Origin of the sequence: Marisediminitalea lipolytica (assembly GCF_001758465.1) — a bacterium.
GTDB classification, from domain to species: Bacteria; Pseudomonadota; Gammaproteobacteria; order Enterobacterales; family Alteromonadaceae; genus Alteromonas; species Alteromonas lipolytica.
On the sequence record NZ_MJIC01000010.1, the window covers coordinates 634,387 to 692,057 of the forward strand.

Here is a 57,671-nt window from a genome sequence, read left to right on the forward strand (position 1 = left end):
AGGCCGCCGCCGAACAAGACTTCTTTATTGCCCAAACCGCACTGGCCGACTGGTATCTGTTACATCAGAAATCCTCACTGGCAGAACCCTGGCTGGAAAAAACGGCGGCAACGGATCCTCAGAGTGCTTTCCAGCTGGCGTCTATTCGCTGGCAGCAGGGGCTCGAAGACGAAGGTTTTGGCTTATTTGAATTTGCCGCCGAACAAGGGCACGAACAGGCCCGTAACGTGATGGCGGTGTTAAAGACCTATAAACCCCAGTCAATAGCGGCGTTAGCCGCAGTCAAACAGGTCACGGTAGCAGATAGTCAGTGCCGTCAGCAGATCCAGCCTTTTGCCACCGGGCTGGCAGAAATGGTACAGGCAAACCGGATTTATCAGCAGTATCTGGGTGACAAACGGCTTAAACAGCTGCCATTGTGTGTAAATAAACCGGTCTGGTTGCAGCGTAATGCCATTCGATGTGATGCCAACTGGCAAGGACAGGGACGCTTAGGTTGTAATATCGAAGTACTGGAACCGGTGGTACGTCAGCGTCAGTTTACTCATGCCGTCATCCTGGCGAAATCAGGTAAGGCTAATGTCAATAACGGCGTAATGTATCTGGATGTGGGAGATACTTACAGTGTCTTCGTACACGAACTGGCGCATTTTGTCGGCTTTGTTGACGAATATCCATTAACCCGGAGTTTCGCAAAAGAATATTGTGCACGAAAGAGTGCGCCTAATCTGGTGTTTCTGGGGGCGATTACCTACGCACCGCTGGCCAATATAGAGTACTGGCAATCCATCGAATTTCCCGTCACGCTGTATCCGGCCAGAACCTGCAACAACATTGGGGTGGAGAGCTATAAACCCAGCGACCGCATTACCTTTATGGAAAATCACGATGCCAGATATATTCCGCCCATTTACCTGAATATCTGGCGCTCGCTGTTAAATGATCCAAAAGCTCAGCGACCCATTGCGATGAATTTATTTCAGCATTATGAAAAAGCGGGTAATACGGAAAAAGCCGCGTACTGGCTGAATATTTTCCGCCAGCAACGGGCTATTACCGCTACAGAGGACTCTGACGATACCGTTGACGCTAATATCAGCGCTGACTGAGTACCTCGTCACGGTATTCGTTTACCCACATTGCTGTGGCACCACAAATGGCAACGGGCATTACCAAAAAGTTGACGATGGGGATCATGGCCATTACGTTAACCGCAATACCAAAGGAATAGCTCAGGCCTTTGCGCTCGCCAAGTTTGTGGCGCATCACTGAAAAAGGGACCTTGTGATTATCAAATGGATAGTCACAGTACTGGATAGCCATCATCCAGGCGCCAAACAAAAACCACAGCACCTGACCAATTACCGGTAAAAAGAAAAACAGCAGTAAAAAGCCGATGGCCCGTGGCAGATAATAAACCAGCTTGGTCACCTCGCGGCCAATAGTGCGCGGGATGTCTTTAATAATGGCCATCAGGCCGTCGTCGCCAAGTGATTTACCGGTTAAGTGACGTTCTACTTTTTCGGCCAGTAAGCCATTAAATGGCGCCGCAATCCAGTTGGCCAGGGTACCAAACATCAGCGCAAAGCTAAGCAGGATGCTGATCACAGCCAGCGGCCAGATAAGAAAAGTGATTGAGGTCTTGAGCCATCCCAGCCAGTCGGGAATGAAACCGATTAAATAGTCTACGCCAGCCTGAATTTCACCCAGCAAAAAATAAAACGCGGCAGAAAACAACACCAGGTTAATCATTAACGGAATGAAGACAAAACGCTTCAATCCCTTAGTGGTGATCAAATCAAACCCTTGCCCAAAATAACCAATGCCGCTGCGTTGTGTCATTACTACTCCTGCTGATTGCTCGCTGTGGGTATGCCATAAATGAAATGAGAAAAAACAATGGCATGCTGAAACACGGTGACAGTATAAAACTCACAAAACCCGGTGTGAAATCATAATTGTTACAGTTCATGAACTTTGTTACATTCACAGTATAAGAATAACGATACAGTGCGCATATTGAGAGCTTCAGGTTCGGTTTTAACGACAGGCGCAGCGGCCGCCGCTTCAGGTAACGCCCTTTTTACGAGGGTGGTATAACTGTGCGTCTGAAAAAAATTCGTCTTGCCGGATTTAAATCCTTTGTTGATCCCACAACTATCCCGTTTCCTGGCGATATGACGGCGATTGTCGGTCCTAACGGCTGTGGAAAATCCAATGTGATTGACGCAGTGCGTTGGGTGCTGGGTGAAAGTTCCGCGAAAAACCTGCGTGGCGACGCCATGACTGATGTTATTTTTAATGGCTCTTCGGCACGTAAACCGGTGGGGCAGTGTAGCGTGGAGCTGGTTTTTGACAACTCAAGCGGCCGCATTGCCGGTGAATATGCCAAATACAATGAGTTGTCCATTAAACGCCTGGTTACGCGGGATGCCGTTTCAACGTACTTTTTAAATGGCAGTAAATGTCGGCGCCGTGATGTCACTGATCTGTTTTTAGGGACCGGATTAGGCCCTCGAAGTTATGCCATTATCGAACAGGGCATGATTTCCCGCCTGATCGAGTCGAAGCCTCAGGAGCTGCGGGTCTTTATCGAAGAAGCGGCTGGTATTTCCAAATACAAAGAGCGTCGCCGCGAAACAGAAAACCGTATTCGCCATACCCAGGATAATCTTGAACGTCTTGAGGATGTGCGCACCGAGTTAGCCCGTCAGCTCGACAAATTACAGCGTCAGGCAGCTGCCGCCAGACGCTATACCACGCTCAAAGCACAGGAGCGTAAGCTTAAGAGTGAACTGGCGGCCATTCGCTGGTTAAAACATGACGACCACCTGCAAAAGCTGCAACAAACCCAGCAGCAACATGAAACCGACATTGAAGCGCTGCGCGCCCGGCAACGGGGGGATGAAGCTGGTATCGAGAAATACCGCGATGTGCAACAAAGCTGTAAGCAAAAGCTCGACCACCTGCAGCAAACGTTATTTACCGTCAGTTCGACCATTTCCCGGTTGGAACAATCCGCGTTGCATAATCAGCAGCGACTTAAACAGATTGATGCTGAGTTAGGGGATATTGATTCACAACAACAACAGCTTGAAGAAGAGTCGCAGCTTTTTACCTTACAAACGGAAGAGCAGTCAGCCACAATGCTGTTGCTGGAGCCCGAATATGAAATAAAACAAGCTGCCAGCGAGCAGCTTGAGGTTACGCGTGACCAGGCGGAGGCCGCATTACACCAGCATCAGCGAGAATTTCAACAAACCGACCAGCGTTATCATCAGGTAAAGCAGCAAGTCCATTCCCAGCACAGCAAAGTGCAGTCTTTACTGCAAATGCAAATGCGTACGCAGCAGCGTATAGGTGAAATAGAGCAAGAGATTCGCGAGTTTTCCCAGGCCGATCATCAGCAAGCCATCGAAACTATAGAACTGGAACTCGAGATGCTAGCCGAGCAGATAGTGGTTCAGGAAGACCAGGTATTCACCGCCAGGCAAACCCTGGAACAGGCGCAAAGAGACCAGGCTGACCAGCAACAACAGGTGCATGAGCAGCGCAGGGAATTACAGCAAAATCAATCAAAACGTACCGCTCTGGAAACGCTCCAGCAAGCGGCGGGTTCAGCTAAAACCCAGCCCAAGGGGGTGCAGCCGTTATGGCAACAGCTTACCCCAAAACCCGGGGCAGCAGCATTACTGGAATACGTGCTCAACGAATTAGGCGATGCTCAGCTGGCCGGGCAACGCTCGCTGGCCTCACTGGCTACCGAACAGTCGGCTCTCACGCCTGGTTTACAGTATTTTTCGCAAGCGGCGTTCACCAGCCAAAAACGTCCCGGCAGTGTGGCCGAACTGTTAGAGAATGCCACCGTGCCTCGCTGGTTTAATGACATACTGGTAGCGCAGGATGCCGAATCGGCTCTGGCACTTCGCGCTCAGTGCGAGGACAATCAGATCGTCGTGACTACTGACGGTCAGTGGTTCGGACCAGACTGGTATCGGTTTGGTCAGTTCGATGCAGAGCAGGGGGTATTGCAACGAGCTCAACTTATTGAGCAACTGGACAGCGATATCCTCAGGCAGGAAGCGCAGTTAGAACAAAGTGAGTCCAGCCTTAGCGAAGCAACGGCCAGAATAGAACAGTGCCGTGAACAGCTTACCGCCAGTCAGGCTGCTGTTAGCGAGCGCACCAACCAACGCCAGCAACTGACTAATCGTCTGAGCTGGCTTACTGAACAGCAGCGTCAGGAAGGGCAAAAACGCCAGCGGCTTGATGATGAGCTAGCGCGGCAGCAACAGCAACTGGAAGATGAGGCGACAGAACTGGCCATGCTCACAGAAAGTCTCGAAGGGCTCGAAGTGGAACTGGCCGAGCAGGCCGAAGATCAGGCCCGCTTGCAGGATAAGCAGCAGGCTTTACAGCAGCAATTGAGTGCTCAGCGCAGCCAGTATGAACAAAATACCCGGGAATTGCATCAGCTAGCCTTAAAACTGCAGGAATGCCGCAATCAGCAGCAGTCTTTGTCGTCACAGCAACAACGGGTAGCGCAGCAAATTACCAGTCTGAAACAGCGGGCTGAGCAACTGTACAAAGAAAAACAGACACTAAATCAGCCACAAACAGAACAGCAAGACCAGCTGCAGGTATTACTGGCAGAAAAAGCCGAACTTGAGGAGCAGCGTTATGCATTACAGCAGGAGCTGGAACATGCCGATGAGCTGCTTACTCAGGCAATGCAGGGACAGCAAGCGATAATCGGAGACATTGCTAAACGTCAGGAGCAACTCGATAGCCTTAAAATCGAGGCCGAGGGCTACCGGGTCAGGGGGACAGCAATTCTTGAACAACTTAACGAAGTTGGTGTCACATTAAAATCGGTATTGGAAACATTGCCCGCTGAGACCAGTGAGTCCGGCTGGCAACAGGAACTGGAGAAAACGTCGTCGGCAATCGCGCGGTTAGGGGCAGTTAACCTCGCCGCTGTAGAAGAGTACGATGTGCAGGCTGAACGCAAAGCACATCTGGATACGCAGTTTGATGATTTGAATGAGGCGCTGGAAACACTGCAAAATGCGATTCGCAAAATCGATCGCGAAACCCGCGCGCGCTTTAGTCAGACCTTTGAGCAGGTGAATGAAGATCTTAAACAACTCTTTCCCAAAGTATTTGGCGGTGGCTCCGCTTATTTAGCCTTAACCGATGATGATTTGCTGGAAACCGGTGTAACGATTATGGCGCGACCACCGGGCAAGAAAAATAGTACAATTCATTTGCTTAGCGGTGGAGAAAAAGCATTAACCGCATTATCATTGGTGTTTGCAATTTTCAGGCTTAACCCAGCACCATTTTGTTTGCTGGACGAAGTAGATGCGCCGCTGGATGACGCTAACGTCGGGCGCTTCTGTAACCTGGTTTCGGAAATGTCCAAATCAGTGCAGTTTATCTACATTTCTCATAATAAAATTGCGATGGAGATGGCGAGTCATCTGACAGGGGTAACCATGGCCGAACCTGGTGTGTCACGGATGGTTGCAGTAGACGTTGACGAAGCGGTCTCGTTAGTAGACGCATAATTAAAAAAAGGCGAAAGAAGTCGATGCAAGAAGAATTACGTTTATCATTGTTGCTGTTAGGTGGATTCTTTATCTTTGGCGTCCTGGCACATGGCATCTGGAACATCCGTAAAAATAGTCAGGCGAAAAAGCCCCAACGCCGCATTGAGCCTGAACAGTGGCAGGAAGACTCTTCTGCGGAGCCGGCGAACACTAATCGCCGGGATGATTTTGATGAAGACGGCATTGGCGAAGTTCGGGTGATTCATGAGTCTGCAAGCGACGACGATGAATTTGACACTATCAATGCCGATGAGATGGCTGAACCTGCGGACAACGAAGAAGATGCTACTTCCTCGGCAGCGGCTAACGCCCCTCAGGCCGACAGCCTGACAGACGATGTGCAACCGCCGGCTGAGAAATTATATGCGTCGGTTGTTTCTAATCCTAAGCCTCACTATCAGCATGATAACGTAGTGGAGCTACCAGAATCCGTCCCTGCGCCACCGGCTTTTTTACTTAAGGATGAAGCTAAAACCGAAAATAAAGTGGCAGCGAAAGCCGCTACACCAGCCGAAGATGACTTTTCCCTTGATGCGCAACCAGCCCCGGCAGCAGAACCAGTTGTCGTGCCTGACAAAAGCGCTGAAGAGCCCGTGGCGGCGAAAAAACGCTCTCGCAGCAGTGCCCGCCGGCGTCAGGAACCGCGTTTTGGTGATGATCAGATGCAAATTGATTTTGATGATTCGGTGAGCGCAGAACCGGCTTCTGCTGCAGGGGCAAAAGTTCAGGTGGAACCAGAAGTACTGATCCTCAACGTGCGGGCTCCGGAAGATGCGCCAATTAGTGGGGCCGCTTTGCTACCAATGCTACTAACGCTGGGTTTTAAGTTTGGCGATCAGGATATTTTTCATCGTCATGTGAACTCAAACGGTAAAGGACCGGTATTATTTAGTCTGGCTAATATGTTTAAACCGGGCAATTTTGATATCGATAACCTGGAAACCTTCACCACTCGCGGCGTTTCCTTGTTTATGTTGCTGCCAATCGAAGGTGATCCGCATCAGGTCTTCAACATGATGCACAATGCGGCGCGAAAAATCGCCGATGAGTTTAACGCACAGGTACTTGATGGCCGCCGCAGTGTATTATCCAAGCAAGGCCTGCAGCAGTATGTCGAGAAAATTCGCGATTTTGAACGCAAACGCATGATTGCCAGAAACTAAGTTATCTACACTATTTTTGCACAACGGCCAATCGTTGTGCAATACCAAAAGAGCTATTCCCATGAGTAACCAAACTGTCATTGCGCAGCTAGATGCTTTGCGCGAGAAAATCAACGACTACAACTATCAGTATTACGTGCTGGATGATCCCAGTGTGCCTGACAGCGAATATGACCGCCAGATGAAAGCGCTGCAGGCGCTCGAAGCTGAGCACCCTGAGCTTGTCACGCCGGACTCGCCCAGTCAGAAAGTGGGCGGGCAGCCACTGGGCGCCTTCGAGCAGGTTACCCATGAAGTCCCAATGCTGTCGCTGGACAATGGCTTTGATGAAGCCGATCTGACCGCCTTTGAGAAACGAGTACAGGACCGGCTTAAATCCACCGCAAGCATTGCCTATAGCTGTGAGCCCAAACTGGATGGACTGGCAGTGTCGATCCTTTATGAAAACGGGGTGCTGGTCAGGGCTGCAACCCGGGGGGATGGTCAGGTGGGGGAAAATATTACCGCTAACGTGCGTACCATCGGTAATGTACCACTTAAATTACGTGGCGATAATTTGCCTGAGCGAATTGAGGTACGCGGCGAAGTGTTTATGCCGCGGGAAGGTTTTGAAAAACTGAATAACCAGCAGCGGGAAGCCGGATTGAAAGTGTTTGCCAATCCCCGCAATGCTGCCGCCGGTAGTCTGCGTCAGTTGGACTCGCGCATAACGGCCAAACGTCCGCTTATGTTTTACGCCTATTCTTTGGGTGTGGTGGCACCGGATTCCTTTATATTACCTGATAGCCATCATGAACGTTTGCAGCAACTCGCCAACTGGGGCGTGCCTTTGTGTCCTGACATCGGCATAACCGAAGGGGCGGCTGGCTGTCTGGCTTATTATCAACAGATACTGACTCGTCGTGACGGGCTGGCCTATGACATCGATGGAGTGGTGTTTAAAGTCGATGACATTGCCTTACAACATACCCTGGGTTTTGTTGCCAGAGCACCGCGCTGGGCGATTGCGCAAAAGTTTCCGGCCCAGGAAGAAATGACCCGTTTACTGGATGTTGAGTTTCAGGTTGGCCGCACCGGCGCAATTACCCCGGTAGCCCGACTGGAGCCGGTATTTGTGGGTGGCGTAACCGTGTCAAATGCCACCCTGCACAATCAGGACGAAGTCGAACGGCTGGGGGCCTGTATCGGCGATACGGTTATTATTCGCCGCGCTGGCGATGTAATCCCTCAGGTGGTTTCGGTGGTGCTGGATAAGCGCCCTGAAGACGCCCGGCAAATCGTGTTTCCGGATCATTGTCCGGTATGCGACTCTCAGGTTGAAAAACTGGCTGACGAGGCGGTCGCCCGCTGTACCGGCGGTTTAATTTGTGCCGCTCAGCGTAAGCAGGCATTAAAACATTTTGCTTCGCGTAAAGCGTTGGACATTGATGGCCTGGGTGACAAACTCATAGAACAACTGGTTGACGCCGGGCTGTTAAAAACCCCGGTTGATATCTTTAATTTAACCTTTCCGGCCCTTATCCAACTGGAAAGAATGGGCGATAAATCGGCGGCAAATCTGCTTCAGGCCATACACAGTGCTAAACAAACTACCTTACCTAAGTTTTTGTATGCACTGGGTATCCGGGAAGTAGGGGAAACCACGGCAGTTAACCTCGCCATGCATTTTAAAACACTTGATGCGATTGCCCGGGCCGATCTGGAAGCGTTACAGGCGGTGCAGGATGTTGGCATTGTGGTGGCTGAGCATGTATTTAACTTTTTTAACGAAGCGCATAATACTGAGGTCCTCAATGGTTTGCTGGACGCAGGATTACAATGGCCTGCCATTGAAACCCCTGATGAGGCGGATTTGGTGCTGGATGGCAAAACCTGTGTAGTGACCGGAACGCTAAGCGAAATGTCCCGTAATGATGTTAAGGCACTGTTGCAGCAGGCCGGCGCCAAGGTTGCTGGCAGCGTGTCGGCAAAAACGGATTTTCTGGTCGCCGGTGAAAAGGCGGGTTCAAAACTCACGAAAGCTCAGGAGTTGGGCGTGGACGTGTGGGATGAAGCGCGCCTGCTGGCGTTTTTGCGAGAACACGGGCTGGTATAAATAACCTGTAAACAAAAATGCCGGGATTGTCCCGGCATTTTTATATACATCTGTGTTTAAGATTTGAGCGCCTGCCGGCGCTTTTCTTTTCTTAGCTGCCAGGCTTTTTTTACCGAGAATCGCCACAGCCAGTTTAAGGTGTAATAGCCACCCAGCCCAAATACTACCGAACAGATCCCGCAACCCAGCAGGAATGCCGGACCAATGGTAGACACTGAGTTGACGACCCATTCCCAGGTTGGTTCAAAGTGAAAAGGTTCAGACTTGGTCCCAAGGACAGTAGAGCCAATCAGATAGGCACCATAGAATATAGGCGGCATGGTAAACGGGTTGGTTATCCAGACGGTAGCAATGGACAATGGCAGATTGACCCGACACGGGATAGCCGTTGCTGCAGACAGCCACATTTGAAAAGGAACGGGCCAGAAAGCAAAAAACAGCCCGATGCCAAATGCTCCTGAGGCCGATTTCCGGTTTAAATGCCACAGGTTAGGTTCGTGCAAAATAGTGCCAAAGATCTTGAGCGCCCGATTTTGTTTGATGGAATTCGGATCGGGCAAATAGCGTTTAATAAACTTCTTAGGCATAAAAAAATCAATCTTATCTGACATCAGAGTCAAAGGTGAACGGACACATTACTGATATCGCCGCAACAGGATTTTGTTGCGCAGTTATTTCGGCCCGATGGTGGCCAATACTACCACAATTCTCTGTGCAGTGGGTGTTGGCCATTGCCGTAACCGGATTTATCGTCACGATAATCACTGCCTATTTTATCGCAAAACCCTTACAAAAAATGATCTGTAATGCGGGTCTTGTCTCGCTGAGTACAATAGCTGGCGTACTTATGGCAGCGAGTGTAGGGCAATCATACCAGACCTTGCAACAGCAAGGTGGTGAAATTCAACAAGATGTAACAATTCAGGGACGAATTGTCGGTTTTCAGCATTACCCGGACTACGACCGGATTATCCTTAACCAAGTGCTGATTAATCATCAGTCGCTGGGGCGTAACTGGTCGGTATTATTAAACTATTATCGCCCGGAGAAATCCTTTGCCGTTGGCCAGCAAATTAACGCCCGCGCCAGAATAAAACCGGCCCGTGCAGTGGCAAACCCCTATGGCTTTGATAAACAGCAATGGTACCTGAGTCGCGCGATAGTTAAGACCGGTTACATTCGAGGTCAGGCGATATGGCTGACCACGCCGGATGTTTCTCTCAGAGGCAAGCTGCAAGCACGGCTCGACGAGCTTAACACCAGCGGTGATCAGTGGTTACGTGCCTTATTATTTGGTGACAGACAGGGCTTTTCCCAGCACGACTGGGCGGTTTTACAGCGTACGGGTACAGCGCATCTGTTTGCGATTTCAGGTTTGCATCTGATGATTGTAGCCGCAGCTTCTTTTTGGTTGATCAAACTACTCACCAGTATTGCCATTGCTGTTGGGGTGCCATTACCCAAAAGTGTACTGGTATTTTCGATACTGGCTGGCTTAGCCTGCTGTACGTTCTATGCGTATCTGGCGGGTTGGCAAATCGCGGTGGTGCGTGCATTAGCGGTGGTTTGTCTGGTTGCTGTCGCTTATATTTTTAGCCATCGTAGTAGCAGACTATCACTGCTTATCTTCTCTTTACTGCTGAGTATCCTGCTGAATCCACTGGCCGTCTATGGCATCGCTCTCTATCTCAGTGTGGGGGCAGTAGCCATTATTGCGATTATTCACTGGCGGTTTGCCGGGCAATATCACCTCTCTGGGTGGCAGACGTTTATCTTTATGCAACTGGCTTTGTGTGTGCTGATGTTACCTTTGGTGGCGGGTTTGATGGGACAGGTGAGTATTATTGCGCCGGTGGTTAATCTGGTTGTTGTGCCGGTGATGACCATGCTGGTTATTCCGCTGTCTCTGGCAGGTCTGCTTTTATTGATGCTGGAGCCTTATGCCAGCTGGTCTGCGGCGCTGGTATTGTCCCTGAGTGGGACACTGCTCGAGTGGCTCATGGGGCAAGTGGTGAATATTGATCACTGGTTTGGTGAACTTTCTTCCCGCACTGTTTCGCTACAGGGACTAGCGGTATTAACGGCGGGGTTAGCTATTTTGTTGCTATTTCCTGCCTTTAAAGGCCGTTTTTATCTTTTGCTTGTCAGCGTGTTGGCCTGGGGCAGTGCAACGATAAAAGACAATACTTATAACGACAGCTGGCAAATTCATTTTCTGGATGTAGGGCAAGGTAGCGCTGCCCTGGTGACTCAGCGGGGTCAGGCTATCTTAATTGATACCGGCGCGGCCTTTGCCTCAGGGTTTAACTTTCTGTCAGCAGTCATCCGGCCTTTTATTGAGGCCCGGGGTCTGATCCTGGATAAGGTCATTGTCAGCCATGAAGATAACGATCACGCTGGCGGCCTGATGGCATTGGCAGCGGATTTTCCCGCTACTGAATTGCTAACTACCAGTGACGAGTGTGTCATGGGCACGGTGCAAAAATGGCAAAGCCTAACAATAACGGTGTTGTGGCCACCACCTGCCATGGCAGAGCAGTACTCTGATAATAATTATTCCTGCGTGATTGCTTTGTCTGATGATCATCACCGGGTACTGCTGCCGGGCGACATTGAAGCTAAGGTAGAACAGCAGTTAATCGCCCGCTATCCTGCTTCACAACTGGCGGCTACTGTTTTACTGGCGCCTCATCATGGCAGCAAGACTTCGTCGTCGCCTGAATTTGTCAGTCGTGTTGCGCCTGACTATGTTGTGTATTCTCAAGGTTGGCTTAATCGCTGGGGCTTTCCTCATCAGGCGGTAGTCGGGCGTTATCAGGCGCTTGGCAGTCATGCCATTCAGTTAAGCAAAACGGGTTATCTGTGGTTTGAATTTAACCAACAGACAGTGGATATTGGCGAGTATCGGCGCAGTCTGAGTAGCAAATGGTTTCATAAAACCTTTTCAAACTAGGGAATTGCCCATATAGAGGGTACAATGACGCCGATTTTTGAAAATAACAGTGAACTATGCAAGACAACGAAGCTCAATCATTGCCGGTAAAACGGTTTTTTAGTTACCTGAAAGCCTACAAACTGGCATTTTTTGTAGCATTTGTGGGAATGGTGGGATATTCCGCGTTAGATACCTTTGTCATTTCTCAGGTACAGCCGGTCATCGATCGATCGCTGAATAACCAGGATTTTGATTACCTTCGTATGGCGGCGTATCTGGTGGTGCCGGTATTCATTCTGCGTGGCATTTTTAATTTTATGGGCAGTTACGCCCTGAGCTGGATTGGTGCCCAGGTGGTGATGACAATGCGCCAGCAGTTGTTCAGTAAGTATATTCATCTGCCGGTCAGCTTTCACGATCAGCAGGCTAAGGGCAACCTGATTTCCAAAGTTATCTATGATACCGATCAGGTCGCCAGAGCGGCCGGTAAGTCGTTAGCTATTCTGGTCAGGGAAGGGGCGTTAGTTATCGGTATCCTTGCCTGGATGCTGTATCTGTCGTGGCAATTATCCCTGGTGTTCCTGTTTGTCGGGCCCATTGTGGCAGTCATTGTTTCTTTTGTTACCAAGCGCTTTCGCAAAGTAAGCCGGAATATTCAGCAGTCTATGGGGACTCTGACCAGTGCAGTGGAGCAGGTGGTAAAAGGGCATAAAGTGGTACTGATGTTTGGCGGTCAGGAAAAAGAACAGGCACGTTTCGCGAAAAAGAACAATGACAATCGTCAGCAAAACATGAAGCTGGCGGTTACCCAAACCCTGAGTGTGTCGAGTATTCAGGTTATTGCTTCTGTTGCCCTGGCGGTGGTGTTATACATTGCCAGTACACCGAATATGCTGGCAGAGCTTACCGCCGGTACGTTTGTGACCATTGTATTTTACATGGTGATGCTGCTTAAACCGCTAAAACAGCTGACCACGGTGAACAGTGAATTTCAAAAAGGGATGGCGGCCTGCCAGAGCATATTTGCCGTACTGGATGAGGAAATCGAAAAAGACACCGGCAGCCTTAACGCTGATGCGATAAAAGGGCACATTTGTTTTAATGACGTGACCTTTACCTATCCGGGTAAGCACAACCCGGCGCTCAATCAGATAAAACTGGATGTACCGGCTGGCAGCAGTATCGCGTTAGTGGGACGTTCCGGCAGTGGCAAATCCACGATGTCGAGTCTGCTTACCCGGTTTTACCTTCCTGAGCAGGGCAACATTACGCTGGATGACACCGACATTAACGACTTTAAACTTACAGAATTACGCCGCAACATTGCGCTGGTGTCACAGCAGGTAACGTTATTCAACGATTCCATTGCCAATAATATTGCTTATGGCGTAGCGGATAATGTGTCGCGGGAAGAAATCGTTAAAGCCGCCAAACTAGCTCACGTTATGGAGTTTGCCGAACTGCTGGATGATGGGTTGGACACCCTTATTGGCGAGGACGGCTCGGCACTTTCCGGTGGCCAGCGTCAGCGGGTCGCTATAGCCCGGGCGCTCTTACTTAATGCACCTGTGCTCATTCTTGATGAGGCAACTTCTGCTCTCGATACAGAATCAGAGCGCATGATTCAGGATGCCCTGACCACCCTGCAACAGAACAGAACCAGTATTATTATTGCGCACCGCTTATCCACCATCGAAAATGCCGATCAGATCATCGTGGTCGATCAAGGGCATATTATTGAACAGGGCAAACACCAGGAACTGCTGGCAAAAGGCGGCGCTTACGCGCAGTTGCATGCCCTGCAATTTGGAGAATAAAGGTGTCAGCGATTAACCGGATGTGGTATGAGGGACGCTGGTATCAGTGGTTATTCTGGCCATTGTCTTTGCTGTTTTACCTTATTTCGGCAATCCGCCGACGTTTGTTTGTAATGGGGCTCAAAACAAGCCACAAATTGCCGGTGCCAATTATTATCGTGGGCAACCTGTCGGTTGGCGGCAATGGTAAGACACCGCTGGTGGTCGCTCTTTGTGAATTCCTGACTGAGAAAGGATTTAAGGTTGGCGTAGTGAGCCGTGGTTATGGCGCACAAACCCGCGACTTTCCGCATCAGGTAAGTCTTACCGATAAGGCCGCAACGGTCGGTGATGAGCCATTATTGATTGCTCGGCGCACGGGCGTTCCGGTGGTGATTGATCCCATTCGTCCAAGGGGCGCTGAACGACTGGTGCAACTGCACTGTGATGTCATTATTAGTGATGATGGTTTGCAGCATTATGCCTTACAGCGCGACATTGAATGTGTGGTTGCCGATCGCCGGTTATTCGGTAATGGTCACCTGTTACCTATGGGGCCCCTGCGGGAAGGCTTGTGGCGCTTAAACACGATTGATTTTCTGGTGCTCAATCAGTCCGAGCAAAGTGCCAGTATTGCTTTGCCAGCAGATGCGCCTGCGCCAGTGACCATGCGCTTAAAACCGGGCAAATTAGTAAATGTATTAAACCCGGAGGTGACTCGCGAGCTGTGTGATGCCAATAGCGAGCCTGCCATAACTGCCATGGCTGGCATTGGCGACCCATCGCGTTTTTTTAGTCAGTTAAAAGCGCTTGGCGTGCGTCTGGATCACACTATTGCGCTGGCCGATCACCAGGCCATTGAGTCGGGTGATATACCGCAGGGTTGTGTGATAATGACCGAAAAAGACGCGGTTAAAGCGGCAGAATACGCACACAATAACTGTTGGTATCAACCGGTGGATGCGGAGTTGACCGACGAATTTTATACTCAGTTAACCGAGCGTTTATCCCGCGTTATTAAAAATAAATAAAGGAAACTTCATGGCCTTCGATAAAAAATTACTGGAAATTGTTGCTTGTCCGGTGTGTAAGGGAAAACTCATTTACACCGAACAGGAAGAGCCGGGGTTGGTTTGCCGGTTCGACCGTTTAGTTTATCCCATCAATGATGGTATTCCGGTATTGTTAGAAGAACGGGCAACTTCCATCAGCCTGGAACAACTTGAAGCAATTAAAAAAGGGTAATCCAATGGATTTCACGGTTATTATTCCTGCCCGTTACCAGTCGAGCCGTTTCCCGGGCAAACCGCTTGCTGATATTCAGGGGAAGCCGATGATCCAGCATGTGGTTGAGCGTGCCACAGAAGCGGGGGCAAATAAAATCATTGTGGCTACCGATGATGAGCGGATTGCCACCGTGGCTGAGGCGTTTGCACAGGTGGTAATGACGTCAACCGAGCATACCTCAGGTACTGAAAGGTTAGCTGAGGTGATTGCCCGTGAACAAATTGCCGATGACACTGTTATTGTGAATGTGCAGGGGGATGAACCCTTTGTACCAGCCGACAACATCAGACAGGTGGCTTTAAACCTCAGAGCCAATCCTTCAATGCAAATGGCCACATTGTGCACTGCGATTAGCGACGAAGAGGAAGTGTTTAACCCGAATATTGTAAAAGTGGTTTTTTCGACAACCGGCAAGGCGCTGTATTTTTCCCGATCAGTGCTGCCTTTTGCCCGGGATACCATGATGTCGACACCGGTGAGTGCTGATCCTTCTTTGTATTTCCGGCATATAGGTTTGTATGCCTATACCGCTAAATACATTAATCAGTACGTCAGTTACGCGCCGTCTGCACTGGAGCAGATTGAGTCGCTGGAGCAACTCAGAGCACTGTGGTATGACGACGCCATCCATATCGAAGAAGCGATAGCACCGCCTCCGGTTGGCATAGATACACCTGAAGATTTGGCTCATCTGCTGAATGTTCTGGCGGCGCGGGCCTGAACCATACCAAGGAGTTTTTATGAACGTAGTGATTACCGGTGCAAATCGTGGCATCGGACTGGCGCTTACCAGGCATTATCTGGCTGCGGGCCACACCGTTTATGGCGTGTGCCGTAATAGTTCTGATCAACTCAATGCCAGTGATGCTGTGGTTATCGATGGCGTGGATGTCAGCGATCCAGAAACTTTGCCAGCTCATCTGTCGGCTTTGAAAGACGTTAGCATTGATATCCTTATCAATAACGCCGGTGTACTGGCGAATGAATCATTAAACGAATGGCAGCCCAACACGGTGGATTATCAGTTCAGGGTAAATGCGATGGGCCCATTGCTGGTTACGCAATGTTTGTTAACGCAACTCAGCGAGGGCAGTAAAATTGCGCTGATCACCAGTCGAATGGGGTCGATGGCGGATAACGGCTCTGGTGGTTACTATGGCTACCGTATGAGTAAAGCCGCCCTGAATGCGGCAGGTGTATCCATGGCAAAAGATTTGCAAAGTGAGGGAATTGCGGTGGGATTGTTTCACCCCGGATTCGTGCAAACTGACATGGTTGGCGGTAACGGCGATGTCGATGCCGATACTGCCGCAGCCAATCTGATAGCCCGCATAAACGAGCTTAACCTGGATAACGCCGGACGGTTTATTCATGCAAACGGTGAAGCGTTACCCTGGTAACACTTCACTCTAAACGCGCAAGAGGCGGCGGGTTACGCCTCTTCGCTATCCTCTTCATCCTGGTCGTCAGATAATACTGCCCACATATCATGCTCATTGGTGTGGATCACTTCGGCCCAGACATGTTGCCCTGGTGTAACGTCATAAACACCGTTGAGATGAACCACGCCGTCAACCTCAGGAGCATCTGCGTAACAACGTCCCACAGCGCCTTCGGCATCAACGCTGTCGATGACAACCTGATATTCCTGACCAATACGCAGTTTCAGGCGCTCAGCACTGATCTCACTTTGCACCGCCATAAAACGTTCCAATCGCTGTTGTTTAATTTCTTCATCAACAGGGTCGGGTAAATCGTTAGCGGTAGCACCTTCCACCGGCGAATAGGCAAAGCAGCCAACGCGGTCCAGCTGCGCTTCACGCAGGAAGTCCAGCAGTTCGCAAAATTCTTCTTCGGTTTCACCCGGGAAACCAACAATGAAGGTAGAACGAATAATTAACTGCGGACACGCCTCACGCCATTGTTTAATGCGCTCCAGCGTGCGCTCGGCACTGCCCGGACGTTTCATCAGTTTAAGAATACGTTTGTTGGCGTGTTGAAACGGGATATCCAGATAAGGCAGGATTTTACCTTCGTTCATCAGCGGGATTAAGTTGTCTACATGAGGGTAGGGATACACATAATGCAGTCGTACCCACATGCCCATTTCACCCAGTTTTTCGCACAGTTGTTGCAGGTGCGTTTTTACCGGCATGCCGTTCCAAAACCCGGTGCGGTGTTTAACATCGACGCCGTATGCACTGGTGTCCTGTGAAATTACCAGTAATTCCGTTACGCCGGCGTTTTTCAGGCGCTGGGCTTCATCGAGGATTTCGCCAATCGGGCGACTGACCAGATCGCCGCGCATCGATGGAATTATGCAAAAGGTACAACGGTGGTTACAGCCTTCGGAAATCTTAAGATAAGCAAAGTGACGCGGTGTCAGCTTGATACCATGATCCGGGATCAGATGTTCGAAGGGATTATGCTGTGGTTTGGGCAAATGATCATGCACCTGATTGACCACTTCCTCATAGGCGTGGGGCCCGGTTATGGCCAGCACATTGGGGTGCACTTCGCGGATCTCGTTTTCTTTTATGCCCAGGCAGCCGGTTACGATTACCTTACCGTTCTCGGCCAGTGCTTCGCCAATGGTATCCAGTGATTCCTGTACCGCTGCATCAATAAAACCGCAGGTATTCACAATTACCAGCGCTGCGTCGTTATAGGTAGGTACAACCTCGTAGCCTTCGGTGCGCAGTTGAGTCAGGATCCGCTCAGAATCGACCAGGTTTTTCGGGCAGCCCAGGCTTACAAAGCCAATGCGCGCTCCACCATTTGTGGTGCTGACACTTTCCTGTGCTTGCTGCTCAAGTACCGCCTTAGGTCCTTCCATTGTGGTGGTTTGTTTCGGGTCAAATTTTTCAACGGTCATAGTGAACTCTGGTGTTTAGCAACAGCGGTTTTAAAGGGCGCAGAGTATACCCAAAAAATTCGCTGACTTCATCTTTGGCGTAGGAACTTTATGTGGGCAAAAGTCCAACCAGCAGGGCAGAGAGAGCCAGATGGTATTTGTGCTCAGTTCTTTTTTGTGAATTTATGTAACAGTCAGATTGCTGAGGTCCGACACGGCTTCCGTTTCAGGCTCTTCGCAGCCTGGGAGGTAACTTAAAACCTTGCGCAGTTAGTTGATTAAGCACACTTTTCGGACTTTGTCATAAATCGTTGCAATTCGGCTCTTAGGAATAATGCCCACGAATGATACAACCTGTCTTACTGACATATGGATAATCTTGGAGTAAATCAAATGAAGCAAGCAGGATTGTGGCTAACCGCAACGGTGCTGGCTATTGCGGCCTGGACAACATTGAATTTTCTGGCCACAACAGAAGGCTGGTTGCTTAAACCAATTGCACCTGAAGGCGATGTACCGGCTTTTTCGCAAGCATTGACAGAGTATGCGCAATCACAAAACACAGGCAATCTGGTTTTTGCCATTCTTGATGAAAAAGGCTTGCCCGTTAGCCAGCAGTTTTTTTCTGAAGGCCGGGCAGTAAATAGTGACAGTTTGTTTGGCGTTGCATCGCTGAGTAAATGGGTTACAGCGGTGGGTGTTATGACGCTGGTTGAAGACGGGATCCTGGCGCTGGATGAACCGGTGGAGACTTACCTTAAACGGTGGCATTTGCCGCCAAGCGAATTTGATAACAATGCGGTGACGTTGCGTCGCTTACTGAGTCATACCGCAGGAATTACCGACGGTCTGGGACATGATGGGTTTAAGCCCGGAGAACCGGTTCAGGCGCTGACGGAACACCTGACCAAAGCGGCTGATGCCGATCCGGCAGTGGATGGCAGAGTGAGGGTAGGCATGGCGCCCGGTAGTCGCTGGATGTATTCAGGAGGCAGTTATAATCTTGTTCAGCTTATCATTGAAGATGCGACTGGTGCTGATTTCACAGAGGTAATGCAAGCCAGGGTATTTACTCCACTGGGGATGAAAGATACCGGATTTACTGTCCCACGGGACAATCCCCGTTTAGCTGAATATTTTGGTGAAAATGGTGAGCGCCGGGAGTATCCAAACTATACCTCACTGGCGGCAACGGGGTTATATACGAGCTTGCATGATCTGATTATATTTGCCCAGGCTCAGCTACCCTCATCAGCAGTGGGTAGCGATCAGCCTCGCTTATTGAGTGATGCATCATTGGCGCAAATGCGGGCACCTTTGGCTAATGTCGATGGCCTTGATATCTGGGGTGCAGGGGTGATTATTTACGCGCCGCTGGCAAATGGTGATAACGTTATCGGACATGGCGGCCAGTCGCCGTTTCTGAATGCGTCTGTCAGGGTCAATCCTGCCACTGGCGCAGCCTTTATTGCTATTCAAACAGGCAATGCTAATGCGCTGGCTTCCGATTTAGGGACGTTGTGGACAACCTGGCAAACCGGCAAACCTGATCTCTACATTCTGCGTAATACCTTGGGCGATATGGTTTTGCGCATTTTAATTGGCACGGCACTGATTATTTTACTGGTGACTATTCTGGCTGTGATAAAGTGGCGACGTAGCCGGTCTACTCATAAGCTCAGCCAACAATTAATGTCCGGAAAGTGAAAAACATGACAACAATAACCCATTACACAAGCTCTGAAGGCATAGACTGGTCTGGCGTTATTGCCGTAATGCAACAGCTTCGCCCCCAGCTTGCGGCAGCAGACATAGAGCAACAAATTAAGACTCAGTTTTCTCTGGGGTATCAGTTGCTGGTGGCCACCAATGACGAAAAAGTCATTGGACTTGCCGGTTTTATCGTCGGCTGCAAGCTGGCCTGGGGCAAGCATTTGTATATCGATGACCTGGTTGTTGCTGAACAATTCCGTGGTCAGCATACCGGACAGGCGTTACTGAATCATTGTCGCGAGATAGCGCAAGCTGCCGGTTGTCAGAGCCTGCACCTGGACTCAGGTACCCAACGTCATGGCGCCCACGCTTTTTATTTGCATGAAAAGATGCATATCAGCAGCTTTCATTTTGCCACATCACTTTAGTTTTTTATTATGATCCCGTTACCCCTTAAACATTATGATGAAGCTGGTACCGTGCTGGCGCCCCGGTGGTTTTACTGGATGCTGGCCATAGCGTGTCGGGATCTGTTGTTAGTCGTGGCGTTTACCGCTATACCGGCAGAGTCTGCACGTTTGTACAGGCTGTTTTTTCCTCATAGTGACACGCTGTGGCTGCAGGTTGTTGCTACGTTGCCTTTTTTGCTGGTGGTTTTACTGGTAAGTTTCAGAGAGCAACTATGGCAGCACGGCTACACAGGCTGGCGCTTGCTTATTAAACCACTGTGTAGTCTCGGGGCGTTATTTCAGCTTGGCGTGGTTGTCAGCTTTTTACAACGGGCAGGCTGGCAATTTGATGGCTATCTAGGGAGTGTGGTGATGGTGTTGGTGACGTTTATTTATATGGTTAATCGCAGTCATCATATCGATGTTATGCTTAAAGACTGGCGACAGCCACCAGTCAGGGTTAAGCAAAATTAACATTAAGCCGGGGTTAAACACTATGCCCGGGTTAATTACTGGGTATTGTTGGCCAGAGCCTGATCAAAATAGGCTTTAACGCTTACCTGACTATCATTAACCAGGCGTTCGTAACATATCCCGGCAAAAGCATAGGAATAAAGGCCAACATCCAGTACTACAAACGGGGCTGCTTTATCAGAATCATCATAGCGCCACTGACCACCAATAATGCTTTTCATCACTTCGCCAATGTAGGCGCCATAAATGTTACACAGGGTAAATACGGCATTGTCTTCCAGGGCCTGATCTTTAAAGCGATCAACAAAAGCCAGTAGCAGATTGTCGACCATCTCGATGCTATCAGGACTGAAATCCAGTGTAACATCAAACATGTCCTTGCTGGTTTCTACCGCATCTTTTGCGCTGTCTGCCATCAGTTGTTCTAATTCGTGTTGTTGCATTATGGCTCTCCTTTTATCGTATTGTGCGCGACGCAGCTTAAAATGTCGAGTCAGGACAACGTTCACGCACCGCAGAGTTTGTTGACAATACGGGCCGCCGCAAACATGCCAAATGATGCCGTGACCATCACCGATGCGCCAAATCCGGAGGTGCAGTCGAGTCGGGTACTGCCATCATTCAGCGATTTATTATGGCACACCGAGCCATCGGGCTGCGGATAACGGAGCTGTTCGGTTGAAAAAATACACTCTATACCAAACCGACGTTTAGGGTTTTTAGAAAAACCATAGTTACGGCGCAGTTCGTTTCGCAGCTTTGCTGCCAGCGGATCCTGAATGGTGCGGGCTAAATCGGCACAGGTGATCTGAGTCGGGTCGATTTGTCCGCCTGCACCACCCACGGTGACTACCGGGATTTTATTGCGTTTGCAGTAATACAAAATACTGGCTTTGGCTTTGATAGAGTCAGTGGCTTCAATAACACCGTCATACTGGCCGTCCATGTATTCCATCACTGTTTCAGGGGTAACGAAATCTTCGATAGCATGGACCACGCAGTCAGGGTTTATCTGTCTGATACGATCCGCCATCACCGCCACTTTTGACTGTCCGATGGTGTCAGCCATTGCGTGGATCTGGCGGTTAGTATTGGTGATACAAATATCGTCCAAATCAATTAGAGTTATTTGCCCTATGCCGGTCCGGGCTAGAGCTTCTGCACTCCAGGAACCCACACCGCCAATGCCTATAACAGCGATGTGCAAACCCGCAATGGTGGTTGTGGGGGATTCACCATACAATCTGGCGACACCGCCAAAGCGTTGTTTATCAAACATTTCAAAGCCTTTTTGGGTTGATGTTAGCAATGGGTCGAGTACTATCGGGGTGAGTTTAGCATTTTTCAATAGATTACCCATGTCAGAATGTGATTTTGCCATTATTGGTGCCGGTATTATTGGTGCAGCTGTAGCTTTTAAGCTCAGCCAGCGTCAACCCCAGGCCAGAATACGCGTCTTCGATAAAGAACCGTTTTGTGCGGCTCATCAAACGGGGCGTAATTCGGGGGTAATTCATGCTGGTGTGTATTATGAGCCAGGCAGCTTTAAAGCCCGTTTTTGTCGTGCTGGCCTGGAGCATACCTATGAATTTTGCCAGCGTTTCGATTTACCCTACGAGCAATGCGGGAAGCTGATTGTGGCTACCAGGGATAGCGAGTTACCGGCTATGGAGCGCTTATTTAAACGCTGTCAGGAAAACGACTTAGCGCCCCGGTTACTCAGTGCCGCAGAAATCAAACGTCGTGAGCCAAACATTCACGCCGTTGGCGGTTTTTATGTCGGGCAAACGGGCATAACGGATTACCGCGCGATTACGGATTGTTTGTTACAACAGGCAAAGCTACAGGGTGCTTGTGATGTAAATTATCATCATCAGTTGGTCGACATAAATGCTAATGACAGCGGGGTTAGCCTCACTTTTAAACAGCCTCAGGGGGAGAGCAGGGTAAAGGCGGCTCAGCTCATTAATTGTGCGGGTATTTACAGTGATGAGTTGATTCGATTACAGGGACTTAGCTGCGATTTCAGAATGCTGCCATTTAAAGGCGAGTATTTTAAGCTCGGTGAAAAATACAACAATATCACCCAACACCTGATCTATCCCGTTCCTGATCCTGCTATGCCGTTTCTTGGCGTGCATTTAACCCGTATGATTGGTGGTTACACAACTGTTGGCCCTAATGCCGTGCTGACAACCGGTCGCGAGGCTTATGATCATCTGTTGAGTAAGGATGCCGAGTGGCGAACAGTGTTCGGGCATAGCGATGTCTGGATGCTTTTATGGCGGTATAAAAAAGCAGCGGTTAAGGAGTTATACTCATCGCTATCTAAGGCGCATTATGCGCGATTGGTGAGTCGGTATTGTCCGGGCATTACGGCCGCTGACTTCCAACCTTATCGAGCCGGAATACGCGCTCAGGCCGTTGATAGTAACGGCAACCTGATCCACGACTTTAAGTTCATTGAGTCTGCGAATGCCTTGCATGTGGGTAATGCACCATCACCCGCGGCTACCAGTGCGTTACCCATTGCCGATGAGATAATTCAACGACTGTTCTAAAACATAGAATAATCAGTCCAAATGTTCCGTTAACCCGTTTGTGTTGTTTTGTGGTCAACTTGTTAACACATTAAACAGTACAACGGGAGACAGGCATGGGCTTGCTGATTAACGGTAAATGGCATGATAAGTGGTACGACACAGCTAAAAGCGGCGGTCGGTTTGAACGTCAGGATTCGTTGTTCAGAAATACCATTGAAAAGGGCGGGGAATTTGAGGCTGAAAGCGGCCGCTATCATCTGTATGTATCCCTGGCCTGTCCTTGGGCTCACCGGACGCTTATCATGCGTCAGCTTAAATCGTTAACATCTCATATCAGCGTTTCGATTGTAAGTCCTGACATGCTCGATAATGGCTGGACATTTTTACCTTACAAGGGCAGCACAGGAGACACCCTGTATGGCCATCGTTATATGTACGAAATCTATCTTCGCCAGCAGGCTGACGTGACGACCCGGGTTACCGTACCGGTGTTGTGGGATAAAAAGACCGAGCGTATCGTTAACAACGAGTCAGCGGAAATTATCCGTATTTTAAATAACAGTTTTAACGATATTACCGGTAATTACAGTGATTTTTATCCCGAGCAGTTGCGCCCGGAAATTGATGAAGTTAACCAGTGGGTTTACAACGACATTAACAATGGGGTTTACAAAGCGGGGTTCGCCACCGACCAGGCGGTATACGAAGCGGCGGTGGACAAGCTGTTTAGTGCTCTTGACAAGGTAGAAGCACGGCTGCAGCGCCAGGCATTTTTAGTGGGCAATCACCTTACCGAAGCTGATATCCGGTTGTTTACCACGCTGGTTCGGTTTGATGCGGTGTATCACGGCCACTTTAAGTGTAATCGTAAACAAATTCAGGATTATCCGGCGATGTTTGATTATATGAAGCGTATTTACCGGTTGGATGGTGTGGCGGACACCACTAATATGGATCATATTAAACGGCACTATTATTACAGCCACACGATGATTAATCCTACTCAGGTGGTACCCGTCGGGCCTGACGTCTCTTTATGGAAATAGGATAAAAATGACCAATAGAACAATAAAGCAACTTGTTAGCGGTATGCCCACCCAGGACGGTGCCGGTGTGAGTTTAACCCGCATCATCGGTCAGCGCGCGTTACCCAATTTAGATCCTTTTTTGATGCTCGACTACTTTGGTTCTGATAAGCCCGATGACTACATTGCGGGTTTTCCACCCCATCCACACCGCGGTTTTCAGACGGTTACTTACATGCTCAAAGGAAAAATGGGGCATCGTGACTCAGTAGGAAACGAGGGAATAATCGAGGACGGCGGTATACAGTGGATGAATGCAGGAAAAGGTATCATTCATGAGGAAATGCCAAAACAAACCGATGGCGAGCTGAAAGGGTTTCAGTTGTGGGTGAATCTGCCTGCCAGGGATAAACTTTCAGCACCAGGCTATCAGGATATTAAACCGGAACGTGTGCCTGTAGTGGAAGTCGGAGATAACATCTCTGCCAAAGTATTAGCGGGCAGTCTTTGTGGTGTTAACGGGCCCGTTGAGACAACTAATGTTAAACCCTTGTTTATCGACCTGCACTGGCAGTCGCAAGCTGCGGCGACGTTAGCTGTAACGGCGGGGCACAATGCCTTTATTTATTGCTACGATGGTGGGCTGCAAGTAAGTGGTGAAACGGTTGAAAGCGGCAAGCTGGCTGTATTAACCGATGGCGATGAGGTTTTACTTCACAGTGGAAGAGCAGGTAAAGCTATCCTGGTGGCGGCAGCACCCATTGGTGAACCTGTGGTTCAGTATGGTCCATTCGTCATGAATACCGAAGCTGAAATTCATCAGGCCATTCAGGATTATCAACAAGGTAAACTGACCGTCTGAACAATCCAGTAAAATTCCCTACCGTTGACGGATAATTAATCAATCATCCGTCAATCTGTATACTCATCGCATTTATTTCAGATAAAACGTGCCGCAATGTTGATTGCCCTGCATTCCTTGATTAACATGGTTTAAGGAATAAATAAGTATCGCTTTTCTTGTTTAGCATTCAAATAAAGCAAAGAAAGTGAAACCAATCAACAGGAATTTCAATGAAACCAGTCGTATTAGCCGGAGGCTCTGGCAGTCGTTTATGGCCTAAATCCCGCGCAGCTTTACCTAAACAGTTTCTGGCATTAACTTCAGAACAAACCATGCTGCAGGAAACGTTACAACGTTTGGAAGGCAGTAGTGCCGCTAACCCCATTGTTATCTGTAACGATGCTCACCGGTTTTTAGTGGCGGAACAGCTTCGTCAGATGGGCGGAGAGCATGGTGGAATCATTCTTGAGCCGGTTGGCCGTAACACTGCACCCGCTATCGCACTGGCTGCCTTACATGCCATGCAAACCGATGATGATCCGGTTCTGCTGGTACTGGCAGCGGATCACCTGATTAAAGACTCTGCCAGTTTCAAAGCGGCTGTAGCCAAAGCCAATGAACTGGCATTAGCCGGTAAACTGGTGACCTTTGGCATAGTACCTGATCAGGCTCACACCGGTTATGGTTACATAAAAGGTGGTGAAGCGCTGGGCGTTGGCATGCAGGTAGACGAGTTTGTTGAAAAACCAGACCTGGCCACCGCGCAGCAATATGTGGATTCCGGCAATTATTTCTGGAACAGCGGCATGTTTATGTTTAAGGCCAGTGTCTATCTGGATGAACTGAAAAAATATGCGCCCGAAATGTACAGCATTTGTGAGCAGGCGATTGCTTCAGAAAGCAAAGATTTAGATTTTATCCGTATTGACCCGGAGATCTTCGCAACCTGCCCGGACGATTCTATTGACTATGCGGTAATGGAAAAAACCGAATTAGCTGCGATGGTGCCGCTGGATGCCGGTTGGTCAGATGTAGGCAGTTGGTCTTCGCTGTGGGAAACCGCAGATGTTAAAGATGACAACGGTAATGTTATCGTCGGTGATGCCATCCTGGAAGGGGTTAACAACAGCTACATCAACGCTGAAGAGCGTTTAATCGCAGTCGTAGGCCTGGATGACGTAGTGGTTGTTGAAACCAAAGACGCGGTGATGGTAGCAAATAAAAACAAAGTGCAGGACATTAAGAACGTAGTTAACCAGCTTAAGGCCGAACGTCGTCCTGAATTTGAATTCCATCGTGAGGTGTTCCGTCCGTGGGGAAGTTATGACTCCATTGATAACGGTAAGCGTTTTCAGGTTAAGCGTATTTCTGTTAAACCGGGCGAAAAATTATCGGTGCAGATGCATCATCACCGGGCAGAGCACTGGATTGTCGTATCGGGTACCGCTAACGTAACCATTGGTGAAAAAACGCAACTGGTTACCGAAAACGAGTCTGTGTACATTCCAATCGGCGATGTTCACGCACTGGAAAACCCGGGCAAGATCCCACTTGAACTGATCGAAGTGCAGTCAGGTGCTTATCTGGGTGAAGATGATATTGTCCGTTTTTCTGACCGTTACGGCAGAACAGAATCTAAATAAGCTGAGTAATACTATTTATGACAACACCTATTACCTGTTTTAAAGCGTATGACATTCGTGGTGAGTTAAATACTCAGCTTAACGAAGACGTGGCATACCGTATTGGTTTTGCCTTTGCAGAAGAGCTTTCAGCGAAAACTGTAGTGGTTGGCGGTGATGTTCGGTTAACGTCATTGCCTTTAAAACTGGCGTTAAGCGCCGGTTTGATTGACGGTGGCGCATCGGTGACCGATATTGGTGTTGCTGGTACCGAAGAAATCTATTTTGCGACTAAACACCTCGGTGTAGATGGCGGTATAGAAGTCACAGCCAGTCATAACCCAATCAACTATAACGGTATGAAACTGGTAAAAGCCGGTTCGGTACCGATTAGCGGTGATACGGGACTGAATGCGATTAAAGAGCGGGCTGAAGCCCTGGATGATGCTTATGTAGCAGAGCGCCTGGATTTTTATGCCAAAGGCGCAAAGTTCGACGCGGACGCTTTCTTTAACGGTAAAGCCTTTATTGCTACTGACATTCTGGCCGAAACCGGTCAGTATCAGCGTCATCTGAATATGGATGCTTACGTATCTCATATTCTGTCTTATGTTGATATTAACAACTTTACGCCGCTTAAAATTGTGACTAATGCGGGTAACGGTGCTGCCGGTTTGGCTCTTGATGCCATTGAGCAAAGATTGCTGGCCAAGGACGTTCCTGTTGAGTTTGTCAAAGTGCATCACAATGCCGATGGCACCTTCCCCAATGGTATTCCTAATCCGCTGTTACCAGAGAATCGTGCGGATACCGCAAACGCGGTAATTGAACATGGCGCTGATTTTGGTATTGCCTGGGACGGAGATTTTGACCGCTGTTTCCTGTTTGACGCCGACGGTAACTTTATTGAGGGTTACTATATCGTTGGTTTACTTGCCAAGGCGTTCCTGGATAAAGGGCCGTCTAAAATCATTTATGATCCGCGTGTTTACTGGAATACCGAAGACATTATTACGTCTTCCGGTGGTACGCCAATAAAATGCAAGACAGGCCACGCGTTTATCAAAGAGCGTATGCGTAAAGAAGATGCGGTGTATGGTGGCGAAATGAGTGCCCATCATTACTTCCGCGATTTTGCCTACTGTGATTCAGGTATGATCCCGTGGTTGTTGGTAGCGGAGCTTATCTGTACGAGTCAGAAATCGCTGGCTGATATGGTTAAGGAACGCATTGAAGCATTCCCGTCTTCAGGTGAAATTAACAGTACATTGAAAGATGCCGATGCCGCGCTTGCCCGCGTACTGGCCAAATACCAACCATTAGCCGAAGTGATTGACGAAACAGATGGTATTGGTCTGGAGTTTGGTAACTGGCGCTTTAATTTACGTAAATCAAACACGGAACCGGTTATTCGACTTAACGTGGAGTCAAAGGGCGATATTGCGTTAGTTGAAGAAAAAACCCAAGAGTTATTGGATCTCATCAGAGCGGAATAAGCACGCTGATTGGCTAAACATAAAAAACCAGCGTTAAGCTGGTTTTTTTATGCGAGCTTTACGGTGTCAGCGGCTGAATATCATTACTGCATGTGACAGCACTACGATGGTAGTGAGCTGCATTCTGAGTTTGGTATAGGACACCACCATATCTTTTGGCAGGGTTAATACCTGTTTGTCGTAGAACATCATTAATAAGTAACTAATGCTTAAGATACCGAGAACCCAGGGAGCTCCAGATTGAGTAAGACAGAGCCAGCCAACAATAGTGGGCAACATGGCAACATACATCTGATGCCCTTGCTTGTGACTGCTGATTGCATCGTACCAATGTACACCACCGAAGAAGGACAACAGCACCGCTGAATACTGGGTAAAATAGAGATAAACCAGAGACTGAGGCATGACATCGGTAAACGTTAGTATGTTTAAACCAATAAATGGCAGTAAACCAGCAAAACCAAGTTGTTTTATTAACGGTTGCATCGCGCTTTTATTACCTTGCTTAGATTAAATATTTAAAATTTATTACGAAAATTTCTATTAACAGGATTATCAAGAAATTAATCAAATGCGTTATGTGGCAAAAACTATTTATCTGATTAATTCGCTATTTGTTAAATAATGGTTAATTTTAATGGTTAATAAAAAGTTAAGTGGCTAATTATTAAAAATAAAAAAGGCCCGCACTGCGAGCCTTTAAATTTAACAATTAAATTTGCTTATTTAATTGGCGTATATTTACGCTCAGTGTGACCGGTGTACAACTGGCGAGGACGACCGATTTTCTGACCCGGGTCAGACATCATTTCGTGCCAGTGAGAGATCCAGCCAACGGTACGTGACAGAGCAAAGATACAGGTGAACATATTGGTTGGAATACCAATCGCTTTCAGCACGATACCAGAGTAGAAGTCCACGTTAGGGAACAGTTTCTTCTCTGCAAAGTACGGGTCTTCCAGCGCGATACGTTCCAGTTCCATTGCTACATCAAGTAATGGATCTTTAACGTCAAGCTCTGCGAATACTTCGCGGCAGCTTTCCTGCATAACCGTAGCACGTGGGTCGTAGTTTTTGTAAACACGGTGACCAAAGCCCATAAGACGGAACGGATCGTTCTTATCCTTGGCACGAGCGATAAATTCAGGAATACGGTCAACCGTACCAATTTCTTCCAGCATCTGCAGACAAGCTTCGTTAGCACCACCGTGGGCAGGGCCCCACAGAGACGCAACACCAGCTGCGATACATGCGTAAGGGTTGGCACCAGACGAGCCAGCCAGACGTACAGTCGAGGTTGACGCGTTTTGTTCGTGGTCCGCGTGCAGCGTAAAGATACGGTCCATAGCGCGTTCTACCGCCGGGCTGATTTTATATTCTTCAGCAGGCACAGAGAACATCATGTTCAGGAAGTTAGCCGCGTAGCTTAAATCGTTACGTGGATAAACAAACGGCTGACCGATGTTATACTTGTAACACATTGCAACCAGGGTAGGCATCTTCGCGATTAAGCGGTGCGCACAGCGTACACGCATGTCGAAATTATGCACGTCAAGATCACTGTGGTAGAACGATGACATGGCGCCAACGGTACCATTCAGCATGGCCATTGGGTGAGCATCGTTACGGAAACCATGGAAGAACATGTGAATTTGCTCATGTACCATGGTGTGGCGTTTGATGGTGTTTTCGAATTCTTCGTATTCTTCTTTGTTTGGCGCGTCACCGTGCAGCAGCATGTGACAAACTTCCAGATAGCTCGCATCGCGTGCCAGTTCTTCGATAGGGAAGCCACGGTGTAACAGTACACCTTTCTCACCATCAATGAACGTGATAGAAGACTCGCAAGATCCGGTCGCCATAAAACCAGGGTCATAGGTGAAATAACCATGTTTACCAAGGGCACGAATGTCAATTACGTCTTGTCCTGCTGTACCAGACAAGATAGGAAGTTCTATTTCCTTGTCGCCCGCTTTCAGAATGGCTTTTTGATCTGCCATATGTTGCTCTCCTCAGAATTTTCTTTATCAGGATGTTACTCAATTTTGAGCAATCCGGTGGGAAAAGTGGCGTAGTTTTACTTTATTATGCAGTAACAAGTCAATTTTATTACTTATATTACATACAAATATTCTAGATTATTTTTCATTATACTGGTACTGCCCGGCGCGGGATCAAGGGATTTTATCCTTTCTACGACCTAAGACTAATGTCCTAATACCACACAAAAAATTGTAATTATAATAGGTCGTGGATATACTCTGGCCTACTTAAATTAGCTGAATAATTATTCTGTTAATTAAGTAAAAAAATATTCACAAAATGTTAACATCTCAATGGATGAGAGAATTAACTTAGTAACAATCATAATCACTCTGTCAGGACTCAACACGAGAGTGATTTGTCCCTACGGATAAAACAGGCAAAAATTGTGAAAAAGCAAAGACCAGTAAATTTAGACCTAAACACCATTAAATTTCCTCCTTCTGCTATTTCGTCAATTCTCCATCGTGTAACAGGTGTCGCAATGTTCTTTGCGCTGCTGTTTGTGATCTGGGCATGGGCCGTTTCGGTATCATCTCCAGAAGGCTTTGCCAATGTGCAGGCTTTAATGGATGGATTGATTGGAAAGTTCATTGCAATCGGTACAGCTTCTGCGCTGACCTACCACATCCTTGGCGGTATCCGTCACGGTATTATGGATATGGGTCACTGGGAAGAGCTTGAGTCTGGTAACTTAAGCGCGCAGGTTGTTCTTGGTTTGTGGGTGGTACTGACAGTAGTTATAGGGGTTGCGTTATGGTAACAAATCAAGCAAGCATTAAGCGCAATGGTGTACAGGATTTTGTTTCCTTACGAGCGACTGCTTTTATAATCGCGCTTTACACTTTCTTCATTGCAGGATTTTTTATCACCACTGAAGAAGTGACTTTTGACGTATGGCAGGGACTGTTCTCTGGTATTGCGATGAAAGTGTTCACTCTCGCTGCATTGGTTTCCATCATGATCCATGTTCGCATTGGTCTGTGGCAGGTGTTAACCGATTATGTTAAGCCAACCGGTCTGCGCGCAATCATTCAGTATGTACTGAATATTATTGCGTTTGTCTATGTAGCAGTTGGTTTGTTTGTTTTGTGGGGAGTGTAAGATGAGTTTACCCGTTCATGAATTTGACGCCGTCGTAATTGGCGCCGGCGGTGCAGGAATGCGTGCAGCGCTGCAGATTTCGCAGTCTGGCAAATCCTGTGCATTATTATCGAAAGTTTTTCCTACCCGTTCACATACTGTGTCTGCCCAGGGCGGTATCACAGTAGCACTGGGTAATTCCCACGAAGATAACTGGGAATGGCACATGTACGATACCGTTAAAGGTTCCGACTATATCGGTGACCAGGACGCTATCGAGTACATGTGTAAAACCGGACCAGAAGCCATTATCGAAATGGAAAACATGGGTCTGCCATTTTCTCGTTTTGAGAACGGTAAGATCTACCAGCGTCCATTTGGTGGTCAGTCCAAGAATTTTGGTGGCGAGCAGGGCGCTCGTACTGCTGCCGCAGCTGACCGTACTGGTCACGCGTTACTGCATTTGCTGTATCAGCAAAACGTAAAAAACAAAACCAAAGTATTCAGCGAATGGTATGCACTGGATCTGGTAAAAAACCAGGACGGTGATGTTGTTGGTTGTACCGCAATCGATATTGAAACCGGTGAAGTGGTTTACTTCAAGTCTAAAGCCGTAGTGCTGGCAACCGGTGGTGCGGGTCGTATCTACGCATCAACCACCAATGCGCACATTAACACTGGTGACGGTGTTGGTATGGCGCTGCGCGCCGGTGTGTGCGTGCAGGACATGGAAATGTGGCAGTTCCACCCAACGGGTATTGCTGGCGCAGGTACGCTGGTAACAGAAGGTTGTCGTGGTGAAGGTGGTTACCTTCTGAACAAAGATGGCGAACGCTTTATGGAGCGTTATGCACCTAATGCTAAAGACTTAGCCGGCCGCGACGTTGTTGCCCGTTCAATGATTACTGAAATCCGTGAAGGCCGCGGTTGCGATGGCCCATGGGGACCGCATATCAAGCTTAAGCTTGATCACTTAGGTAAAGACGTACTTGAATCTCGTCTGCCGGGTATCCTTGAGTTGTCCCGTACCTTTGCCCACGTTGATCCGGTTAAAGAGCCGATTCCGGTAATTCCAACCTGTCACTACATGATGGGCGGTATTCCGACTAATGTTGACGGTCAGTGTCTGACCCTTGATGAAAACGGCAAAGAGAAACTGGTTAACGGTTTATTTGCCTGTGGTGAGATTGCCTGTGTATCTGTGCATGGTGCAAACCGCTTAGGTGGTAATTCATTGCTTGACCTTGTGGTATTTGGTCGTGCGACTGGTCTGCATCTGGGTGAAAAACTCGATGATATGACACCAACCCGCGAAGCGTCTGAATCTGATCTGGAAACGGCCATGGCGCGTTTCAATCGTTGGGAAAGCTCAGAGAAAGGCAAGGGCGAAGATCCAATTCAAATCAAGAAAGATTTACAGCAGTGCATGCAGCTTAACTTCTCGGTATTCCGTGAAGGCGATGCCATGGCTGAAGGTCTTAGCCAGCTTAAAGAAATCCGTGAACGTCTTAAGTCTGCACGTCTTGACGATAAGAGTTCTGACTTCAATACCCAGCGTATTGAGTGTTTAGAGCTGGATAACCTGATGGAAACGGCATTCAGTACTGCAGTTGCGGCTAACTTCCGTACAGAGAGTCGTGGCGCTCACAGCCGTATCGACTATCCGGATCGTGATGACGAGAACTGGTTATGTCATAGCGTATACAACCCGGCCACTGAAGCCATGGTTAAACGTGATGTCAACATGGCGCCTAAGCTTCGCGAAGCCTTCCCGCCGAAAGTACGTTCATACTAAGAGGGGTTAGACCATGCAATTATCTTTTTCGGTATACCGCTATAATCCTGAGGTGGACAATGCACCTCGCATGCAGGATTACACCCTGGAAGTGGAAGAAGGCCAGGATATGATGGTGCTGGATGCACTGTTACTATTAAAAGAGCAGGATCCAACGTTATCATTTCGTCGTTCTTGCCGCGAAGGGGTTTGTGGCTCTGACGGCATGAACATGAATGGTAAAAACGGTCTGGCATGTATTACACCACTGTCTGCGCTGGGCAAAGGTAAACTGGTTATTCGTCCGTTACCTGGTCTGCCGGTTGTGCGTGACCTGGTGGTTGATATGACCCAGTTCTACACCCAGTACGAGAAAATCAAGCCGTTCTTAATTAACGACAGCAAACAGCCACCTGCGCGTGAGCATCTGCAGTCTCCTGAAGAGCGTGCTAAACTTGACGGACTGTACGAGTGTATTCTTTGTGCATGTTGTTCAACATCTTGTCCATCATTCTGGTGGAACCCGGATAAGTTCATCGGACCAGCCGGCCTGTTGCACGCCTATCGTTTCCTTATCGATAGTCGCGATACTGCAACAGACGAGCGATTGAACGATCTGGATGATGCATTCAGCGTGTTCAGATGTCATGGCATAATGAACTGTGTAAGTGTATGTCCGAAAGGACTAAACCCGACTAAGGCAATCGGACAAATCAAGTCCATGCTGTTACAACGGGCTGTTTAGCAATTATCTTGATTACTGTTTCAGTAACAAGTGAGTAATGCATGAATGGCCATCCTTTCGGGGTGGCTATTTTTTTGTAAATGTGGCCGGTAGAAACTAACCGACCTAATAGTTTTATTGACAACCTAGCAAGGCACAATAATGCAAGAAAGCGTGATGAAAGCGTGGTGGGACTCATCGCACATGGCTGGAGCCAATGCTGCCTATGTGGAAGCATTGTACGAAGCCTACCTTGACGACCCGCAAAGTGTCTCTGATTCCTGGCGCGATACATTTGACGCCTTACCCAAAGTCGATGGCGTGGAATTAGAAAGTAACCATAGTCTGATTAAGGACCAGTTCCGACAATTAGCATCTCTGGGTCCGTTGGCCCGTTGTAGCAGTGGGTCTGCCACAACAACCAGCAGTAACCAGTCAGATGAAAAGCAGGTTAAGGTTTTACAACTTATCAATGCCTATCGTTTCCGTGGTCACCAGCATGCCAACCTTGACCCATTAGGGTTATGGCAGCAGGAACGCGTCAGAGACCTTGAACTGTCGCATCACAATCTTTCCGAAACGGATTTTGATACAGTGTTTAACGTTGGTTCTTATGCCATCGGTAAAGAAACCATGCCTTTAGGCGAACTGTTTAAATCGTTAAACAGAACCTACTGTAGCTCAATCGGTGCAGAATACATGCACATTACCGATACCGAGCAAAAACGCTGGTTACAACAACGTATTGAATCAGTCGAAGCGCGTCCTGAATTAGACCGCGATTCGAAAATCGATATTCTCAAAGGCCTGGTTGCAGCCGATGGTATGGAAAAATACCTGGGCTCTAAATTCCCGGGCGCCAAGCGTTTCTCACTGGAAGGTGGCGATGCGCTGATCCCAATGCTCAAAGGGCTTATCAAAGAAGCTGGTTCGCAAGGCACCAAAGAAGTGGTTGTGGGCATGGCTCACCGTGGTCGACTTAACGTGCTGGTAAACGTACTGGGTAAAAACCCGTCGGTACTGTTTGATGAATTTGGTGGCAAGCACGACGAGTCGTTGGGGGCCGGTGACGTAAAATATCACGCTGGTTATTCGTCTGACTTTGCTACACCAGGCGGTAACGTTCACCTGGCTTTGGCATTTAACCCGTCGCACCTTGAAATTGTAAACCCGGTGGTTATGGGCTCAGTTCGTGCCCGTCTTGACCGTCGCGAAAACAGTGCATTAAAGGTATTACCTGTGACCATCCACGGTGACTCGGCTATTGCCGGTCAGGGTGTGGTTCAGGAAACCTTTAACATGTCACAAACCCGTGGCTTTGCTGTGGGTGGTACCGTGCGTATCGTTATCAACAACCAGGTTGGTTTTACCACCTCGCGTACCGATGACACCCGATCAACGCAATACTGTACTGACATCGCGAAAATGGTGCAGGCGCCTATTTTGCACGTTAATTCAGACGATCCTGAAGCGGTGCTGTTTGTTACCAAGCTGGCACTTGATTTCCGTAATAAATTTAAGCGCGACGTAGTGATTGATCTGGTTTGTTATCGCCGCCACGGTCACAACGAGTCGGATGAGCCGAATGCTACACAGCCGGTGATGTACCAGAAAATTAAGAAGCATCCGGTACCGCGTGAAATTTACGCAGATCAGCTGATTGCCGAAGGTGTACTGGGTAAACAGGACGCCGACAAGCTGATTGAAGATTACCGGGCTGCTATGGACCACGGCGCCTGCGTGGTTGAAGAATGGCGACCAATGACCGAGCACTCGGTGGATTGGCATCCATACCTTGGCCACGACTGGGATACACCGTATGACGGTAGTATCAGTCTTGAAGAGCTGAAATCATTGGGTGAGCGCCTGGTGACTTATCCCGACAGTGTTAAATTACAGTCGCGGGTTAACAAAGTTTACACCGACCGTAAGTCAATGGTAGCCGGTGAGCGCGCGCTGGACTGGGGTATGGCAGAACTGCTTGCCTACGCGTCTATCGTAAAAGGCGGCACCAGCATTCGGATGACCGGTCAGGACTCTGGTCGTGGTACGTTCTTCCACCGCCACGCGGTGCTGCATAACCAGACCGACGCGTCGACCTATATGCCACTGCAACACATCAGTGAAGATCAGGAAGCCATCGAAATCTACGATTCAGTGCTGTCTGAAGAAGCGGTTATGGCTTTTGAATACGGTTACGCTACTGCAGAGCCGACCTGCCTGACTATCTGGGAAGCCCAGTTTGGTGACTTTGCTAACGGTGCTCAGGTGGTATTCGACCAGTTCTTAAGTTCTGGTGAAGCCAAGTGGGGTCGTCTGTGCGGTCTTACCGTATTGTTACCACATGGTTACGAAGGGCAGGGGCCGGAGCACAGCTCAGCGCGTCTTGAACGCTTCCTGCAGCTTTGTGCTGACCATAACTGGCAGGTTTGTGTGCCGTCTACGCCAGCACAGGTGTTCAACATGATCCGTCGTCAGGTAGTGCGCCCAATGCGTAAACCGCTGATTGTCATGTCACCAAAATCATTACTGCGTCACCCAATGGCGGTATCAACGCTTGAAGAACTGTCGGAAGGTGTATTCCATAATGTCATCGGCGAAGTAGATGAACTGCCAGCCAAAGACGTTAAACGCGTGGTGATGTGTTCTGGTAAGGTGTATTACGATCTGTTGGATCAACGCCGTAAGAACGAACAAACCGATGTAGCCATTATCCGTCTGGAACAACTCTATCCGTTCCCGCAGGAAGAATGCGCTAAAATTGTGGCAGAATACAGCCACGTTAAAGATTGGGTTTGGTGTCAGGAAGAGCCGCAAAACCAGGGTGCCTGGTATTGTAGTCAACATCACTTCTGGCAAGTGATTCCAGATGGTGCCAAATTAACTTATGCCGGCCGTGCCGCTTCTGCGTCACCAGCTGTAGGCTATCTATCCGTACACAACCAGCAACAGAAAGCCCTGGTTGAAGACGCTCTCACGATAAAATAAGGAACAGAGATGACTATTGAGATAAAAGTTCCGGTTCTACCCGAGTCAGTTGCCGACGCCACGATTGCAACCTGGCACGTAAAGGCCGGGGATAGTGTAAAACGCGACCAGAACCTGGTAGACATTGAAACTGATAAGGTAGTGCTTGAAGTAGTAGCGCCTGCAGATGGTGTTATCGGTGAGATTATCGATGAAGAGGGTGCAACTGTACTTGGTGAACAAGTGATTGCTAAACTTGAAGAAGGTGGTGCAGCTGCGTCTGCTCCAGCTGCTGAAAGAGCACCAGCACCTGCCAAAGAAGAAGCGCCAGCGGCACAAGCCAGTGGCGAAACTGTTGACATTAAAGTACCGGTTCTGCCTGAATCGGTAGCTGACGCTACCATTGCAACCTGGCATGTGGCGCCAGGCGAAAAAGTTAGCCGTGACCAGAACCTGGTTGATATCGAAACCGATAAAGTGGTGCTGGAAGTTGTTGCGCCTGCTGATGGTTCACTGGCCGAGATTCTGGCTGACGAAGGCACCACCGTAACTGCGGAAGAAGTAATTGCTAAATTTGTCGAAGGTGCCGGTGCTGCCGCTGCACCAGCAGCTGCTGCCGAAGCGGACAGCAGCGAAGACAGTGATGCGTTAAGCCCGTCAGTGCGTCGTTTACTGGCAGAAAAAGGCGTTGATCCGGCAAAAGTAAAAGGTTCTGGTAAAAACGGTCGAATCACCAAAGAAGATGTTGAGCAATATCTGAAAGGTGGCAGTGCACCAGCAGCAGCGAGTGCGCCAGCGGCAGAAGCACCAGCAGTACCTGCGGGTGAGCGTAGCGAAAAACGTGTTCCTATGACACGCCTGCGCAAAACCATCGCTAACCGCCTGCTGGAAGCTAAAAACTCTACTGCAATGCTAACGACCTTCAACGAAGTTAACATGAAGCCAATTATGGATCTGCGTAAGCAGTACCAGGATAGCTTTGAGAAGCGTCACGGCATTCGCCTTGGTTTCATGTCTTTCTACGTGAAAGCGGTAACTGAAGCACTGAAGCGTTTCCCTGAAGTGAATGCGTCTCTGGACGGTGATGACATCGTTTATCACAACTACTTTGATATCTCTATTGCGGTGTCAACTCCGCGTGGTCTGGTTACCCCGGTACTTAAAGATTCAGATACCCTGGGTATGGCCGGTATCGAAAAGGGTATCAAGGAACTGGCTATCAAGGGCCGTGACGGCAAACTGTCTATGGCAGAGCTGCAAGGTGGTAACTTCACCATCACCAACGGTGGTGTGTTTGGTTCACTGATGTCAACGCCAATTATTAACCCACCACAAAGCGCAATTCTGGGTATGCATAAAATCCAGGATCGCCCAATGGCGGTTAACGGCAAAGTTGAAATTTTACCAATGATGTATCTGGCACTGTCTTATGACCACCGGATCATTGATGGCAAAGAATCGGTTGGCTTCCTGGTCACCGTTAAAGAAATGCTGGAAGATCCAACACGTCTGCTACTGGATGTGTAAGACTTTCGTAGCATAACTATGAGTATGGATGATACTCATGTATCATCCATATTTGCTGGTATTTGGGGACGGATACCAGTTGGGAATTAGTCGAGCCAAATAATGGCTTTCGTTTAAATAAAAATCGGATAGAAACACCATGAATTTGCATGAATACCAAGGTAAGCAGCTATTCAAAGAATATGGCTTACCTGTTTCTGAAGGATACGCATCAGATACTCCTCAAGGTGCAGTTGAAGCTGCTGACCGTATTGGCGGGAGTGAATGGGTTGTTAAGTGTCAGGTCCACGCGGGTGGCCGTGGTAAAGCTGGCGGTGTTAAGCTGGTAAAAACAAAAGACGAGATTCGTGCTTTTGCTGAAAATTGGTTAGGCAAAAACCTGGTGACCTTCCAGACTGACGAAAACGGTCAGCCTGTAAGCAAGATCTTAGTTGAATCTTGTACAGATATCGCAAACGAGTTGTATTTAGGTGCAGTAGTTGACCGTGGCACTCGCCGCGTTGTTTTCATGGCATCTACTGAAGGCGGTGTTGAAATTGAAACCGTTGCCGAAGAAACTCCAGAAAAAATTCTGAAAGCTGAAATCGACCCAATCGTTGGTCCTCAGCCTTATCAAGCGCGTGAAATGGCGTTTGCTCTGGGTCTGCAAGGCGTTCAAATCAAACAGTTCGTACAGATCTTCATGGGTCTGGCGAAAATGTTCGAAGACCTTGACCTGGCGTTAATCGAAATTAACCCTCTGGTTATTAAAGCAGATGGTAACCTGCACTGTCTGGACGCTAAATTAGGCGTAGACAGTAACGCCATGTATCGTCAGCCTAAACTGAAGGACATGAAAGATCCTTCACAGGAAGACGCCCGTGAAGCACACGCTGCACAGTTTGAACTGAACTATGTTGCGCTGGACGGAAACGTTGGTTGTATGGTTAACGGTGCGGGTCTGGCCATGGGTACCATGGATATCGTAAACCTGCACGGCGGTAAGCCTGCAAACTTCCTGGATGTTGGTGGCGGCGCGACGAAAGAGCGTGTTGCAGAAGCATTCAAAATCATTCTGTCTGACGACAACGTTAAAGCCGTACTGGTTAACATCTTCGGTGGTATCGTACGTTGTGACATGATTGCTGAAGGTATTATCGGCGCGGTTAAAGAAGTTGGCGTTGAAGTACCAGTAGTTGTACGTCTTGAAGGTACTAATGCAGAACTGGGCCGTGAAGTACTGGCTAGCTCTGAATTGGATATCATCGCTGCAGAGTCATTAACTGATGCAGCAGAAAAAGTTGTTGCAGCTGCGGAGGGCAAATAATGTCAGTTTTGATCGGTAAAGATACTAAAGTTATCTGTCAGGGTTTCACTGGCGGTCAGGGTACTTTCCACTCTGAACAAGCCATTGCCTACGGTACGCAAATGGTTGGTGGTGTTACGCCTGGTAAAGGTGGTACTGAGCACTTAGGTCTGCCAGTATTCAACACCGTTCGTGAAGCGGTTGAAGCAACTGGTGCAACAGCATCAGTAATCTATGTTCCAGCACCTTTCTGTAAAGACTCTATCGTTGAAGCAGTTGATGCGGGTATCGAATTAGTGGTTTGTATCACTGAAGGTATTCCTACGCTGGATATGCTTTACGTTAAAGAATATGTAAACGCTAAAGGCGCGCGCATGATTGGTCCAAACTGTCCGGGTGTCATCACTCCGGGTGAGTGTAAGATTGGTATCATGCCTGGCCACATCCACAAGCCTGGTAAAGTAGGTATCGTTTCTCGCTCTGGTACACTGACGTACGAAGCGGTTAAACAAACTACTGACGAAGGTTTTGGTCAGTCTACCTGTGTTGGTATTGGTGGTGACCCAATCCCAGGTTCTAACTTCATCGATATCCTGAAGTTGTTCCAGGACGACCCACAAACCGAAGCGATCGTAATGATCGGTGAAATCGGTGGTACTGCAGAAGAAGAAGCGGCTGCGTTTATCAAAGAAAACGTAACTAAGCCAGTTGTTTCTTACATCGCGGGTGTTACTGCGCCTCCGGGTAAACGTATGGGTCACGCTGGTGCGATTATCGCTGGCGGTAAAGGTACTGCAGATGAGAAATTTGCAGCCCTGGAAGCAGCAGGCGTTAAGACTGTTCGCTCTCTGGCCGATATCGGTAAAGCGCTGCGCGAGCAAACTGGCTGGTAATTAAAGCTGTCAGTAAGCTAATCAGAAAAAGCCCGCACTTGCGGGCTTTTTTAATGGTAACGAACAGCAACTAGTAGCGACATAGTCGCTCGTTTCGCTCTATCATACTAGTGTAGCCATGCCTTAACCGCTGGTTTTAAACTCAACCATCACCGGTATGTGGTCTGAGTAATGGCGGTACGCCTGTTCCTTTATACGATGACTAAGTACAACGTCCAGCGCCTCATTTACCCATAACCGATCTAATTTAAGCAGTGGCCACTGGCTGGGAAAGGTTTTTCCGGTTTTAAGCTGGGTAAAATCCTTATCCAGTCGTTTAAACAATTGCGTATTAAGCCACCATTCATTCATGTCGCCGCCTAAACACACAGGCATAGGGTAGCGACTGAGAAAGTCCTGCATAATGGCGTGGATGCGCTTTGCCTGAAATTTGCGTTCGGCTTTTTTTAGCCCCATGTGGGCGTTAAACAGACTTATTTGTTGGTCTTTAACCGCTACGACAACATGCTGAAGCGTTCTCGGCTCTCTGCCTGGTGCGCTGATATCAAATTGTTCACGATGTAAAACCGGATGTCTTGTCAGGATAGCATTACCATACCAACCTGACTTTGTGGTTTTCGTTGGTGCTTCTATCATTTCATACAAACCATCAACACAGATTGCTGCAATGTCATCATGGATTGACCGGTTTTCACTACGGGTGTCCATTTCCTGTAGTAGCACAAAGTCTGCGTTACGGGAGGCCAGGAACTGGCCTATCCGCTGGTAGTCCTGAATACCATCGCGCCCGACACCGCTGTGAATGTTGTAGGAGATTAAGCGATACATTCTTCTGAATCTTCCTCATTTGATTGTGCGTCTGTCTGTAGCTTGCGAGCCTGATACATCTTGGCTATTTTCTGTGAACCAATAATCATTGCCAGCCAGAAAACGAGTCCAGCAACCAGATAAGTTACTGTTTCAGTGGATGGGTTTTTAAAGATCTGCATGATTGAATCACCTACCAGCCCCTTGGCTATCATTTGTGGAAACATACCAAGAAAAGTACCAATTAAGAACTGTACGACGGTAATGGACGAAATACCGGCTACCAGGTTAACCAGGCTAAAAGGCGCTATAGGCAGCATTCGGATGGCTGCTACACCAATAATGCCGCTTTGTTTGAGTTTCTCATCAACCGCTTCTACCTTTGGTCCGCCTAATTTACGCAGGCCGGCGTTACCCAGCAACTTACCCAGTAAAAAGGTGGTGCCAGCGCTAAGCAGTGCGCCCACAATGCCATAAATCGGGCCCCATATCGGGCCAAATATAGCGGCTACTGCTAACGACAGGACTGTGACCGGGAAGAACAATAAACCACCTACCAGATACACCAGCAGTACCGTTGGCAGGGCAAAGTAAGTGCCGCGGCTTTCTTCTAAAAATGCCTGAATGCGATCGCCGTCTAACCATGGCACGGTATTACTGATTAAAATTAAAGCGCCGGCAATTAAACCGACAATCAGGACGCCAAGGGCGATCATGATGGTTCGGCGACGTGGATTGGTGATGGCAGAAAATTTTCCGTGCAGATCGGGGATAGCCGGGCCTAAAGGTTCTTCAGGGTCAGAAATGCTACGAAAAACATTGGTTTCAGAAGCGCTGGTGAACTCGCTGTCGTCGATTTCGGTCAGCACGTAACCATGAGCCAGTTGTTTATCCATAAGCGCTTCTACCGGCGATTCACTTTCTATCAGCGGTTGTACCGCATCGGTTTTGCGTCCAGTGTGTTCTGCCAGCAAGTCATTGCGGATAAACTCAATACAGCGCTGATTTTCTTCGGAATCGCCATGGAAAATCAGGTCAACTTCCGTATCCAGGGTCATAGATCGGTTGCTTAAGTTGGAAGAACCAATCACCAGATACTGATTGTCTATTGTCATGACTTTAGAGTGGATGCGCTTATAGGCCGTTTTACCTTGTTGGTCGCGTATTGAGGAATAGGTCATCATAATGCGACTGCTGTCGACACCGTCTTCTACGATATCCTTAAAGGTGATACGACTCGCCCAGTAGGCCTCCGACTCAAACAGGCCCTGAGGCTCGTATGAACTGACAATAACCACGTGCAGATCAGGACACGCTTTCATCCGCTCGTTAATTGCTCTGGCAATTTCCTCACGAGTAGCAAACTGGTTTTCGATATAGATAAAGTGCTCAGCCTGACCAATGAGATCGATCAACATGTTGCGCACTTCCTGCACCAGCTCGGTGTCTTCCATTGCCGGAATGGTTCGGGCGATGGCACAAGGGGCATTGGTAAAACAGGGTTTAACCCCCTCGGGCCAGCAGTCAGGTAGTTTATCTGTTGCGGACTCTGCATCCGGGATGGTTTCAATAGGCTGTTCGGCAATCCGGTTCCAGCGCCAGTGAGCCAGTTCAGTAAAATGCTTTACCAGTGGTCCACTGGAAACCAGCTGAACATCGTGAAAAGGGCCATATTCCTGCTCGTCGGGCCCGTTTCTGCCGGGCTCATCGATTTTATGTTCACGGGTGTCCCAGCGATGCAGAGCTACGTCCATGCCACCTGAAAACACCACCTCATTATCGACGATAACAATTTTCTGGTGTTGTGAGCCTCCCATGGGAATCGAATCATCCAGCAGGGCGTGTACATTGTCTGGTGTTTTGTCCTGCCACACTTCCAGTGCCCACATTTCACGCTGATCAAAAAAAGCAAAAGACGAATCCCAGCGTAGCAAATAAATTTTGATATCCGGGTTTTGCTCGGCTTTCCACTGGATCAGCTCACCGATCTGAGAAGGGGCCTCGGCTCGCTCTTCTTCTTCGCCGTGCAGTAACCGAATGCGGCTGTCAATGTCCCAGCCGACGATAATAATTTGCTTTTGTGCCTTACAGATACTTGAGTGCAATGCGCGATAGTAATTGGCACAGTCGATTAATGGACTGGAATAAGTTGCCTGGGTTTCTTTCCAACAGTTTTTGTTCTGCTCAAATATAGGTTGCCTGGTCATAGTAAGCCTCTGTTTACTTGTATCCTTGCTCGATGAACGGTTGTTGCTGTTGTTCAGTCAGTTAATATCAGGACCGGTTATACTTTGTGTTTGTCTTCCGTAGACATTTGCACGAATCATACCGTTGTCAATTTCATCTGAGTTTATGGCAAGTTGCTGATATTTAGACTTAATTTTGGCTGTTGAAATGTGGTTGTCCGAAGCAAAAGGGCGTTACAGGCAAATATTTCCGGCTTGATTGTAGGATTTGCCCGCTGGCTTAGTGGCACCAGCTAAACCAGGTTAATTGTGTTGTTATCTGTCAGGAACTGACTACAATGCCTACATTTTGGCGGGGAATGACCATATGTACAGCGCAGTAACCATAGGATTGCAAAACCCAAAAACTGCTACTAATGTGGCGAGTATTTTACGTGCAGCAGGGTGTTTTGGTGTCAGTAGTGTATTTTATACCGGGCAGCGGTTTCGCCATGCTAAAGAGTTTCATGCCGACACTAAGTCCTTTCACCGCACCATTCCCACCGTTGGGGTAGATGATCTCTCTGCGGCTATTCCGAAAGGGGCAACGATAGTGGGGGTCGAGCTGGTTGAGGGAGCAACACCATTACCGGTGTTTGAGCATCCGCACAATGCTTACTATATGTTTGGCCCGGAAGACGGCAGCCTGGACGCTGCGCTGGTAGATTTGTGCGATCATGTGGTTTATATCCCCACGGCTAACAGTCTTAATCTGGCCGCCACGGTTAACGTCTTATTATATGATCGTATGGCTAAACGAGACTATGATGATTCTGTCGAGCTTATACGCCAAAGCAGGGACACCAATAATCGCCTTACGCTTCGGTGACATTGGAAGCCAGCGCCTGATTGTGAACTTCCAGTAATTCATCGATACGTTCTACTGCCATGGGCCGGTAAAAGTAATATCCCTGAAAATCATTGCAACGCTGCTCTTTCAAAAACTGAAACTGCGCCTCCGTTTCAACCCCTTCAGCTATGGTTTTCAAACCCAGCGTTGAAGCCAGCTCGATGATGGTGGAACAAATTTTGGCATCTTCTTTTAAGCTGGCACATTCGAGCACAAATGAACGATCAATTTTAAGGACGTCAATAGGCAGGTTTTTCAGGTAATTGAGAGACGAATAGCCAGTCCCGAAGTCATCAATGGAAATGGCGATATTGAATCCTTGTAGTACCTGAAGTACCTGAATACAGCGGTCCATATCATTAAGGAACACGCTTTCTGTGACTTCAAATTCTATCCATTCTCCCGGGATAGCAAATTCTGCCATGCATTTGTTCAGGTAGGGCAGGAACGTTTCTGATAACAAATGTTTGCCGGATAAATTAATCGACACTCGCGGCGTATTGTTAAACCGTTTATGCCAATTGGCCAGCTGGCTAAATACCAGTCGCAGGATCAATTCTTCCAGCGCAATGATCTGGCCGGATTCTTCTGCCACCGGGATGAACTCCGCAGGCGAAGTAAATTTCCCTGGCGACAGTTCCAGCCTCACCAGCGCCTCAAGTCCCGTCATCTGTTGGTCTTTATTGACTTTAGGCTGATAGAACATGTGAAACTGGGTACCGGCCTGAATGGCCAGACGCAGGGTCTGTTCAAAGTTAAATTGTTCAGATGCATCGCTGGCCATGCTGCTTTGGAAAATTTTAAAGTTATCCCGACCCGCCTGTTTGGCGTTATACATGGCGATATCAGCCTGCTGAATCAGGGTCATCGGCTGGCACGTGTTATCAGCGGTGAGGCTGATACCGATGCTGGTAGGGATCCTAAGCTCCCGGCCACTTAACACAACGACTTCACGCATCACCTGTAAAATCTTGGTGGCGCTGGTAACAACGGTTTGTTCGTTGTGATTGCCACTCATCATGATCACAAATTCATCGCCGCCCCAGCGGCAAATGGTGTCTTTTTCTCGGGTGACGTTGACTAAACGAGTGGCGACTTCCATTAACAGTTCATCGCCGGCTTTATGCCCAAGGGTATCATTAATTTTTTTAAACCGATCGAGGTCAAGAAAAAATACCGCTACAGTCTCATCGTCCTGATGCAGGTTACGTATCGTTCGTTGTAAAGCGTCTAAGAAATAGGTTCGGTTATATAAGCCAGTAAGGGGATCGCTGTAAGCCAGCTCCCGCAGCTTTTCCTGTAAACGGCGTTGTCGGGTGACATCACGAATATGCAGGGTGAATTCGTTATTGATACTGCTACCAAAGCTGGTGCCGGTAATGGTGATTTCTGCCGGAAAGGTATCACCAGTAGAGCGTTTAAGCAGCAATGTGTTACGCCGGTTAATAATCAGTCCACCAGAGGTAACAAACTTACTTTCCAGACTTTCAGTGACGGCTTCACGATCTTTATCGAGAATAAACAAATCAATAAAATTGCGTTTAAGCACCTTACTTTGCAAGCAGCCAAAGGCCCGTTCAGCAGCGGGATTAAACTCAATGATTTGTCCATCCAGATTAATGGTAACAATACTGTCCATAGCCGAGTTAAGAATAGCACTCTTGCGTTTCTCACTGCTTTTAAAGTCGCTGAGAGTCTTATCCCGCTGGGTCATTTCGTGCTGCACACGCTCGATAACCCGGTTGTATTGTTTAGCGATTTGGCCAACTTCAGTAAACGGCTCTTCCGGGACACGCTGATTAAAGTTTGCCTCGCGCTCCTGTGCATCCATCGAATTAAGCAGATCTAATAATTCTGTGGTGGCTTTATGTTCGGTAATATTCATCCCCAGGTACTCTTGTTCCGGGGACACGCGTAAAGGGATAAAGCGATTAATACTATGCAAAGCAATCCACGCCAGTAAAAAACTGTACAGGCCAACTACAACAATGCCCAGTACCTGGCTCCATAACAGACTCCAGAAACTTGCCGAAAACATCTCGATAGCGTTATGGAACAGTGCTACAGCCAGGGTTCCCCAAATGCCAGCGAATAAATGCGCCGGTACCACACCCAGAGCATCATCAAGGCGTAAGGTGAGCAGTAACCGTTCGCCGCCATACATAATAAGGCCAGCTAAAATACCAATCAGCGCCGCGGAGCCTGAACTAACCACATTAGCGCCCGCTGTAATAGCCACCAAACCGGCGATTACGCCATTCAGCATGATACTGACATCAAGATACCGATGACGGGCAACAAACAGGGCACTGGCACTCAAGCCACCAAAGGCGGCAGCCAGACAGGTATTCACTAAAATCAGCGGTACCTGATCGTTAAACTCAAGGGTACTGCCACCATTAAAACCAAACCAGCCCAGCCAGATCAGTAAAGTGCCCATAACAGAAAGTGGTAAATTGCTACCCGCCGGGAAGGTTTTAGTGCTGTCGAAGCGACCGGTTCTGGCGCCCAGAACCATAATTGCCGCCAGGCTTACCCAGCCGCCGACTGAGTGAACTACTGTCGAGCCGGCAAAATCGATGAAGCCCTGAGTTTCAAGCCAGCCCGGATTTTCAGGGTTAAACAAAGAACTCCAGGCCCAGTGACCTACAAAAGGGTAAATGAGTGAGCAAAGCACCACGGTAATCACCAGATAACCGCGATAAGACATTCTTTCTGCCACGGCACCCGATACCAAAGTAGCGGTTGTACCACAGAACATCAGTTGAAAGAGAAAAAAGCTGTACTGCCAGGGGGAGTGGGTTGCACCAAAAAGGAACTCTGATGTACCGAAATAGCCCATTGTTGTCTGACCAAACATGATGGCAAAACCAAAAGACCAGAACAAAATGGCCGACACGATAAAGTCGGACAGGTTCTTGGCGGCTACGTTGATACTGTTCTTACTGCGAACTTTGCCCGTTTCAAGGCATAAAAAGCCTGCCTGCATACAGAAAACCAAAATTGCAGCAAATAAAAGCCAGGCCGTATCCAAATCTACTATTCCTTTTGCAGTACTGTGCAAAACCACAAAATACTTAGTTTAAATTTGAAGCATGAGTCATGCCATGCGTTAATAAAAATGAATGATTTGTTAAAGAACATCTGAATACGTATGCACAATGTTGGCGTCATAAGGAACAGTGGTTAGTATTTATGGTGTTGTTAACAAGGTGTTATTGTTGTTCAGGTCAACAATAATATGTGGTTTCCCAATGACGTTACCCTTGTCATCGCAGTCACCGGCCCTTTTATGTTAGCTGAGGTGCTGGTGACTATTTACCTCAAAAATGGCGGTACCCAATTGAACAGTGTTTTAAAGCCAGCCTGTTTGTCAGGCGCGACTCTGGTTGCAGTGTTACTTACTGGCTGTGGCGCAACAGAAAAATCTAATCAGGTCGAAATCTATGGTAGTAAGGAACCCTTTACTGCTCAGGCTATCTATTTTGTGTTAACCGACAGGTTTGTTGATGGCGATCCCAGCAATAATCATGAAACTCAGGGGCTAAATAATCCTACCTGGCAGTTACGTCTGGATGGCCCGGACGGGCAGTTTGCAAATGTCGGCTATATGGGCGGCGATTTGCAAGGGGTATTAAATAACGCTGATTACATCAGTGATATGGGCTTTACCGCGGTTTGGCTGTCGCCCATCCTGGATAATCCTGATGAAGCGTTTACCGGTGATGAACCCATTACCTTTGGGGGGCAGTTTAAAGACGGCGGTAAAACCGGTTATCACGGCTACTGGGCTACCAACTTTTACAAAGCGGATGAACACCTTATCAGTCAGCAGCTAAGTTATGCTGATTTTACCCGCGCCCTGCATGATAAAGGCTTAAAAACCGTCTTTGATATTGTCGCTAATCACGGTACGCCAAGCTGGACTATGCCTGTTGATCAGCCGGGCTATGGTGAACTCTATGATGCTGAAGGTACCCTGGTGGCCGATCATATGAATCTGGCTCCCGCGGCCTTATCCCCGCAAACCGAACCGTTACATGCCTTTTTCCATCCTTATCCGGATCTGGTTAAGTTATCTAACCTTAACGAAAACAATCCGGCAGTGCAGGATTACCTGATTAACAGCTATTTGTACTGGATAGAGCAGGGAGCAGACGCGTTCAGAATTGATACTATTCGACATGTTTCCCATGAATTCTGGCGCACCATGGCAGAGCGGATTCGGGCAAAGCACCCCGGGTTTTATATGTTTGGTGAAAGTTTTCAGTACGATGCCAATTTTATTGCTCAGCATACCCAGCCTAAAAATGGCGGAATCGCAGTTTTGGATTTTCCGCTACAAAAAGCCATGGTAAACCTGTTTGAATCCCCGGATAGTGATTATGGCAGTCTTTCAGAACACCTTTACCTGACCCATGGCCCTTATCATAACCCCTATGAGCTCACTACGTTTTATGATAATCACGATATGGCACGTATGAACGCCAGTGACGAAGGGTTTATTGACGCCCATAACTGGTTATTTACAGCGCGGGGAATTCCGGTGGTCTATCAGGGTTCTGAATTTGCTTTTATGCGCGGAACGGCAGAGCACCAGGGGAATCGTAACTTTATCGGGCAGTCACGGCTTTATCAGCAACGCGACAATCCCATTCGTCAGGCGCTAAGCACTATTGCGCAAATTCGTAAAAATACGCCGGCCTTACAACGGGGGTTGCAATATAACCTGAGCCTGGTGGGCAATCAGGCGATGTTTTACCGCGTGTTAGTAGAGCAAGGCGTCAGTCAGATTGCTTTGGTCATGCTGAATAAAAGCGACACACCAGCGCAGATGTCAGCCAGTAAGTTTGTTGAGTCAGGTACCTGGCAGGAGCAGGTAACCGGCCAGTCAGTCGTCGTTGATAATGGAGCGTTAACCAGTGAGGTGCCTGGCCATTCAGTGCGCGTGTTTGTGCGCAACGGGGCTGTAGCCAATCCTGCTTTTACCCAGGCCTTGCTGACTCAAATGAGCCGACAATAGCAATTACTGGTAAGCTGGTGACGGAGTTAAGCCTGACAACCACAGGATTGTCTGATCACTAAAGAAGTGGGTAACAGGTGATCTCTGGTTGGCTGGCCTTCTATGGCCAGCAATAAGTTTGCTACCAGCATTTCGCCAGCCTGGGCCGTATTTTGTTGCACGGTGGTCAGGCCCGGCGTGGTAAAGGCGGCGATCTGAATATTGTCAAACCCCACTACGGCAACGTCTTCTGGCACTTTAACACCAGCCTGATTAAGCGCCTTTATTACCCCTACAGCTATTATGTCTGCGGCACAGACGATGGCATCGGGCAGTGGTGTATTACTTTCAAGTAATGCATTGATAGCATGGTGGCCGGCATCTTCTGCTGAAATAGCGTCGTATTGTGCATGGCTAGCCGTGTCTTTTAGCGCGGCGAGAAAGCCTTCATAGCGACTCTGAAATTCAGGGGCTTTGTCGCCTGTATCGCCGATAAAGGCAAATCGCTCGTAGCCATGGGTCAATAAGTGCCGGGTTATGGCCTGGCTGCCCTCAAAATTATCACAGCCAATGGATATTCCCGGCCATTTTTCAACCGGTGCGCCCCAGCGCATAACGTGGGTATTGTGCTGACGAAGCTGTGCCAGTTTGCCCGCGTAGGCCCGGTAATCGCCATAGCCCAGCAATATCAGGCCGTCAGCTTTGTGGGAGTCTTCGTATTCTGCCTGCCAGTTGTTTTGCAAATTCTGAAACGACACCAACAGGTCGTAGCCTTTGGCGGCACAAGCCCTGGTGATACTGCCCAGCATGGCAAGAAAAAACGGGTTTATCAGGGAATCATCAGAGGTTGGGTCTTCAAACATTAATAGCGCGATGGTGCTGCTGCGCTGACGGCGCAGATTACTGGCATTTTTATCTACCTGGTAATTGAGTTCACGGGCGATGGCCTGCACTTTTTGCCGTGTGGTAATGCTAACCAGCGGACTATCATTCAGTGCGCGTGATACGGTGGATTGAGACACGCCTGCAAGATGGGCGATATCAAAGGACGTTGGCTTATGCTTCATACGCTATTTATGGTGTTATGCTTTTTATCGTATGCAAAGCGTTTGTTTAATAGGCAAACGAAACGCGGTTTATTACACTGATTGCTAAGTAGTGTTGGTTAGCACCCCTAAGACAGTGATATACTTTTATTAATTTGAAGTATCAGCATAGCGTTTTTCGGCTGCTTCATCACGTATTTCACTAAAACATTATAATAAGAGGACATCGCGAATGGCCGAGACTGAACACCGTCCGACCAACTTTATCCGTCAAATCATTGATAAAGACCTCGCTAACGGGGTACACACCAGCATTAAAACGCGTTTTCCTCCAGAGCCAAACGGGTTTCTGCACATCGGACATGCGAAATCGATTTGTCTGAATTTTGGGATAGCAAGAGATTACAACGGTACCTGTAATCTGCGTTTTGACGACACTAACCCGGCCAAAGAAGATATCGAATACGTTAATTCGATCCAGCAGGACGTTAAGTGGCTGGGATTCGACTGGGACGGTGAAGCTCGTTATTCATCGGACTATTTCGACCGTTTACATGGCTATGCCATTGAACTTATAGAGAAAGGTCTGGCCTACGTGGATTTCAGTACTCAAGAAGCCATGCGAGAGATGCGCGGCACCCTGACTGAACCAGGTACTAACAGCCCTTACCGGGACACCAGTGTTGAAACCAACCTGGCTGAATTTGCCAAAATGACCGCTGGCGATTATGCGGAAGGGCATTGCTGTTTACGCGCAAAAATCGACATGGCTTCGCCGTTTATGTGTATGCGCGACCCGGTCATTTATCGCATCAAGTTTGCTCATCACCATCAGACCGGCGAAAAATGGTGCGTCTACCCGATGTACGATTTTACCCACTGTATTTCTGATGCGATTGAAGGCATTACGCATTCATTATGTACGCTGGAGTTCCAGGACAATCGTCGTTTATATGACTGGGTTATCGAAAACATCACCATAGACTGTACGCCTCATCAGTATGAGTTTTCGCGTCTTAATCTGGAATACACGGTGCTGAGTAAGCGTCGACTGATTCAACTGGTTGAAGAAAAACACGTTGCTGGTTGGGATGACCCGCGTATGCCTACCATTGCGGGCTTGCGCCGTCGCGGCTATACGCCAGGTGCCGTAGTTGAGTTTTGTCAGCGTATCGGTATTACCAAAATGGATAACATGGTGGAAATGAGCATGCTCGAAGCCTGTATCCGTGATGACCTGAACGTCAACGCACCACGTGCGATGGCTGTGCTCGATCCCATTAAACTGGTTATCGAGAATTTTCCCCAAGGTGAGAGCGAAACACTGGTGGCACCAAATCATCCTAATGATGAAAGTATGGGTACGCGTAACCTGTCTTTTGGTCGTGAAGTGTGGATTGAAGCCGACGATTTCCGTGAGTCTGCCAATAAGAAGTTCAAGCGTCTGGTACTGGATAAAGAAGTGCGTCTGCGTAATGCTTACGTGGTTCAGGCCAACCGCGTGGAGAAGGATGCCGAAGGGAATGTTACCACGGTTTACTGTACCTACGATCCTGACACACTGGGCAAAGACCCGGCCGATGGTCGCAAGGTAAAAGGCGTTATTCACTGGGTCGATGTGGCCAGTGGTGAAGCGGCTGAGTTCCGTTTGTATGACCGTCTCTTTACGGTGCCTAACCCTGCCGCTGAAGAAAACTTTGTTGATGCCATTAACAGCGAAAGCCTGATCATTAAAAAGGGTTGGGTAGAGCCGGGCTTAGCGTCCAGAGTACCGGAAGTAGGTAGCTGGCAGTTTGAAAGAACCGGTTATTTCTGTCTGGATAAAGACAGCAGTGATGCACAGCTGGTGTTTAACCAAACCGTGGGTTTGCGAGACACCTGGGCTAAAATTGGCGATTAAATAGCCCGTTAGCTGTGATATGAAAAAGCCCCGTTATGCGGGGCTTTTCGCGTTTATGGGCTTACAGCTACAAAGCCTATTTGGGTTGGCAATCAAAAGATTCGCCGTTTACGTCCTTACTGTCTTCACCCATCAGGTAAAGATACAGCGGCATAATGTCTGCCGGTGTTTTCAGCGTTTCTGCATTTTCTGCCGGAAAGGCTTTAGCACGCATTGCAGTGCGGGTTGCACCAGGATTTATACAGTTAAAACGCAGTGGCTTGTTTTTGTACTCGTCGGCCAGCACCTGCATTAAGCCTTCAGTGGCAAATTTTGAGACCGAATAGGTGCCCCAGAATGCCCGTCCTTTGCGTCCCACCGACGAGCTGGTAAAAATAACCGAGGCAGCGGCGGATTTCAGTAACAGCGGTAACAACGGTTGCAGCATGTAAACACTGCTGTTTACGTTAACCTGCATTACTTGCTGCCATTCATCAACCGGAATCTGCACGAACGGGCTCAGGTGGCCTAATTTTCCGGCATTAAATAAAATTCCGTCGAGCTGACCAAACTGATCGCCAATGGTATTTGCCATATCCTGGTAGTGCTTGGGCGTAGCGCCGTTTAAATCCAGCGGCACAATGGCTGGCTCCGGCGCACCGGCAGCGACAATCTCATCATAAACCGCTTCGAGTTTACTCACGGTTTTACCCAGTAATATACAGGTAGCACCATGGGATGCGTAGGTAATGGCTGCCTGTTTGCCAATACCATCGCCAGCGCCGGTAATCAGAATGGTTTTACCGTTTAGTAAATTATCCGGTGCGATGTAATCGTTCATAAATCAAGTTTCCTGCTAAACTTTCTCATCATACCCAGCATTATGGGGCAAAAGTGCTGTGATGATACAAATATCCTGTTTTATGTAAACCGATTCTTTTGCGTTGACGCAATAAGCGTAGAGGAATAGTCGATAAACTGGCTATTCAGGTGATGTTTACGGAAATGACTAACAAAAAGTTAACAATATTTTGCAAATTCCGCGTAAAGAAAATAATATGTGTTGAGTAACTGGTCGTACTTGTTTGAATTTTGCTCGGCTTTCAAGGCATTAAGCCTTTTTATTTGCTGCCGGACCAATCAGACACCAGAATAACAATAATCCGTATTGTAGGGAGATATAATGAAAAAACTAATCCTTAGCACCAGTGTGGCCTTGGCACTGGGGTTAGCCGGTTGCGGTGGTGGTGAATCCATTGAAGACATTAACAATCAGACCGAAGTCGAAACCCCGTTCTCACGTATTGTCTTTGATCCGGCAAATGGCGACCTGAATATTCCTAACGATCTACTAATGCTACCTGGTGACGACGGCTTTTTTGATTACACCTTAAATATCCCGGTGGCCGATCCCAGTGATTTTGGCGATCCGCAAAATGCGCTGAACATTATCGACGGCTGGTCAATTCAGCATCCTTTTGCCATCAATGTAGACACCGCTGCCGGTGTTGCTCTGGATGCGTCAACACTGTCTGCCGGTATTTTGTTATTTGAGGCCACCCTGGGTCTGGATCAAAGCGATCCGGATTGTGCCGACGCAGCTATTCCATCTTCGGGATGTAAACTCGGTGATCAGTTAACCTATGGCGTTGACTATGTATTATCCCTGGCGGATGACAATACCGTTAATGTTGTGCCGTTAAAGCCGCTTAAACCGGCAAAAGGGCATATGCTGGTAATGACCACCGCACTAAAAGATACATCGGGTAAAGCCGTGCAAGGCTCAACTACCTGGGATTTGGTGCGTCAGGATATTAGCACTTCACCATTGGCCACAGAAGATCAGTTGACCCTGCAAACCCTGGTAAATTCCTATATCACGCCGCTGTTAGGGGCTGGGTTTGAACGGGAAGAAATTACCTATGTAGCCGCTTTTACCACGCAATCTACTTTTGACGTGATGAGCACGCTTAAACAGCTGATGGTGGCTGACCTGGTTACCATTTTAACCACAGGGGCGGGCAACCCGGCGTCAGCCTTGCCGGTAATTCAGGTGCAGGATGCTACCGGACCAGACAATGCCATGGAAGCGCTGAACCTGATTAACGATGAGACGCTGGCCGGGGCACTATCTTTGGCCAAAGCCGGTCAGTCTGCACAGATTCAGGCTGCCATTGATGCGACGGATTTTAGCCTGTTACAAACCTGTGATGGTATTTTTGGCACGCTGACGGGCCAGTTAAGTGCTTACTGGGGACCAATGGAAACTGTTGCGACAGGTCTTTCGCAGTCATTTGCTGCCGAGGCCGGTCCATTTTGTGCGGCGCAGCGGTATACCGGCTCTGTTTCCCTGCCTTACTACTCGGCGGTGCCGTCTATGACTAATCCGTTAGCGCCTGTAAATGATTTTTGGCATGCTGCCTGTGACAGTGGCATCGTACTGGCCGGTGCGCCGGCTGAGGTGCTGGGCGCTGCTACGCCGGGACCAAATTACGCGCTGTGCAGCCAGGCAGGACTGGCAGACTTACGTTTTAATGGTGAGATGCTTGATAGCCACCGTAACCTTACGCGCTTTAGTCCTATTCCACAGGTAACTGTGGCAGACAATCAGCTGGATGTGCAGGTAACCACACCTGATCCGGTAATTGCTACAGCGTTAGGATTTCCCATTAGCAAGCCAGCTGATGGTTGGCCGGTCGCTATCCTGGTGCATGGTATAACCAGTAAAAAAGAGGATATGCTGGCCATTACAGGTACGTTAGCGCTGCACGGTATTGCATCCATTGCTATTGACCTGCCGCTACACGGCAGTCGAGGATTTGATGTTGATGGCGACGGAACCGATGATCTTAACGCCAGCAGTGTTTCCGCCACGCATTATATGAATCTGGGCACGTTACCTGTAGCCCGGGATAATCTGCGTCAGGGTATGGCTGATCTTCTCGGATTACGTCTGGGCCTGAATGCAGTGGCAGATTTAACGGCTTCCCAGGCTGTTGATTTAGATAGCAGTAACGTTTCAGTCATGGGGGTCTCTCTGGGGGCGATTAGCAGCGCTAATTTTGCAGCGTTGGCCAACTCCACTCTGGGCAACCCTGTACTGGACGCAATGTTTGCGGTGAAAGCTGCATCACTGGAATCTGCCGGCAGTGGTATAGCCAACTTCCTGTTGGAGTCGCCCAGATTTGGTCCGTTAATTAAAGCCTTGCTGCTGAGTGAATCTTCTGATGAGTTTGTTGCTTATGTGGGGCAAACCTACGGCGCCGATGCGACGGAAGCGCAGTTGGCCCAGGCTTACGTGGACTTTACGGCGCTGATGAGTGCTGAGCAGGCCGCAGCAGCGGCGGGTTTATTCTCGCAGTTTATTTTTGCTGCCCAGACCATTCTGGATGCTGCCGATCCATCGGCTTATGCCGCTACTCTGGGCGCGAACACGCCAGTTCATTTTATGTCTGTTGTTGGCGACGGTGGTACCAATTTACCTGATCAGGTGATACCGGTAGATACCGCTTTACCATTGTCCGGACAGAACCCGCTGGCAGCGATGATTGGTTTACAACAGGTATCGTCAACCATCTCTCTTGCGCCGGATACGGTTAGTGGTCAGGTACGCTTTACCAGTGGTGGCCACGGTTCAAGCCTGAGTCCCGTAGCGGATGCTGCGGTCACCCGGGAAATGCAGCTGGAAGTAGGTGGATATTTTAAATCTAACGCTCAGGAACTGCCCATTACTAATGAAGCGGTGGTAGCCAATTAACAATGGTGCCTTAAGGACCTTGTTAAACCTGAAATGAAAAACCAGCCAGGTAAGGGCTGATAATAGAAACGGGATCGATAAGATCCCGTTTTTCTTTTTTAATCAAGCTGTAAACCATTAAATCCTATACCGAACGGTTCAGCATCAAGGTCAGAAGGATTCAGATCAGCTCCGAATGGTGCTGTAACATAAAGAACCCCTGGTATGCCCTGGGGAATCTATTTTGAATTTGAAGGAAACATTGTGAACGGCCTTGGAAGGCAAGTTAAGCCTAGTATAAAAAACCTAATTGGAAACCGGTAGTGGTCGTGTGAAGGCATAGTTTAAAAATACTCGGTGATTGTCCACTTTTTCGGTGTCTAAACCGTGTTTTGCCTTTGCAACAAAAGGTGAGTCTTCTGGCTAGTATTATTTTAATTAAGTGATATTGAGATTAGATCGAAAAGCTGAAGGTGATATTCAGCAAGCGTTCTGAATTATCTAGCGTACTAATATTGCTACTAGTACGCTAGGTGAATTTATCTGTATTTAAGCGCGTTTTTTACGACGCATCATTACAATACCTGCAAGTCCCAACAGCATATATACGGAATTTGTTGGTGCGCTTACGTTAACCTGTGGAGTTGGGGTCTGCTGCAAAATTGATGCACTGCTCAAGAACACTTCAATATTCTCCAGCAAATCTAACTGGCCGTTAGTGTGCCAGTTTACATCCATCATTACCACCAAGCGGCCAGCGTCGCCTACTAAGTCATCCATATCCCAAGCCGCCGCATTAGTCACATTAGTTGCTGTAGAGGCAAATACATTATTAGCTAGGACACCTGAAATCCCACCACTTGCGTTAGGAGACCATGTAGTCACTGTATTTGGCAAATTAGCTAGATTACCAACCACGGTTGGATTAATGTAGCCTACTGAACCAGCATCACCCAAGCCCCCAATTTGTACGGTTGGCGCGTCTAAAACACCATTCACAAAACTTGTTAAACTCGAATTCAATGTTTCGCAGCACGGGCGCTCACCGGTTAAATAAAGACCGCCGCCGCTAGCAAGGTAGTTACTTAATACCGTTTGTTCACTTGTTGATAGTGGGTCAAATGCACTGATTCCCCAAACAGAATCATACACGCTTAAATCGCCGTTAATATTCGTTCCAAATGTGGTAACTGTGTGGCCAAGAGACATTAGTTTATTCGCGACTGTATTTTTTTCACCGCGATCACCGAACAAAGCGATAACGCTCGCATTCGCTGTTTGGGATATAAAAAGCGTAAAAAATAGCGATATTGCTAATCTTTTCATGGTTTTACTTCCTTTCTATGTACACATGTTTTTAGTATCGATTAATATAAATGTTGCATAGCAATAATTGGTCCATTTTTTTAAGTGTTTATTTTGTATTCACTTTTTATTTTTACACTTTCACGAATGTAAAAAAAATTGACAATTTACGAATTATATTCAAAAAGATATCGATTATGAGCGTTTAAGAGTTAAAGAAAGCCATTAGGGAGTTATAAGCCGCATAACTTTGCTCGCGCTTGGAAAAAATGCTAACAACGAAACATATCGCGATTGAAATCTTCGAAGAAGCTTTCAAACTAACAGCTAATAATAAAGGAGAAAGTTTATTTCAAACAGCCTGAGTGAATTCCGGACAAGTTCAGCATCCTGTCTAATCCCTGAAACCAACCTTGTCATCCCTGAATCGCATAGCGATATCAAGGATCTCCTCAAAAGACTGGCTCATTAAATACAAACTTTTTCGCTTATCTTAAAAAACCATTGGAAACGGGCTTATAATCAGGTGTAAGGTATTGTTATCACAAAATTATGTTGGGATTTCAGGGATGAATAAGACGGCGTGTTACTGTGAATTCTCGATAGCAAGCTGTTAC

The 57,671-nt window shown here is 48.2% G+C and carries 43 protein-coding genes (1 of these 43 running past the window's edge); 30 read left to right on the forward strand and 13 right to left on the reverse strand.

Annotated elements, in window-relative coordinates; translation table 11 throughout:
* Nucleotides 1–1,109, forward strand: partial view of an SEL1-like repeat protein gene (locus BFC17_RS08325; protein ID WP_070175977.1) — the 3' portion only. It extends 385 nt beyond the left edge of the window; 1,109 of the gene's 1,494 nt are visible here — the last part of the coding sequence; its start codon lies off the left edge, out of view; the stop codon is at nt 1,107–1,109.
* Here BFC17_RS08325 and cysZ read toward each other — a convergent pair.
* A complete protein-coding gene (gene cysZ / locus BFC17_RS08330; RefSeq protein ID WP_175439548.1) occupies nt 1,096–1,842 on the reverse strand; it encodes a sulfate transporter CysZ in 747 nt (248 codons plus the stop codon). The two genes, BFC17_RS08325 and cysZ, sit on opposite strands and share 14 nt — an antisense overlap.
* Before the next feature lie 260 nt (nt 1,843–2,102).
* Here cysZ and smc point away from each other — a divergent pair, with 260 nt between their 5' ends.
* From smc to ligA, 3 genes are all read left to right on the forward strand, one after another.
* Nucleotides 2,103–5,570: a chromosome segregation protein SMC gene (gene smc, locus BFC17_RS08335; protein ID WP_070175978.1), complete on the forward strand. Its 3,468-nt coding sequence runs from the start codon at nt 2,103–2,105 to the stop codon at nt 5,568–5,570.
* Between the two features lie 23 nt (nt 5,571–5,593).
* Complete coding sequence (zipA, locus tag BFC17_RS08340) at nt 5,594–6,775, forward strand: cell division protein ZipA (RefSeq protein WP_070175979.1); 1,182 nt, start codon at nt 5,594–5,596, stop codon at nt 6,773–6,775.
* 61 nt (nt 6,776–6,836) lie between these two features.
* The gene (gene ligA / locus BFC17_RS08345) at nt 6,837–8,870 is read left to right on the forward strand and encodes an NAD-dependent DNA ligase LigA (RefSeq protein ID WP_070175980.1); all 2,034 of its coding nucleotides are present in this window, start codon (nt 6,837–6,839) and stop codon (nt 8,868–8,870) included.
* Between the two features lie 56 nt (nt 8,871–8,926).
* Here the strand turns inward: ligA and BFC17_RS08350 are convergent, their stop codons facing one another.
* Nucleotides 8,927–9,457 (reverse strand): DUF2062 domain-containing protein, encoded by a 531-nt coding sequence (locus BFC17_RS08350; RefSeq protein WP_070176285.1) that lies wholly within the window; start codon nt 9,455–9,457, stop codon nt 8,927–8,929.
* 134 nt (nt 9,458–9,591) lie between these two features.
* Here BFC17_RS08350 and BFC17_RS08355 point away from each other — a divergent pair, with 134 nt between their 5' ends.
* The 6 genes from BFC17_RS08355 to BFC17_RS08380 are packed head-to-tail and all read left to right on the forward strand — an operon-like array spanning nt 9,592 to nt 16,288.
* Nucleotides 9,592–11,823, forward strand: coding sequence for a DNA internalization-related competence protein ComEC/Rec2 (locus BFC17_RS08355; RefSeq protein ID WP_229680910.1), 2,232 nt, complete (start codon nt 9,592–9,594; stop codon nt 11,821–11,823).
* A gap of 56 nt (nt 11,824–11,879) precedes the next feature.
* Nucleotides 11,880–13,622 (forward strand): lipid A export permease/ATP-binding protein MsbA, encoded by a 1,743-nt coding sequence (gene msbA / locus BFC17_RS08360; RefSeq protein WP_070175982.1) that lies wholly within the window; start codon nt 11,880–11,882, stop codon nt 13,620–13,622.
* A 2-nt stretch (nt 13,623–13,624) separates the two neighbouring features.
* On the forward strand, nt 13,625–14,632 hold the full coding sequence (lpxK, locus tag BFC17_RS08365) for a tetraacyldisaccharide 4'-kinase (protein ID WP_229680898.1): 1,008 nt from the start codon (nt 13,625–13,627) through the stop codon (nt 14,630–14,632).
* A gap of 10 nt (nt 14,633–14,642) precedes the next feature.
* Nucleotides 14,643–14,846: a Trm112 family protein gene (locus tag BFC17_RS08370; RefSeq protein ID WP_070175984.1), complete on the forward strand. Its 204-nt coding sequence runs from the start codon at nt 14,643–14,645 to the stop codon at nt 14,844–14,846.
* 4 nt (nt 14,847–14,850) lie between these two features.
* The gene (gene kdsB / locus BFC17_RS08375) at nt 14,851–15,609 is read left to right on the forward strand and encodes a 3-deoxy-manno-octulosonate cytidylyltransferase (protein ID WP_070175985.1); all 759 of its coding nucleotides are present in this window, start codon (nt 14,851–14,853) and stop codon (nt 15,607–15,609) included.
* Between the two features lie 19 nt (nt 15,610–15,628).
* Nucleotides 15,629–16,288, forward strand: a complete 660-nt coding sequence (locus BFC17_RS08380) for an SDR family oxidoreductase (RefSeq protein ID WP_070175986.1) — start codon at nt 15,629–15,631, stop codon at nt 16,286–16,288.
* Nucleotides 16,289–16,320: 32 nt separating this feature from the next.
* Here the strand turns inward: BFC17_RS08380 and rimO are convergent, their stop codons facing one another.
* Nucleotides 16,321–17,763, reverse strand: coding sequence for a 30S ribosomal protein S12 methylthiotransferase RimO (rimO, locus tag BFC17_RS08385; protein ID WP_070175987.1), 1,443 nt, complete (start codon nt 17,761–17,763; stop codon nt 16,321–16,323).
* A 372-nt stretch (nt 17,764–18,135) separates the two neighbouring features.
* On the opposite strand from rimO, the gene BFC17_RS08390 reads away from it, so the two are divergent.
* Genes BFC17_RS08390 through BFC17_RS08400 form a run of 3 tightly spaced genes read left to right on the forward strand, consistent with a single transcriptional unit; the run spans nt 18,136 to nt 20,378 of the window.
* A complete protein-coding gene (locus BFC17_RS08390; protein ID WP_070175988.1) occupies nt 18,136–19,449 on the forward strand; it encodes a serine hydrolase domain-containing protein in 1,314 nt (437 codons plus the stop codon).
* A gap of 5 nt (nt 19,450–19,454) precedes the next feature.
* Nucleotides 19,455–19,883: a GNAT family N-acetyltransferase gene (locus BFC17_RS08395; RefSeq protein WP_070175989.1), complete on the forward strand. Its 429-nt coding sequence runs from the start codon at nt 19,455–19,457 to the stop codon at nt 19,881–19,883.
* 9 nt (nt 19,884–19,892) lie between these two features.
* Nucleotides 19,893–20,378: a DUF2919 family protein gene (locus BFC17_RS08400; RefSeq protein ID WP_070175990.1), complete on the forward strand. Its 486-nt coding sequence runs from the start codon at nt 19,893–19,895 to the stop codon at nt 20,376–20,378.
* 35 nt (nt 20,379–20,413) lie between these two features.
* Here the strand turns inward: BFC17_RS08400 and BFC17_RS08405 are convergent, their stop codons facing one another.
* Together BFC17_RS08405 and tcdA are read right to left on the reverse strand one after the other, a co-directional pair.
* The gene (locus BFC17_RS08405; protein ID WP_070175991.1) at nt 20,414–20,821 is read right to left on the reverse strand and encodes a hypothetical protein; all 408 of its coding nucleotides are present in this window, start codon (nt 20,819–20,821) and stop codon (nt 20,414–20,416) included.
* Nucleotides 20,822–20,883: 62 nt separating this feature from the next.
* Entirely contained in the window at nt 20,884–21,657 is a 774-nt protein-coding gene (gene tcdA / locus BFC17_RS08410; RefSeq protein WP_070176286.1) for a tRNA cyclic N6-threonylcarbamoyladenosine(37) synthase TcdA, read from the reverse strand.
* A 79-nt stretch (nt 21,658–21,736) separates the two neighbouring features.
* On the opposite strand from tcdA, the gene lhgO reads away from it, so the two are divergent.
* The 5 genes from lhgO (at nt 21,737) to BFC17_RS08435 (ending at nt 27,908) form a co-directional block, all read left to right on the forward strand.
* Nucleotides 21,737–22,939 carry an L-2-hydroxyglutarate oxidase gene (gene lhgO, locus BFC17_RS08415; RefSeq protein WP_070175992.1) on the forward strand — a complete coding sequence of 401 codons (1,203 nt, stop codon included), beginning with the start codon at nt 21,737–21,739 and terminating at the stop codon, nt 22,937–22,939.
* A gap of 95 nt (nt 22,940–23,034) precedes the next feature.
* Nucleotides 23,035–23,967: a glutathione S-transferase family protein gene (locus BFC17_RS08420; RefSeq protein WP_070175993.1), complete on the forward strand. Its 933-nt coding sequence runs from the start codon at nt 23,035–23,037 to the stop codon at nt 23,965–23,967.
* Between the two features lie 7 nt (nt 23,968–23,974).
* A complete protein-coding gene (locus tag BFC17_RS08425) occupies nt 23,975–24,808 on the forward strand; it encodes a pirin family protein (RefSeq protein WP_070175994.1) in 834 nt (277 codons plus the stop codon).
* A 212-nt stretch (nt 24,809–25,020) separates the two neighbouring features.
* Nucleotides 25,021–26,433 (forward strand): mannose-1-phosphate guanylyltransferase/mannose-6-phosphate isomerase, encoded by a 1,413-nt coding sequence (locus BFC17_RS08430; protein ID WP_070175995.1) that lies wholly within the window; start codon nt 25,021–25,023, stop codon nt 26,431–26,433.
* Nucleotides 26,434–26,450: 17 nt separating this feature from the next.
* Nucleotides 26,451–27,908 carry a phosphohexomutase domain-containing protein gene (locus BFC17_RS08435; RefSeq protein ID WP_070175996.1) on the forward strand — a complete coding sequence of 486 codons (1,458 nt, stop codon included), beginning with the start codon at nt 26,451–26,453 and terminating at the stop codon, nt 27,906–27,908.
* Nucleotides 27,909–27,974: 66 nt separating this feature from the next.
* Here BFC17_RS08435 and BFC17_RS08440 read toward each other — a convergent pair whose 3' ends face one another.
* Both BFC17_RS08440 and BFC17_RS08445 read right to left on the reverse strand, forming a co-directional pair.
* Complete coding sequence (locus tag BFC17_RS08440; RefSeq protein WP_070175997.1) at nt 27,975–28,394, reverse strand: DUF3429 domain-containing protein; 420 nt, start codon at nt 28,392–28,394, stop codon at nt 27,975–27,977.
* A 236-nt stretch (nt 28,395–28,630) separates the two neighbouring features.
* Nucleotides 28,631–29,908, reverse strand: coding sequence for a citrate synthase (locus BFC17_RS08445; RefSeq protein WP_070175998.1), 1,278 nt, complete (start codon nt 29,906–29,908; stop codon nt 28,631–28,633).
* 431 nt (nt 29,909–30,339) lie between these two features.
* Between BFC17_RS08445 and sdhC the strand changes: the two genes are divergently transcribed.
* The 8 genes from sdhC to sucD all read left to right on the forward strand — a co-directional run bounded on the left by sdhC (nt 30,340) and on the right by sucD (nt 40,204).
* On the forward strand, nt 30,340–30,714 hold the full coding sequence (sdhC, locus tag BFC17_RS08450; protein ID WP_070175999.1) for a succinate dehydrogenase, cytochrome b556 subunit: 375 nt from the start codon (nt 30,340–30,342) through the stop codon (nt 30,712–30,714).
* Nucleotides 30,708–31,055, forward strand: a complete 348-nt coding sequence (sdhD, locus tag BFC17_RS08455) for a succinate dehydrogenase, hydrophobic membrane anchor protein (protein ID WP_070176000.1) — start codon at nt 30,708–30,710, stop codon at nt 31,053–31,055. Before sdhC ends, sdhD begins: the two co-directional genes overlap by 7 nt.
* 1 nt (nt 31,056) lies before the next feature.
* Nucleotides 31,057–32,829, forward strand: coding sequence for a succinate dehydrogenase flavoprotein subunit (gene sdhA, locus BFC17_RS08460; RefSeq protein ID WP_070176001.1), 1,773 nt, complete (start codon nt 31,057–31,059; stop codon nt 32,827–32,829).
* A gap of 13 nt (nt 32,830–32,842) precedes the next feature.
* A complete protein-coding gene (locus tag BFC17_RS08465; protein ID WP_070176002.1) occupies nt 32,843–33,553 on the forward strand; it encodes a succinate dehydrogenase iron-sulfur subunit in 711 nt (236 codons plus the stop codon).
* A 141-nt stretch (nt 33,554–33,694) separates the two neighbouring features.
* Complete coding sequence (locus tag BFC17_RS08470) at nt 33,695–36,520, forward strand: 2-oxoglutarate dehydrogenase E1 component (RefSeq protein ID WP_070176003.1); 2,826 nt, start codon at nt 33,695–33,697, stop codon at nt 36,518–36,520.
* Between the two features lie 9 nt (nt 36,521–36,529).
* Nucleotides 36,530–38,026, forward strand: a complete 1,497-nt coding sequence (gene odhB / locus BFC17_RS08475; protein ID WP_070176004.1) for a 2-oxoglutarate dehydrogenase complex dihydrolipoyllysine-residue succinyltransferase — start codon at nt 36,530–36,532, stop codon at nt 38,024–38,026.
* 139 nt (nt 38,027–38,165) lie between these two features.
* Nucleotides 38,166–39,332 carry an ADP-forming succinate--CoA ligase subunit beta gene (sucC, locus tag BFC17_RS08480; protein ID WP_070176005.1) on the forward strand — a complete coding sequence of 389 codons (1,167 nt, stop codon included), beginning with the start codon at nt 38,166–38,168 and terminating at the stop codon, nt 39,330–39,332.
* The gene (gene sucD / locus BFC17_RS08485; protein ID WP_070176006.1) at nt 39,332–40,204 is read left to right on the forward strand and encodes a succinate--CoA ligase subunit alpha; all 873 of its coding nucleotides are present in this window, start codon (nt 39,332–39,334) and stop codon (nt 40,202–40,204) included. Before sucC ends, sucD begins: the two co-directional genes overlap by 1 nt.
* 123 nt (nt 40,205–40,327) lie before the next feature.
* On the opposite strand, the gene BFC17_RS08490 is transcribed toward sucD, so the two are convergent.
* Both BFC17_RS08490 and BFC17_RS08495 read right to left on the reverse strand, forming a co-directional pair.
* The gene (locus BFC17_RS08490; protein ID WP_083271645.1) at nt 40,328–41,032 is read right to left on the reverse strand and encodes an endonuclease/exonuclease/phosphatase family protein; all 705 of its coding nucleotides are present in this window, start codon (nt 41,030–41,032) and stop codon (nt 40,328–40,330) included.
* Nucleotides 41,020–43,218: a VTT domain-containing protein gene (locus BFC17_RS08495; protein WP_070176007.1), complete on the reverse strand. Its 2,199-nt coding sequence runs from the start codon at nt 43,216–43,218 to the stop codon at nt 41,020–41,022. Before BFC17_RS08495 ends, BFC17_RS08490 begins: the two co-directional genes overlap by 13 nt.
* A 346-nt stretch (nt 43,219–43,564) precedes the next feature.
* On the opposite strand from BFC17_RS08495, the gene BFC17_RS08500 reads away from it, so the two are divergent.
* Complete coding sequence (locus tag BFC17_RS08500; protein ID WP_070176008.1) at nt 43,565–44,065, forward strand: RNA methyltransferase; 501 nt, start codon at nt 43,565–43,567, stop codon at nt 44,063–44,065.
* Here BFC17_RS08500 and amt read toward each other — a convergent pair.
* Complete coding sequence (amt, locus tag BFC17_RS08505) at nt 44,052–47,120, reverse strand: ammonium transporter (protein ID WP_083271646.1); 3,069 nt, start codon at nt 47,118–47,120, stop codon at nt 44,052–44,054. The two genes, BFC17_RS08500 and amt, sit on opposite strands and share 14 nt — an antisense overlap.
* 207 nt (nt 47,121–47,327) lie before the next feature.
* On the opposite strand from amt, the gene BFC17_RS08510 reads away from it, so the two are divergent.
* A complete protein-coding gene (locus BFC17_RS08510) occupies nt 47,328–49,109 on the forward strand; it encodes an alpha-amylase family glycosyl hydrolase (RefSeq protein ID WP_229680899.1) in 1,782 nt (593 codons plus the stop codon).
* Nucleotides 49,110–49,135: 26 nt separating this feature from the next.
* Here the strand turns inward: BFC17_RS08510 and BFC17_RS08515 are convergent, their stop codons facing one another.
* Entirely contained in the window at nt 49,136–50,155 is a 1,020-nt protein-coding gene (locus BFC17_RS08515; protein ID WP_070176009.1) for a LacI family DNA-binding transcriptional regulator, read from the reverse strand.
* A 211-nt stretch (nt 50,156–50,366) separates the two neighbouring features.
* Between BFC17_RS08515 and glnS the strand changes: the two genes are divergently transcribed.
* The gene (gene glnS / locus BFC17_RS08520) at nt 50,367–52,034 is read left to right on the forward strand and encodes a glutamine--tRNA ligase (protein WP_070176010.1); all 1,668 of its coding nucleotides are present in this window, start codon (nt 50,367–50,369) and stop codon (nt 52,032–52,034) included.
* A 76-nt stretch (nt 52,035–52,110) separates the two neighbouring features.
* Here glnS and BFC17_RS08525 read toward each other — a convergent pair whose 3' ends face one another.
* Nucleotides 52,111–52,854 carry a YciK family oxidoreductase gene (locus BFC17_RS08525; protein WP_070176011.1) on the reverse strand — a complete coding sequence of 248 codons (744 nt, stop codon included), beginning with the start codon at nt 52,852–52,854 and terminating at the stop codon, nt 52,111–52,113.
* A 342-nt stretch (nt 52,855–53,196) separates the two neighbouring features.
* Here BFC17_RS08525 and BFC17_RS08530 point away from each other — a divergent pair, with 342 nt between their 5' ends.
* Complete coding sequence (locus BFC17_RS08530) at nt 53,197–55,770, forward strand: VolA/Pla-1 family phospholipase (protein ID WP_070176012.1); 2,574 nt, start codon at nt 53,197–53,199, stop codon at nt 55,768–55,770.
* 528 nt (nt 55,771–56,298) lie between these two features.
* Here BFC17_RS08530 and BFC17_RS08535 read toward each other — a convergent pair.
* Nucleotides 56,299–57,075, reverse strand: coding sequence for a hypothetical protein (locus BFC17_RS08535; RefSeq protein ID WP_070176013.1), 777 nt, complete (start codon nt 57,073–57,075; stop codon nt 56,299–56,301).
* Between the last annotated feature and the right edge of the window lie 596 nt (nt 57,076–57,671).

Excerpts from the sequence above, each read along its gene's own strand:
- BFC17_RS08425 (WP_070175994.1), top strand. The coding sequence starts at position 23,975 with ATGACCAATAGAACAATAAAGCAACTTGTTAGCGGTATGCCCACCCAG.
- sdhD (WP_070176000.1), top strand. The coding sequence starts at position 30,708 with ATGGTAACAAATCAAGCAAGCATTAAGCGCAATGGTGTACAGGATTTT.
- sdhA (WP_070176001.1), top strand. The coding sequence starts at position 31,057 with ATGAGTTTACCCGTTCATGAATTTGACGCCGTCGTAATTGGCGCCGGC.
- BFC17_RS08370 (WP_070175984.1), top strand. The coding sequence starts at position 14,643 with ATGGCCTTCGATAAAAAATTACTGGAAATTGTTGCTTGTCCGGTGTGT.
- BFC17_RS08515 (WP_070176009.1), bottom strand. The coding sequence starts at position 50,155 with ATGAAGCATAAGCCAACGTCCTTTGATATCGCCCATCTTGCAGGCGTG.
- rimO (WP_070175987.1), bottom strand. The coding sequence starts at position 17,763 with ATGACCGTTGAAAAATTTGACCCGAAACAAACCACCACAATGGAAGGA.
- lhgO (WP_070175992.1), top strand. The coding sequence starts at position 21,737 with ATGTCAGAATGTGATTTTGCCATTATTGGTGCCGGTATTATTGGTGCA.
- BFC17_RS08470 (WP_070176003.1), top strand. The coding sequence starts at position 33,695 with ATGCAAGAAAGCGTGATGAAAGCGTGGTGGGACTCATCGCACATGGCT.
- BFC17_RS08525 (WP_070176011.1), bottom strand. The coding sequence starts at position 52,854 with ATGAACGATTACATCGCACCGGATAATTTACTAAACGGTAAAACCATT.
- glnS (WP_070176010.1), top strand. The coding sequence starts at position 50,367 with ATGGCCGAGACTGAACACCGTCCGACCAACTTTATCCGTCAAATCATT.
- BFC17_RS08495 (WP_070176007.1), bottom strand. The coding sequence starts at position 43,218 with ATGACCAGGCAACCTATATTTGAGCAGAACAAAAACTGTTGGAAAGAA.
- cysZ (WP_175439548.1), bottom strand. The coding sequence starts at position 1,842 with ATGACACAACGCAGCGGCATTGGTTATTTTGGGCAAGGGTTTGATTTG.
- BFC17_RS08390 (WP_070175988.1), top strand. The coding sequence starts at position 18,136 with ATGAAGCAAGCAGGATTGTGGCTAACCGCAACGGTGCTGGCTATTGCG.
- BFC17_RS08530 (WP_070176012.1), top strand. The coding sequence starts at position 53,197 with ATGAAAAAACTAATCCTTAGCACCAGTGTGGCCTTGGCACTGGGGTTA.
- BFC17_RS08400 (WP_070175990.1), top strand. The coding sequence starts at position 19,893 with ATGATCCCGTTACCCCTTAAACATTATGATGAAGCTGGTACCGTGCTG.
- sucD (WP_070176006.1), top strand. The coding sequence starts at position 39,332 with ATGTCAGTTTTGATCGGTAAAGATACTAAAGTTATCTGTCAGGGTTTC.
- BFC17_RS08405 (WP_070175991.1), bottom strand. The coding sequence starts at position 20,821 with ATGCAACAACACGAATTAGAACAACTGATGGCAGACAGCGCAAAAGAT.
- BFC17_RS08420 (WP_070175993.1), top strand. The coding sequence starts at position 23,035 with ATGGGCTTGCTGATTAACGGTAAATGGCATGATAAGTGGTACGACACA.
- BFC17_RS08510 (WP_229680899.1), top strand. The coding sequence starts at position 47,328 with ATGTGGTTTCCCAATGACGTTACCCTTGTCATCGCAGTCACCGGCCCT.
- BFC17_RS08535 (WP_070176013.1), bottom strand. The coding sequence starts at position 57,075 with ATGAAAAGATTAGCAATATCGCTATTTTTTACGCTTTTTATATCCCAA.
- BFC17_RS08395 (WP_070175989.1), top strand. The coding sequence starts at position 19,455 with ATGACAACAATAACCCATTACACAAGCTCTGAAGGCATAGACTGGTCT.
- BFC17_RS08490 (WP_083271645.1), bottom strand. The coding sequence starts at position 41,032 with ATGTATCGCTTAATCTCCTACAACATTCACAGCGGTGTCGGGCGCGAT.
- odhB (WP_070176004.1), top strand. The coding sequence starts at position 36,530 with ATGACTATTGAGATAAAAGTTCCGGTTCTACCCGAGTCAGTTGCCGAC.
- zipA (WP_070175979.1), top strand. The coding sequence starts at position 5,594 with ATGCAAGAAGAATTACGTTTATCATTGTTGCTGTTAGGTGGATTCTTT.
- BFC17_RS08430 (WP_070175995.1), top strand. The coding sequence starts at position 25,021 with ATGAAACCAGTCGTATTAGCCGGAGGCTCTGGCAGTCGTTTATGGCCT.
- kdsB (WP_070175985.1), top strand. The coding sequence starts at position 14,851 with ATGGATTTCACGGTTATTATTCCTGCCCGTTACCAGTCGAGCCGTTTC.
- BFC17_RS08380 (WP_070175986.1), top strand. The coding sequence starts at position 15,629 with ATGAACGTAGTGATTACCGGTGCAAATCGTGGCATCGGACTGGCGCTT.
- BFC17_RS08435 (WP_070175996.1), top strand. The coding sequence starts at position 26,451 with ATGACAACACCTATTACCTGTTTTAAAGCGTATGACATTCGTGGTGAG.
- BFC17_RS08465 (WP_070176002.1), top strand. The coding sequence starts at position 32,843 with ATGCAATTATCTTTTTCGGTATACCGCTATAATCCTGAGGTGGACAAT.
- msbA (WP_070175982.1), top strand. The coding sequence starts at position 11,880 with ATGCAAGACAACGAAGCTCAATCATTGCCGGTAAAACGGTTTTTTAGT.
- BFC17_RS08445 (WP_070175998.1), bottom strand. The coding sequence starts at position 29,908 with ATGGCAGATCAAAAAGCCATTCTGAAAGCGGGCGACAAGGAAATAGAA.
- tcdA (WP_070176286.1), bottom strand. The coding sequence starts at position 21,657 with ATGTTTGATAAACAACGCTTTGGCGGTGTCGCCAGATTGTATGGTGAA.
- sucC (WP_070176005.1), top strand. The coding sequence starts at position 38,166 with ATGAATTTGCATGAATACCAAGGTAAGCAGCTATTCAAAGAATATGGC.
- BFC17_RS08500 (WP_070176008.1), top strand. The coding sequence starts at position 43,565 with ATGTACAGCGCAGTAACCATAGGATTGCAAAACCCAAAAACTGCTACT.
- BFC17_RS08440 (WP_070175997.1), bottom strand. The coding sequence starts at position 28,394 with ATGCAACCGTTAATAAAACAACTTGGTTTTGCTGGTTTACTGCCATTT.
- ligA (WP_070175980.1), top strand. The coding sequence starts at position 6,837 with ATGAGTAACCAAACTGTCATTGCGCAGCTAGATGCTTTGCGCGAGAAA.
- BFC17_RS08350 (WP_070176285.1), bottom strand. The coding sequence starts at position 9,457 with ATGCCTAAGAAGTTTATTAAACGCTATTTGCCCGATCCGAATTCCATC.